At 50.0% G+C, this 56,801-nt stretch carries 55 protein-coding genes (1 of these 55 running past the window's edge); 42 read left to right on the forward strand and 13 right to left on the reverse strand.

Features of this window, described 5'->3' with window-relative positions:
* Positions 1-59: 59 nt before the first annotated feature.
* The 3 genes from ACTHRY_RS04160 to ACTHRY_RS04170 form a co-directional block, all read right to left on the reverse strand.
* Entirely contained in the window at positions 60-233 is a 174-nt protein-coding gene (locus ACTHRY_RS04160) for a hypothetical protein (protein ID WP_049322700.1), read from the reverse strand.
* Between the two features lie 75 nt (positions 234-308).
* Complete coding sequence (recX, locus tag ACTHRY_RS04165; RefSeq protein ID WP_049322701.1) at positions 309-770, reverse strand: recombination regulator RecX; 462 nt, start codon at positions 768-770, stop codon at positions 309-311.
* 96 nt (positions 771-866) lie between these two features.
* Positions 867-1,580 carry a phosphoglycolate phosphatase gene (locus ACTHRY_RS04170; protein ID WP_049322753.1) on the reverse strand — a complete coding sequence of 238 codons (714 nt, stop codon included), beginning with the start codon at positions 1,578-1,580 and terminating at the stop codon, positions 867-869.
* 421 nt (positions 1,581-2,001) lie between these two features.
* Between ACTHRY_RS04170 and ACTHRY_RS04175 the strand changes: the two genes are divergently transcribed.
* From ACTHRY_RS04175 to ACTHRY_RS04190, 4 genes are all read left to right on the forward strand, one after another.
* Positions 2,002-3,267, forward strand: a complete 1,266-nt coding sequence (locus ACTHRY_RS04175) for a Glu/Leu/Phe/Val family dehydrogenase (protein WP_049322702.1) — start codon at positions 2,002-2,004, stop codon at positions 3,265-3,267.
* Between the two features lie 160 nt (positions 3,268-3,427).
* Complete coding sequence (locus tag ACTHRY_RS04180; protein WP_049322703.1) at positions 3,428-4,246, forward strand: FKBP-type peptidyl-prolyl cis-trans isomerase; 819 nt, start codon at positions 3,428-3,430, stop codon at positions 4,244-4,246.
* A 97-nt stretch (positions 4,247-4,343) separates the two neighbouring features.
* Entirely contained in the window at positions 4,344-4,970 is a 627-nt protein-coding gene (purN, locus tag ACTHRY_RS04185) for a phosphoribosylglycinamide formyltransferase (RefSeq protein ID WP_049322704.1), read from the forward strand.
* 30 nt (positions 4,971-5,000) lie between these two features.
* Positions 5,001-5,669 (forward strand): membrane protein, encoded by a 669-nt coding sequence (locus ACTHRY_RS04190; protein ID WP_049322705.1) that lies wholly within the window; start codon positions 5,001-5,003, stop codon positions 5,667-5,669.
* A 57-nt stretch (positions 5,670-5,726) separates the two neighbouring features.
* Here the strand turns inward: ACTHRY_RS04190 and ACTHRY_RS04195 are convergent, their stop codons facing one another.
* Positions 5,727-7,220: an Rne/Rng family ribonuclease gene (locus ACTHRY_RS04195; RefSeq protein ID WP_049322706.1), complete on the reverse strand. Its 1,494-nt coding sequence runs from the start codon at positions 7,218-7,220 to the stop codon at positions 5,727-5,729.
* A gap of 237 nt (positions 7,221-7,457) precedes the next feature.
* On the opposite strand from ACTHRY_RS04195, the gene grxC reads away from it, so the two are divergent.
* From grxC to recG, 3 genes are all read left to right on the forward strand, one after another.
* The gene (gene grxC / locus ACTHRY_RS04200) at positions 7,458-7,715 is read left to right on the forward strand and encodes a glutaredoxin 3 (protein WP_003684090.1); all 258 of its coding nucleotides are present in this window, start codon (positions 7,458-7,460) and stop codon (positions 7,713-7,715) included.
* A gap of 21 nt (positions 7,716-7,736) precedes the next feature.
* Positions 7,737-8,171: a protein-export chaperone SecB gene (secB, locus tag ACTHRY_RS04205; protein WP_003745844.1), complete on the forward strand. Its 435-nt coding sequence runs from the start codon at positions 7,737-7,739 to the stop codon at positions 8,169-8,171.
* Between the two features lie 101 nt (positions 8,172-8,272).
* Positions 8,273-10,312, forward strand: coding sequence for an ATP-dependent DNA helicase RecG (recG, locus tag ACTHRY_RS04210; RefSeq protein ID WP_049322754.1), 2,040 nt, complete (start codon positions 8,273-8,275; stop codon positions 10,310-10,312).
* Positions 10,313-10,377: 65 nt separating this feature from the next.
* Here the strand turns inward: recG and gdhA are convergent, their stop codons facing one another.
* Positions 10,378-11,712: an NADP-specific glutamate dehydrogenase gene (gene gdhA / locus ACTHRY_RS04215; protein ID WP_049322707.1), complete on the reverse strand. Its 1,335-nt coding sequence runs from the start codon at positions 11,710-11,712 to the stop codon at positions 10,378-10,380.
* Between the two features lie 413 nt (positions 11,713-12,125).
* On the opposite strand from gdhA, the gene ACTHRY_RS04220 reads away from it, so the two are divergent.
* A complete protein-coding gene (locus ACTHRY_RS04220; RefSeq protein WP_036491762.1) occupies positions 12,126-12,920 on the forward strand; it encodes a thymidylate synthase in 795 nt (264 codons plus the stop codon).
* Between the two features lie 134 nt (positions 12,921-13,054).
* Positions 13,055-16,540, forward strand: a complete 3,486-nt coding sequence (smc, locus tag ACTHRY_RS04225) for a chromosome segregation protein SMC (protein ID WP_049322708.1) — start codon at positions 13,055-13,057, stop codon at positions 16,538-16,540.
* Between the two features lie 93 nt (positions 16,541-16,633).
* Here the strand turns inward: smc and ACTHRY_RS04230 are convergent, their stop codons facing one another.
* The 3 genes from ACTHRY_RS04230 to pmbA all read right to left on the reverse strand — a co-directional run bounded on the left by ACTHRY_RS04230 (position 16,634) and on the right by pmbA (position 19,886).
* Positions 16,634-17,143, reverse strand: coding sequence for a cold-shock protein (locus tag ACTHRY_RS04230; RefSeq protein WP_049322709.1), 510 nt, complete (start codon positions 17,141-17,143; stop codon positions 16,634-16,636).
* Positions 17,144-17,297: 154 nt separating this feature from the next.
* Positions 17,298-18,467, reverse strand: coding sequence for a glycosyltransferase (locus tag ACTHRY_RS04235; RefSeq protein WP_440374067.1), 1,170 nt, complete (start codon positions 18,465-18,467; stop codon positions 17,298-17,300).
* Positions 18,468-18,554: 87 nt separating this feature from the next.
* Positions 18,555-19,886 (reverse strand): metalloprotease PmbA, encoded by a 1,332-nt coding sequence (pmbA, locus tag ACTHRY_RS04240; protein WP_440374068.1) that lies wholly within the window; start codon positions 19,884-19,886, stop codon positions 18,555-18,557.
* A gap of 124 nt (positions 19,887-20,010) precedes the next feature.
* Between pmbA and yjgA the strand changes: the two genes are divergently transcribed.
* The 4 genes from yjgA to ACTHRY_RS04260 all read left to right on the forward strand — a co-directional run bounded on the left by yjgA (position 20,011) and on the right by ACTHRY_RS04260 (position 24,081).
* Positions 20,011-20,544: a ribosome biogenesis factor YjgA gene (gene yjgA, locus ACTHRY_RS04245; protein ID WP_440374069.1), complete on the forward strand. Its 534-nt coding sequence runs from the start codon at positions 20,011-20,013 to the stop codon at positions 20,542-20,544.
* A 71-nt stretch (positions 20,545-20,615) separates the two neighbouring features.
* Positions 20,616-21,326: a hypothetical protein gene (locus tag ACTHRY_RS04250; protein WP_440374070.1), complete on the forward strand. Its 711-nt coding sequence runs from the start codon at positions 20,616-20,618 to the stop codon at positions 21,324-21,326.
* A gap of 101 nt (positions 21,327-21,427) precedes the next feature.
* The gene (gene recJ / locus ACTHRY_RS04255) at positions 21,428-23,128 is read left to right on the forward strand and encodes a single-stranded-DNA-specific exonuclease RecJ (protein ID WP_440374071.1); all 1,701 of its coding nucleotides are present in this window, start codon (positions 21,428-21,430) and stop codon (positions 23,126-23,128) included.
* A gap of 17 nt (positions 23,129-23,145) precedes the next feature.
* Positions 23,146-24,081 (forward strand): DMT family transporter, encoded by a 936-nt coding sequence (locus ACTHRY_RS04260; protein ID WP_049322715.1) that lies wholly within the window; start codon positions 23,146-23,148, stop codon positions 24,079-24,081.
* Between the two features lie 94 nt (positions 24,082-24,175).
* Here ACTHRY_RS04260 and ACTHRY_RS04265 read toward each other — a convergent pair whose 3' ends face one another.
* Positions 24,176-25,657 (reverse strand): aldehyde dehydrogenase family protein, encoded by a 1,482-nt coding sequence (locus tag ACTHRY_RS04265; RefSeq protein ID WP_049322716.1) that lies wholly within the window; start codon positions 25,655-25,657, stop codon positions 24,176-24,178.
* A 352-nt stretch (positions 25,658-26,009) separates the two neighbouring features.
* Here ACTHRY_RS04265 and adhP point away from each other — a divergent pair, with 352 nt between their 5' ends.
* Positions 26,010-27,053 carry an alcohol dehydrogenase AdhP gene (gene adhP, locus ACTHRY_RS04270; RefSeq protein WP_079453675.1) on the forward strand — a complete coding sequence of 348 codons (1,044 nt, stop codon included), beginning with the start codon at positions 26,010-26,012 and terminating at the stop codon, positions 27,051-27,053.
* 66 nt (positions 27,054-27,119) lie between these two features.
* On the opposite strand, the gene ACTHRY_RS04275 is transcribed toward adhP, so the two are convergent.
* On the reverse strand, positions 27,120-28,043 hold the full coding sequence (locus ACTHRY_RS04275) for an RluA family pseudouridine synthase (RefSeq protein ID WP_049322717.1): 924 nt from the start codon (positions 28,041-28,043) through the stop codon (positions 27,120-27,122).
* 239 nt (positions 28,044-28,282) lie between these two features.
* On the opposite strand from ACTHRY_RS04275, the gene ACTHRY_RS04280 reads away from it, so the two are divergent.
* The 24 genes from ACTHRY_RS04280 to ACTHRY_RS04395 all read left to right on the forward strand — a co-directional run bounded on the left by ACTHRY_RS04280 (position 28,283) and on the right by ACTHRY_RS04395 (position 51,151).
* Entirely contained in the window at positions 28,283-28,942 is a 660-nt protein-coding gene (locus tag ACTHRY_RS04280) for a hypothetical protein (protein ID WP_239662099.1), read from the forward strand.
* Positions 28,943-29,254: 312 nt separating this feature from the next.
* Positions 29,255-29,716, forward strand: a complete 462-nt coding sequence (locus tag ACTHRY_RS04285) for a hypothetical protein (RefSeq protein ID WP_152691279.1) — start codon at positions 29,255-29,257, stop codon at positions 29,714-29,716.
* Complete coding sequence (locus ACTHRY_RS04290; RefSeq protein ID WP_049322719.1) at positions 29,716-30,651, forward strand: DUF6973 domain-containing protein; 936 nt, start codon at positions 29,716-29,718, stop codon at positions 30,649-30,651. The genes ACTHRY_RS04285 and ACTHRY_RS04290 overlap by 1 nt, the downstream gene beginning before the upstream one ends.
* Before the next feature lie 173 nt (positions 30,652-30,824).
* Complete coding sequence (gene hisS / locus ACTHRY_RS04295; RefSeq protein ID WP_049322756.1) at positions 30,825-32,120, forward strand: histidine--tRNA ligase; 1,296 nt, start codon at positions 30,825-30,827, stop codon at positions 32,118-32,120.
* Positions 32,121-32,750 (forward strand): YfgM family protein, encoded by a 630-nt coding sequence (locus tag ACTHRY_RS04300; RefSeq protein WP_049322720.1) that lies wholly within the window; start codon positions 32,121-32,123, stop codon positions 32,748-32,750.
* A 141-nt stretch (positions 32,751-32,891) separates the two neighbouring features.
* Positions 32,892-34,349 carry a ribosome biogenesis GTPase Der gene (gene der, locus ACTHRY_RS04305; protein WP_036491802.1) on the forward strand — a complete coding sequence of 486 codons (1,458 nt, stop codon included), beginning with the start codon at positions 32,892-32,894 and terminating at the stop codon, positions 34,347-34,349.
* Between the two features lie 294 nt (positions 34,350-34,643).
* On the forward strand, positions 34,644-34,940 hold the full coding sequence (hfq, locus tag ACTHRY_RS04310; protein WP_036493792.1) for an RNA chaperone Hfq: 297 nt from the start codon (positions 34,644-34,646) through the stop codon (positions 34,938-34,940).
* A gap of 78 nt (positions 34,941-35,018) precedes the next feature.
* Positions 35,019-35,588, forward strand: coding sequence for a tRNA (mnm(5)s(2)U34)-methyltransferase (locus ACTHRY_RS04315; protein ID WP_049322721.1), 570 nt, complete (start codon positions 35,019-35,021; stop codon positions 35,586-35,588).
* A gap of 52 nt (positions 35,589-35,640) precedes the next feature.
* Positions 35,641-36,015: a SirB2 family protein gene (locus ACTHRY_RS04320; protein ID WP_036491806.1), complete on the forward strand. Its 375-nt coding sequence runs from the start codon at positions 35,641-35,643 to the stop codon at positions 36,013-36,015.
* Between the two features lie 15 nt (positions 36,016-36,030).
* Positions 36,031-36,519 carry a 2-amino-4-hydroxy-6-hydroxymethyldihydropteridine diphosphokinase gene (folK, locus tag ACTHRY_RS04325; RefSeq protein ID WP_049322722.1) on the forward strand — a complete coding sequence of 163 codons (489 nt, stop codon included), beginning with the start codon at positions 36,031-36,033 and terminating at the stop codon, positions 36,517-36,519.
* A 97-nt stretch (positions 36,520-36,616) separates the two neighbouring features.
* Positions 36,617-37,252 carry a deoxynucleoside kinase gene (locus ACTHRY_RS04330; RefSeq protein WP_049322723.1) on the forward strand — a complete coding sequence of 212 codons (636 nt, stop codon included), beginning with the start codon at positions 36,617-36,619 and terminating at the stop codon, positions 37,250-37,252.
* A 36-nt stretch (positions 37,253-37,288) separates the two neighbouring features.
* On the forward strand, positions 37,289-37,732 hold the full coding sequence (locus ACTHRY_RS04335; RefSeq protein ID WP_049322724.1) for a peroxiredoxin: 444 nt from the start codon (positions 37,289-37,291) through the stop codon (positions 37,730-37,732).
* A 74-nt stretch (positions 37,733-37,806) separates the two neighbouring features.
* Positions 37,807-38,685, forward strand: coding sequence for a site-specific tyrosine recombinase XerD (gene xerD / locus ACTHRY_RS04340; RefSeq protein ID WP_053088381.1), 879 nt, complete (start codon positions 37,807-37,809; stop codon positions 38,683-38,685).
* A gap of 227 nt (positions 38,686-38,912) precedes the next feature.
* Positions 38,913-39,113, forward strand: a complete 201-nt coding sequence (locus tag ACTHRY_RS04345; protein ID WP_003681978.1) for a (2Fe-2S)-binding protein — start codon at positions 38,913-38,915, stop codon at positions 39,111-39,113.
* Between the two features lie 130 nt (positions 39,114-39,243).
* Positions 39,244-39,477, forward strand: a complete 234-nt coding sequence (locus ACTHRY_RS04350) for a glutaredoxin family protein (protein WP_049322726.1) — start codon at positions 39,244-39,246, stop codon at positions 39,475-39,477.
* Positions 39,478-39,546: 69 nt separating this feature from the next.
* Complete coding sequence (gene scpB, locus ACTHRY_RS04355; RefSeq protein WP_049322727.1) at positions 39,547-40,155, forward strand: SMC-Scp complex subunit ScpB; 609 nt, start codon at positions 39,547-39,549, stop codon at positions 40,153-40,155.
* A gap of 250 nt (positions 40,156-40,405) precedes the next feature.
* Positions 40,406-42,421, forward strand: a complete 2,016-nt coding sequence (locus tag ACTHRY_RS04360; RefSeq protein WP_049322728.1) for a BCCT family transporter — start codon at positions 40,406-40,408, stop codon at positions 42,419-42,421.
* A gap of 200 nt (positions 42,422-42,621) precedes the next feature.
* Entirely contained in the window at positions 42,622-44,283 is a 1,662-nt protein-coding gene (gene recN / locus ACTHRY_RS04365; protein WP_049322729.1) for a DNA repair protein RecN, read from the forward strand.
* Positions 44,284-44,397: 114 nt separating this feature from the next.
* Complete coding sequence (gshB, locus tag ACTHRY_RS04370; RefSeq protein WP_049322730.1) at positions 44,398-45,354, forward strand: glutathione synthase; 957 nt, start codon at positions 44,398-44,400, stop codon at positions 45,352-45,354.
* Positions 45,355-45,422: 68 nt separating this feature from the next.
* Positions 45,423-45,806 (forward strand): diacylglycerol kinase, encoded by a 384-nt coding sequence (locus tag ACTHRY_RS04375; protein WP_049322731.1) that lies wholly within the window; start codon positions 45,423-45,425, stop codon positions 45,804-45,806.
* A 131-nt stretch (positions 45,807-45,937) separates the two neighbouring features.
* Positions 45,938-46,414 (forward strand): copper chaperone PCu(A)C, encoded by a 477-nt coding sequence (locus tag ACTHRY_RS04380; RefSeq protein WP_004519448.1) that lies wholly within the window; start codon positions 45,938-45,940, stop codon positions 46,412-46,414.
* 126 nt (positions 46,415-46,540) lie between these two features.
* Positions 46,541-47,644, forward strand: coding sequence for a tRNA 2-thiouridine(34) synthase MnmA (gene mnmA / locus ACTHRY_RS04385; RefSeq protein ID WP_254344885.1), 1,104 nt, complete (start codon positions 46,541-46,543; stop codon positions 47,642-47,644).
* Positions 47,645-47,736: 92 nt separating this feature from the next.
* Positions 47,737-49,392, forward strand: a complete 1,656-nt coding sequence (locus ACTHRY_RS04390) for an AMP-binding protein (protein WP_440374072.1) — start codon at positions 47,737-47,739, stop codon at positions 49,390-49,392.
* 124 nt (positions 49,393-49,516) lie between these two features.
* Positions 49,517-51,151, forward strand: a complete 1,635-nt coding sequence (locus tag ACTHRY_RS04395) for a CTP synthase (protein WP_440374073.1) — start codon at positions 49,517-49,519, stop codon at positions 51,149-51,151.
* A 63-nt stretch (positions 51,152-51,214) separates the two neighbouring features.
* Here ACTHRY_RS04395 and ACTHRY_RS04400 read toward each other — a convergent pair whose 3' ends face one another.
* The gene (locus tag ACTHRY_RS04400) at positions 51,215-51,961 is read right to left on the reverse strand and encodes a carbonic anhydrase (RefSeq protein WP_440374074.1); all 747 of its coding nucleotides are present in this window, start codon (positions 51,959-51,961) and stop codon (positions 51,215-51,217) included.
* A 388-nt stretch (positions 51,962-52,349) separates the two neighbouring features.
* On the opposite strand from ACTHRY_RS04400, the gene ACTHRY_RS04405 reads away from it, so the two are divergent.
* The gene (locus tag ACTHRY_RS04405; protein WP_440374075.1) at positions 52,350-53,465 is read left to right on the forward strand and encodes a porin; all 1,116 of its coding nucleotides are present in this window, start codon (positions 52,350-52,352) and stop codon (positions 53,463-53,465) included.
* A gap of 63 nt (positions 53,466-53,528) precedes the next feature.
* On the opposite strand, the gene ACTHRY_RS04410 is transcribed toward ACTHRY_RS04405, so the two are convergent.
* Positions 53,529-54,140, reverse strand: a complete 612-nt coding sequence (locus ACTHRY_RS04410; RefSeq protein ID WP_254325003.1) for a CNP1-like family protein — start codon at positions 54,138-54,140, stop codon at positions 53,529-53,531.
* Between the two features lie 109 nt (positions 54,141-54,249).
* On the opposite strand from ACTHRY_RS04410, the gene ACTHRY_RS04415 reads away from it, so the two are divergent.
* The 3 genes from ACTHRY_RS04415 to pyrC all read left to right on the forward strand — a co-directional run bounded on the left by ACTHRY_RS04415 (position 54,250) and on the right by pyrC (position 56,212).
* On the forward strand, positions 54,250-54,474 hold the full coding sequence (locus ACTHRY_RS04415; protein ID WP_003681929.1) for a sulfurtransferase TusA family protein: 225 nt from the start codon (positions 54,250-54,252) through the stop codon (positions 54,472-54,474).
* A 12-nt stretch (positions 54,475-54,486) separates the two neighbouring features.
* On the forward strand, positions 54,487-55,080 hold the full coding sequence (locus ACTHRY_RS04420) for an NMCC_0638 family (lipo)protein (protein ID WP_070765098.1): 594 nt from the start codon (positions 54,487-54,489) through the stop codon (positions 55,078-55,080).
* A gap of 97 nt (positions 55,081-55,177) precedes the next feature.
* Positions 55,178-56,212, forward strand: a complete 1,035-nt coding sequence (gene pyrC, locus ACTHRY_RS04425) for a dihydroorotase (protein ID WP_107697002.1) — start codon at positions 55,178-55,180, stop codon at positions 56,210-56,212.
* A gap of 133 nt (positions 56,213-56,345) precedes the next feature.
* Here pyrC and ACTHRY_RS04430 read toward each other — a convergent pair whose 3' ends face one another.
* Positions 56,346-56,801: the 3' portion of an RBBP9/YdeN family alpha/beta hydrolase gene (locus tag ACTHRY_RS04430; RefSeq protein ID WP_114926113.1), read on the reverse strand. Its footprint extends 108 nt past the window's final position; the window shows 456 of its 564 coding nt (coding positions 109-564); the start codon falls outside the window, past its right edge — the gene reads right to left on this strand; its stop codon occupies positions 56,346-56,348.

Here is a 56,801-nt window from a genome sequence, read left to right on the forward strand (position 1 = left end):
TGAAATCTCTTGCTTAATTTACAATTGGTTATCTGCATTTTCGTAGCCTAGCATAACTGCTAATCTACGTCAGCCCCTAACCAAAAACGGAAAACCAAGAAGAAAACCAAGACCAAAACGCCAGCCCAAACCAGCAACATGAATCCGGCTACTGCCTGACCCAAGCGGTAAACAGGGTTTTTGCGTTCGTCTTCGAGTAGGGGATTGGATGTATCGTGTGGTTTGTCGGACATGATGAAGCTCTGATTGGATTATTGAATGAATGCGTAAGGGTACGCCGATAGTCGTAAAGATTCAAGTAGGAATGATTATTGATAGAAGTCTTCTTCTTCATTCCATGCGGTTTTTAAGGCCGTTTGAATAGTGTCTGCACCAAAGCCGCGATACGCAAGGAAACGCGCTTGTTTTTGTTTTTCTTTCAAATCTTCAGCTTCTTGCTTGAATTTTTTACGCAAAACAGAAATGGCGGTTTGCAGCTCGTCCTCCCTGTCGGGCAGTAATTCCCGACAGTTATCCGCATCAATACCTTGTTGCGCCAAGGCTTGTTTGAGGCGGAGCGTGCCGTAACGGTTGCTCTTGCTGTGAATATAGGCTTCAGCGTAACGGTGGTCGGATTGCCAATTTCGTTCGGCGAATTCGTCCAAAACCTTTTCCAATTCTTCTTCGCTTTCAGCGTGCGGAGCCAGTTTGCGTTTCAAACCGACGCGGCTGACTTCTTGACGGGAAAGAATATCCAAGGCGCGGGCACGTAAGGTTTTAGGGGGTCTCATGGGATATGGCGGAGGTGAGGTAACTACATTGAATTACATTTTCAGACGGCCTGATTGGGAAAATAGCCGAAAAGGCCGTCTGAAAATAAAGCCGAATTATTCTTCGTCTTTATTTTTTTGCGGTTGCAGATTTTCGTAGATTTCAGGCAGGGCTCGAATCAACAAATCAGGTTTGGTCGCTTTGTCTTGAGAGAGCAAGGTCATGTCGCCGTAGCCGAATGTTACGCCGACGCTGAAGCAACCGGCCGCTTTAGCGGCAATAATGTCATTTTTAGAATCGCCCACCATCAGCATATTGGCAACGTCGATGCCCAGAACTTCGGCCGCATGTTGAAGCGGCAATGGGCTGGGTTTTTTCTCAGTCAGGCTGTCTCCGCCGAGAACCAAGCTGAAATAGTCGTCGAGATTGAGCTGTTTCAGCAGCTCGGCTGCCAGCACTTCATTTTTGTTAGTAATGACAACTAACGGGATGCCCAAGGATTTGAGCAGGCCGAGGCCGGCTTCGGTTTCAGGGTAGGGGCGGGTAAAGTCGCTCAAGTGCTCGCGATAATATTTCATAAAGAACACAAAGCCTTTTTCCCAGATTTCAGGATCGGCTTCTTTTTCACGATCATGGGTGATGACACGATGAACCAATTTGCCGATGCCGTCGCCGACATAACTTTCAACCGTTTGAGTGGGTAAAACAGGCAAACCCAGGTATTCGCACATGGCTTGGGCGGCGGCGGTCAAATCCGGAATGGAATCGCATAAAGTGCCGTCCAAATCAAAAGCAACGGCTTGAACGTGTTCTAAAGTAGCAGCGGTCATCAAATAGCTTTCTGTCATATCATTTAAGGCGTTATTTTAGCATTATTTCCCCGATTTGCCGATGTTTTGCCGATTTTTCAATGGCTGCTTGTTTAAATTGTTAACAATTTTTACAGGCGTAGGGTTGGTTGTCTGTCGGGAAGGGCGGAAGTGATTTTGTCAACAAAAAGGGAGCTTGGGTAGGTATTGAAAAACAAAGAGTTTGTATCGTTTTTGGAAAGGGTTTGAGAAATATTGGGGCCGGGCTGTCTGAAAATTTTGAGTCAAGGCGTCTATATTTTCAGACGGCCTCAAACTAAATTCATATATAAATGAATGGATTTGCTTTTTATTGACTACATGCTATTACATTTTCTCCCGTTTTTGTATATAGTAACAAGTATGGCTCTCGTCTAATCATGTGTATGAAAAGGAAAAATACATGTCCGCATCTGCTGTTAAAGAAACACTGAATCCGTTTGAAATTGCACAAAAACAAGTAAAAATTGCCTGCGATCGCCTGAATGCCGACCCGGCAGTATTTGAAATCTTGAAAAAGCCGCAACGTGTTTTGGAAGTGAACTTCCCTGTCAAACTCGACAACGGTACAGTAGAAAATTTCACCGGTTACCGTTCACAACACAATAATGCCGTCGGTCCTTACAAAGGCGGCGTGCGCTTCCATCCCAATGTGAATCTGGACGAAGTCAAAGCCCTGTCTATTTGGATGACCATCAAATGCTGCGTAGCCGGTATTCCTTACGGCGGCGGCAAAGGCGGCATCACTTTGGATCCGCGCAATTATTCCGAAGCAGAATTGGAACGCATTGCCCGCGCTTATTCCGAAGCCATTTCTCCGCTGATCGGCGAGAAAATCGACATTCCCGCCCCCGATGTGAACACCAACGGCAAAATCATGTCTTGGATGGTTGATGCCTATGAAAACGTGGTAAAACATTCCGCACCGGGCGTATTTACCGGCAAACCGGTTGAGTTCGGCGGCTCTTTGGCGCGTACCGAAGCCACTGGTTACGGCGTAAATTTCGCCGCCGTCCAAGCTTTGGAAAAACTGGGCAAAGACGTGAAGGGTGCCACTTACGCCATTCAAGGTTTCGGTAACGTGGGCTACCACACCGGTTACTATGCACACAAAGCCGGTGCGAAAATCGTTGCCGTATCTACTGTTGACGTTGCCATCTACAACGAAAACGGCTTGGATATGGAAGCGCTGTTCAAAGAATACCAAGAAAAAGGTTTCATCACCAACGAAGCCGGTTACGGTAAAGAAATCAGCAATGCCGAACTTTTGGCTTTGGATGTGGACGTACTCGCCCCTTGCGCATTGGAAAACCAATTGACTTCTGAAAATGCAGGCAAAGTCCGTGCGAAAATCGTGGTTGAAGGTGCAAACGGCCCGACTACTCCTGAAGCCGATGTTATCCTGCGTCAAAACGGCGTATTGGTTGTTCCTGATATTTTGGCAAACTGCGGCGGCGTGGTTGTATCTTATTTCGAATGGGTACAAAACCTGCAAGGCTACTACTGGGAGTTTGACGAAGTTCAAGAGAAAGAAACAGTGGTTCTGCGCCGTGCATTCCGCGATATTTGGAACTTGGCTCAAGAATACGATGTCGACCTGCGTACCGCTTCTTACATGATGAGTATCCGTCGTGTTGAAAAAGCAATGAAACTGCGCGGTTGGTATTAATCGGTTGACCGATAGCTAAGACAAGGCCGTCTGAAACCTGTTTTCAGACGGCCTTGATGTTTTTGATAAGAGCCTTTACAAATTTTAATCCACCTTGATTCCATTTCAATCAAACTCAGCTATAATCCCCTTTTTTGACCTTTCCGGAAAAGACATAATCATGAACAAAACTTTCAAATTCAGCGCATTGGCTTTGTCTGCTCTGTTGGCGATGACTGCTTGCAACCAACAAAAAGACACTGCCACCAAAGATGCTCCTGCTGCTTCCGCAGCTTCAAATGCGACTGCAGATGCTTCCGCCATCGGTTCTACTGCCCAACAAGCCAGCTACGCAATGGGTGTGGACATCGGCCGTTCATTGAAACAAATGAAAGACCAAGGCACAGAAATCGATTTGAAAGTCTTCACCGAAGCCATGGAAGCCATGTTTGAAGGCAAAGAAGTTAAAATGACTGAAGCCCAAGCTCAGGAAGTGATGATGAAATTCCTGCAAGAGCAACAAGAAAAAGCGGCTGCCAAACGTGCTGAAGATGCCAAAGCAAACTTGGAAAAAGGCGAAGCGTTCTTGAAAGAAAACGCGACTAAAGAAGGCGTAAAAACCAGCGCTTCCGGTCTGCAATACAAAATCACCAAAGAAGGCGAAGGTAAAAAACCGACTAAAGACGACATGGTTACCGTTGAATACGAAGGCCGTCTGATTGATGGTACCGTATTTGACAGCAGCAAAGCCAACGGCGGCCCAGTCAGCTTCCCTGTAAGCCAAGTCATTCCAGGTTGGACTGAAGGTATCCAACTCTTGAAAGAAGGCGGCGAAGCAACATTCTACATCCCGGCTAAATTGGCTTACCGCGAAGTGGGCGCCGGCGATAAAATCGGCCCGAACGCCACTTTGGTATTCGACGTGAAACTGGTTAAAGTCGGCGCGCCTGATGCTGCCGCACAACAACCAGTACAAGTTGACGTACAAAAAGTTCAATAATCCGAATCAAGGCTTACGCCCTTAAACAACGGATAAAAGGCCGTCTGAAAAAATTCCGTTTCAGACGGCCTTTGTTCTAAACCAACAAGGAATTATGATGAAAAATATCGTCATCCTTATTTCCGGACGCGGCAGCAATATGCAGGCGATTGTGAATGCCGATATTCCCGATGCCAACATTGCAGCCGTATTGAGTAACAACGAGACCGCAGCCGGATTGGCATGGGCGGCAGAGCGCGGTATTGCCACCGACAGTTTGAACCATAAAAACTTCGACTCGCGTCTGGCATTTGATCAGGCCATGATGGAAAAAATCGATGCCTATCAGCCCGATTTGGTCGTATTGGCGGGCTTTATGCGCATTTTGACTCCGGAGTTCTGCGCCCATTATGAAAACCGCCTGATTAATATCCATCCGTCCATCCTGCCTTCCTTTACCGGTTTGCATACCCATGAACGCGCATTGGAAGCAGGTTGCCGAGTGGCAGGCTGCACCATCCATTTCGTAACCCCTGAGCTGGATTGCGGCCCGATTATTTCGCAAGGCATTGTCCCTATTTTGGACGGCGATACCGCCGACGACGTTGCCGCACGCGTGCTGACGGTTGAACACCAGCTGTTTCCGCAAGCCGTTGCCGATTTTGTTGCAGGCCGTCTGAAAATCGAAGGCAACCGCGTTTTGAATGCACAACGCAATGCCGCCGGTCAAAGCCTGCTGGCTTGATTGAAACACCATACACACAAGGAAAACATCATGAATCCGATTAAAACAACTCTGCTGACACTTTCCCTGCTCACAGCCTCCGTCGGCGTGCAAGCCGCTGAATTGCCGCAATCTGCCGTTTTGCAATACTCAGGCAGCTACGGTATTCCTGCGACCATGACCTTCACACGCAGCGGCAACCAATACAAAATCGTCTCTACCATCAAAGTACCGCTTTACAATATCCGCTTTGAATCCGGCGGCAGCATTAGCGGCACGACCTTGCATCCGTCTTACTACAAAGATGTACGCGGCGGCAAAGTGTATGCCGAGGCCAAATTCTCCGGCGGCAACATCACTTACGGCAAAGCAGGTGATTTGAAAACCGAAAAATCCGGCCCGGCCATGGACTTGTTCACTTTGGCATGGCAACTGGCTGCCAATGATGTACGCCTGCCGTCAGGTTTGAAAATTACCAACGGTAAAAAACTGTACACTGTCGGCAGCATGAACAAAATCGGCAACGAAAGCTATAAACTGAACGGCGGTACAACGCCTGTGAGCAAATATCGCGTCCGCCGCGGCGACGATACCGTTACTTACTCGTTTGCTTCCGATATCGACAATATCCCTGCGCAAATCAGCTATACCGATGACGGTAAAACCTACAACCTGAAACTGACTTCCGTCAAAATCAACGGTAAAGTAGTGAAACCGTAATCTTTATTTACTCAAACAAGAAGGCCGTCTGAAAAGTTTTCAGACGGCCTTTTATCTTTACAGCAACACAATATCGTATTGTTCCTGCGTGTAGGCGGTTTCGACTGCCAGTGAAATCGGTTTGCCGATAAAGTCTATCAACATTGCCAGCGATTGCGATTCTTCGTCTAAGAACAAGTCGATGACATTCGGAGCGGCCAAGATGCGGAAGGCTTGGACATCGTAGCGGCGCGCTTCGCGGACGATTTCGCGCTGAATTTCGTAGCACACGGTTTGCGGCGTTTTCAGACGGCCCCGGCCTTGGCAGGAAGGGCAGGGTTCGCAGAGGATTTGGCTTAAGTTTTCACGCGAACGTTTGCGCGTCAGCTCGACCAAACCCAAACTGGTGAAACCGTTGAGGGTAACGCGGGTACGGTCGAAGGCGAGGGCTTTGGCAAGCTCTTGCAGGACGGCTTCGCGGTGGGCTTCCTGCGCCATATCGATGAAGTCGATGATGATGATGCCGCCGAGATTGCGCAGGCGAAGTTCGCGGGCGATGGTGTGGCAGGCTTCGAGGTTGGTGCGGAAGATGGTTTCATCAAAATTGCGTGCGCCGACAAAGCCGCCGGTGTTTACGTCAATGGTGGTCATGGCTTCGGTGGACTCGATGATGAGGTAGCTGCCGAAGTTGAGGTTGACGCGCGGTTGCAGGGCGCGGGCGATTTCCTGCTCGATGTTGTGGGTTTCAAATAGGGGGCGTTCGCCTTTGAACAGCTCGATTCTGCCCAATGCGCCTTGAACGTATTGTTCGGCAAACTGGGTCATGCGGCGGTGATTTTCAGTCGAGTCGACCAGGATTTTGTGCGTATCAAGGCTGAACATATCGCGCAATACGCGCAGGCTTAATGGCAAATCTTGATACAGCAGGGTTTCAGGCGGTTGGATTTTCGCCTGTTTTTGAATGTGTTCCCACACTTTGGTCAGATAGTTGATGTCTGATTGCAGCTGGGCATCGGAAGCGTTTTCGGCGTTGGTGCGGATGATGTAGCCGTGGCAGGCGTTTTCTGGCAGCAGGTTGTTGAGGCGCTCCCTCAGGATGCTGCGTTCGGCATCGTCCTCAATGCGTTGGGAAATGCCGATGTGGTCTTCTTGCGGAAGATGGACGAGGAAACGGCCGGCCAGTGAGATTTGGGTGGAAAGCCGCGCGCCTTTGGTATTGATGGGGTCTTTGATGACCTGAACCAAGACGGACTGGCCTTCAAAGAGCATGTGTTCGATGCGTTGGGTTTCGTCCGGATTGCGGCGTTGTTCGAGGACGTCGACGATGTGCAGAAACGCGGCGCGTTCCAAGCCGATATCGATGAACGCGCTTTGCATGCCAGGGAGGACGCGTTTGACGACGCCCAAATAAATATTGCCGACCAAGCTATGGCCGCTGTTGCGCTCGATGTGCAGCTCGCAGATATTGTTCTCTTCCAAAACAGCCACACGCGTTTCTTGCGGCGTGATGTTGACGAGGACGGTTTCGGGCGGACGCACGGCGTCCTTGGGGATGGGGATTCCTGAAAGCATGGGGATACCTGATTTTGAATAGAAAAACTTTTGCGATGTGTTCTTCTCCAAAAAACAAATGGCAAAAGTCATTCTGCGAAAGCGCTTATCATACTTTAATTATGGTTTTTCCGCATCTGCACAAATGTTTATGGCCAAGAGGCCGTCTGAATGTTTTTTACAACCGTACGGCGGGAATACTTGTAAAATAACGCTTATGCCCATATAGTCATGAACATTGGTATTTTGGAAGAAATCATGCAAACCGTTACTGTTTATACCGGTCCGTATTGTCCGTACTGCACCATGGCGAAAAGGCTGTTGCAAGCGGTGGGTGTGAAAGAAATCAACGAAATCCGCATCGACGGCAATCCGGAAGTTTTTGCCGAAATGCAGCAGCTTTCCGGCCAGCGCAGCGTGCCGCAGATTTTTATCGGCGACACCCATGTCGGTGGCTTTACCGATTTGTACCGCTTGCAGCAGGAAGGCAAGTTGGACGAATTACTGAATCCTTAACCCTTAACTTAGGAAAATAAAATGAGCGAAGAATTGCAACCTGTATTCAGCGTTGAGCGTCTGTATGTAAAAGACTTGTCTTTGGAAGTGCCTCACGCGCCACAAATCTTCTTGGAACAAGGCGAGCCTGAAGTGGATATGCGCGTTTCTACCGGTAACACCAAACTGGAAGATGGTTTCTACAGCGTTGACGTTACCGTTACCGTGACTGCCAAACTGAACGAAGAGCGTACCATGTTCTTGAACGAAGTTACCCAAAGCGGCATCTTCCGTTTGGAAAACATTCCTGAAGAAGACGTACAACTGCTGTTGGGCGTTGCTTGTCCGAACATCCTGTTCCCTTACGCACGTGAAGCCATTTCCAACAGCGTAACCCGCGCCGGCTTCCCACCTGTACTGCTTGCTCCGATCAATTTTGAAGCAATCTACCAACAACAACAGGAAGCTAACGCTTAATTGCGTTATACCTAAATTAAGGCCGTCTGAAACATTGCGTTCAGACGGCCTTTTTGTTTTCGGATAAAATACAGCAAACTTTCAATCAGCTGCCTTTTAAGATGACGCCCGAAACCCAAAAACAGCTCAAAATTACCGATGTTTCCGCCAAGAAGCTAGAGAAACTCAACCTCCATACCGCGTGGGATTTGGTGTTGCACCTGCCGTTGCGTTATGAGGACGAGACGCACATCATGCCGATTAAGGATGCGCCGATCGGCGTGCCGTGTCAGGTCGAGGGCGAGGTCATCCATCAGGAAGTAACTTTTAAGCCACGCAAACAGCTGATTGTCCAAATTGCCGACGGTTCCGGCAGTGTCCTTTTTTTGCGTTTCATCCACTTTTACGCCAGCAACCAGAAACAGATGGCGGTCGGCAAACGCATCCGCGCCGTGGGCGAAATCAAACACGGGTTTCACGGCGACGAGATGATTCATCCCAAAATCCGCGATGCCGAGAGCAGCGGTTTGGCGGAAAGCCTCACGCCGATTTATCCGACCGTAAATGGTTTGAACCAGCCTACTTTGCGTCGCATTATTCAGACGGCCTTGGACGTTACGCCGCTGCACGACACGCTGCCCGATGCCTTATTGGGTCGTCTGAAACTGCCGCACCTCGCCGAAAGCCTGCGCCTTTTGCACTCTCCGCCGCCGAGTTTTACCATCCACCAGCTTTCCGACGGCGCGCTGCCCGCATGGCAGCGGCTCAAATTTGACGAACTTTTGGCGCAACAGCTTTCCATGCGCTTGGCGCGGCAGAAGCGTGTCAGCGGTACGGCGGCGGCATTGGGCGGCGACGGCACGCTGACCCAAGCCCTGCGCCACGCCTTGCCGTTTGCTCTGACCGGTGCACAAGAAAGAGTCGTGTCCGAAATCCGCCGCGACATGGCGCAAACCCATCCTATGCACCGCCTGCTTCAAGGCGATGTCGGCAGCGGCAAAACCATCGTCGCCGCCTTGTCCGCGCTGACTGCCATCGAATCCGGCGCGCAGGCGGCTGTGATGGCGCCGACTGAAATCCTTGCCGAACAGCATTTCATCAAGTTCAAACAATGGCTTGAGCCGTTGGACCTTGAAGTCGTCTGGCTTTCCGGCAGCCAGCGCAAAAAAGCCAAAGACGAAGTCAAAGCCAAACTCGCCGACGGCACCGTCAAAATCGCCGTCGGCACGCACGCCCTGTTTTCAGACGACGTCGAGTTTCAAAATCTTGGTTTGGTGATTGTGGACGAACAACACCGCTTCGGCGTCGCCCAACGCCTTGCCCTCAAAAACAAAGGGCGCGACGTCCACCAGCTGATGATGTCCGCCACGCCCATCCCGCGCACGCTTGCCATGAGTTTTTTCGCCGACTTGGACGTGTCCGTCATCGACGAATTGCCGCCCGGTCGTACCCCGATTAAAACCCGCCTCGTCAACAACGTCCGCCGCGCCGAAGTCGAAGGCTTCGTTCTCAACATCTGCCGCAAAGGGCAGCAGGCATACTGGGTCTGCCCGCTGATTGAAGAAAGCGAAACCCTGCAACTGCAAACCGCCACCGAAACCCTAGCCCAGCTTCAGGCAGCTTTGCCCGAACTCAGCATCGGCTTGGTACACGGGCGCATGAAGGCCGCTGAAAAAGCCGAAGTCATGGCGGATTTTGCCGCAGGCCGTCTGAACGTCTTGGTTGCCACCACCGTCATCGAAGTCGGCGTAGATGTGCCCAACGCCGCCCTGATGGTGATCGAACACGCCGAACGCATGGGCTTGGCGCAGCTGCACCAATTACGCGGGCGGGTAGGGCGCGGCGCGGCAGAAAGCGTGTGCGTCCTCCTGTTTGCCGAACCCTTGAGCGAACTCGCCAAAGCGCGGCTGAAAGTTATCTACGAACACACCGACGGCTTCGAAATCGCCCGCCAAGACCTCAACATCCGCGGTCCCGGCGAATTTCTCGGCGCGCGCCAAAGCGGCGTCCCCATGCTGCGCTTCGCCAACCTTGAAGAAGACCTGCACCTCTTGGAACAAGCGCGCGAAATCGCGCCCATGTTAATCGAACAAAACCCCGAAATCGTCGAAGCGCATTTGGCAAGGTGGCTTTCCAGCAGGGAAGGTTATTTGGGCGTATAAAATTTGCATGAAAAGAAAAAAGGCCGTCTGAAAACAGACGGCCTTTGGTTTGGCTGGATAGGGGTTTAGAAACCTTGTGCCAACATGGCATCGGCTACTTTGACGAAACCAGCAATGTTCGCACCATTGACATAGTTCACTTTGTCTCCGACTTTGCCGTATTTCAGGCAGGATTCGTGGATGTTGTGCATGATGTCGAACAGGCGTTGGTCGACTTCTTCACGGGTCCAAGACAGGCGGATGGCGTTTTGACTCATTTCCAAACCTGAAGTTGCTACGCCACCGGCGTTGGAGGCTTTGCCCGGAGCGTAGAGGATGCCGGCTTTGATAAATTGTTCGACCGCGCCCAAAGTTGACGGCATGTTCGCACCTTCGGCAACCACATAGCAACCGTTTGCCAGCAGGATTTTGGCGGCATCTGCGTCCAATTCGTTTTGGGTGGCGCAAGGCAGGGCGACTTCGGCTGCGATGTTCCACGGTTTTTGGTTTTCAAAGTATTGCAGGCCTTGTTCTTTGGCGTAAGTGGCCACGCGTTCGCGGCGTACTTCTTTCAGCTCGATCAAAGCGGCAAGTTGCGCTTCGGTCATACCGCTGTCAGGGAAGAGGACAAAGCCGTTGGAGTCGGAAACGGTCAATACTTTTGCACCCAGTTGGATGGCTTTTTCGGCTGCATATTGTGCCACGTTGCCGGAGCCGGAAATCAACACGCGTTTGCCTTCGATGCTGTCGTTGCGGGTTTCCAACATGGCTTGGGCAAAATACACGCAGCCGTAGCCGGTGGCTTCAGGGCGAATCAGGCTGCCGCCCCATTCGAGGCCTTTGCCGGTCAGGACGGAAGCAAATTCGTTGCGGATTTTTTTGTATTGGCCGAACAGATAGCCGATTTCGCGGCCGCCTACGCCGATATCGCCGGCAGGAACGTCGGTGTCGGCGCCGATGTGGCGGTAGAGTTCAGTCATAAAGGCTTGGCAGAAGCGCATTACTTCGGCATCGGATTTGCCTTTAGGATCGAAGTCGGAACCGCCTTTGCCGCCGCCCATAGGCAGGGTGGTCAGCGCGTTTTTGAAGACTTGTTCAAAAGCGAGGAATTTCAACACGCCCAAGTCGACGGTAGGGTGAAAGCGCAAACCGCCTTTGTAAGGGCCGATGGCGGAGCTCATTTGAATGCGGTAGCCGCGGTTGACTTGAACTTGGCCTTTGTCGTCCATCCAAGTGACGCGGAACATAATCACGCGTTCCGGTTCAACAATACGCTCAAGCAGGCTTTGTTGGGTGTATTTCGGGTTTTTCGCCAAAAACGGATCCAAACTCATGAGTACTTCTTCAACGGCTTGGTGGAAGGGTTCTTGGTTGGGATTGCGTTGTTTAAGATTGTTAAACAGGGTGTTCAGGTCAGTCATTTTTCTACTCCTATTGAGTGAGATGTTTCAATATTTATGTTTCGAAATATAACTGTAAAAAATTTACTTGCCAAGAAAAATTTTAGCAGGATTGTTGACATTATTTTTTTACCAATTTGTAAAATTAGAATTATATTTTTAGAATTATTGAAAATTATTGATTATATTTCATATATTAAAAATAATAAGCCATAAAGTTCTAAGTAATTAAACTAGAAAATTTCAAAATTTTTTTGTAAAAATTTTATTTGGCTCAAAATTTCTTGTAAATAAATGCTAAATTGTCAACATTATTAACGGATATACACTAAGCCTAGAGGAAGGGTTGGTCCATTGCAGACAGAGAGGCAGGCCGTCTGAAAATTCGGTACAATACGCATCAAATTCCCACAACACATACATTAAGGAAACCCATGAAAGCCTATCACGACCTTATGCGCCATGTTCTCGACAATGGCATCGACAAATCCGACCGTACCGGCACCGGTACGCGTTCTGTATTCGGTTACCAAATGCGTTTTGATTTGAGTGAAGGCTTTCCGCTGTTGACTACCAAAAAATTGCATCTTCGCTCGATTATTCATGAGCTGCTTTGGTTTCTCAAAGGCGATACCAACATCAAATATCTGAAAGACAACAACGTTTCCATTTGGGACGAATGGGCGGACGAAAACGGCGATTTAGGCCCGGTTTACGGCTACCAATGGCGCAGCTGGCCCGCACCCGACGGCCGCCATATCGACCAAATTGCCAATGTGGTGGAACAAATCAAGAAAAATCCCGACTCGCGCCGCCTGATTGTGTCCGCATGGAATCCCGCTTTGGTCGACGAAATGGCCTTGCCGCCTTGCCACGCGCTGTTTCAGTTTTACGTTGCCAACGGCAAACTGTCCTGCCAGCTTTACCAACGCAGCGCCGATATTTTCCTTGGCGTACCGTTCAACATCGCCAGCTACGCATTGTTGACCATGATGATGGCGCAAGTGTGCGGACTGGAAGCCGGTGAGTTTATCCATACGTTTGGCGATGCCCATTTGTACAGCAACCATATCGAGCAGGCCCGACTGCAATTAAGCCGCGATTTCCGAAGCCTGCCGACCATGAAAATCAACCCTGAAGTCAAAGACTTGTTTGCCTTCAAATTTGAAGACTTCGAGTTGGAAGGCTATGATCCGCATCCGCACATCAAAGCAGCAGTATCGGTGTAATCCAAGTTAAAAAACAAAAGGCCGTCTGAAAGTTCAGACGGCCTTTTTATTTGATTTGAATCGTCAGATTTTCTCTCAACGAATCAGCGTATTTCCGTTAAAATACGCCTTCTTTTCCGATTCGAAACATTGCCATGCGCCTGACCCACATCAAACTCTCCGGCTTCAAATCTTTTACCGACCCGACCACGATTCATGTGCCGGGGCAGCTTGTTGCGGTTATCGGGCCGAACGGCTGCGGCAAGTCGAATGTGATTGACGCGGTGCGCTGGGTGTTGGGCGAGGCTTCGGCGAAGCAGCTTCGCGGCGAGAGTATGCAGGACGTGATTTTTAACGGTGCGGCAACGCGCCGTCCTGCGCCGAGGGCTTCGGTGGAGCTGGTGTTTGACAACAGCGACCACAGTTTGCAGGGCGCGTGGGGGCAGTATGCCGAGGTGAGCATCAAGCGGCAGCTGACGCGTCAGGGTGAATCGACTTATTTCATCAACAATCAGACCGTGCGCCGCCGCGACATTACCGATTTGTTTCTGGGTACGGGCGTGGGCGCGCGCGGTTATGCCGTTATCGAGCAGGGGATGATTTCGCGCATCATCGAAGCGCGGCCGGAGGAGTTGCGCGCCTATATCGAGGAAGCGGCGGGCGTGTCCAAATATAAGGAACGCCGCAAGGAGACGGAAGGCCGTCTGAAAGACACGCGCGAGCATTTGCAGCGTTTGGGCGATTTGCAGAACGAGTTGGCGCGTCAGGTGGAAAAGCTGGAAAAACAAGCCGAAACCGCCGAACGCTACAAATCCCTGACCGCGCAGTTGAACCGCCAGCAGGATTTGCTCGATTACGCCCAATGGCAGCAATCGCTTGCCGCCGCCGACAAAGCAACCGTGCAGCATCAGTCTTTGCAGGCGCAGCAGGACGAAACCGCCGCGCAGGTTCAGGCGTTAAATGACGAAGTACACGCCTTGCAGACCGCCGAACAGTCGCAGCAGCAGGCGGTGCACGAATTGAGCAACAAGCGTGGCGTGTTGCGCGAGCAGATTGCCCGTTTGGAAGAACAAATCCGCCATCAGCAAAACTTGCACCAACGCATCGAACGCGACAAGCAGGCGGCGCAGGCGCAGTTGCAACGTATCCATCAGGAGCAGCAGCAAATCCGCGTGCAGCTTGAAGAAAACGAGTTGCAGGCCGAAGAAAAGCAAACCGAATTGGCGGAATGGGCGATGCAGGTTGCCGAACACGAAGAGCGTCTGCCTGAATTGGAAGAAGCCCAAGCCACGCTCAACGCCGCCTTCCAAACCCAGCAGGACGAGGCAAACCGCATCCGCCGCGAACTGGCGTTGAAGCAGCAGCAGCTTGCCCATGCCGAACAAACCGTTGCCAAGCACGAAGAGCGCAAAGGTCGTCTGAAACAGGAAAACCAAGCCCTGAACCTGCCCGACGAAGCCGAAACCGCCGCTGTGCAGGAAGCCGCCGCCTTGTTGCAAAGCCAGCAAGAGCATTACGAAGAACAAATTATTGCCGCCGAAGAAGCCTTACACGCCGCCCGCGAGACGTTTCAGACGGCCTCAAGCCGCTTCCAAAACCTGAAGCAGCGACACATCACCTTGCAGGCTCAGCAGCAGGCGTTGTCGCAAATCCTGTCGCAACAGCAGGAAGCCACCGACTTCTGGCAGGCAACCGACCACGCCGCCGCGCCGCAACTATGGCAACACATCACCGCGCCCGCCGAGTGGCAGCACGCCTTGTCCGTCATCCTTGCCGAACGCCTGCACGCCCGCGCCGTGCCGCACGGCTTCGTGCCGCCCGCGCCGTTGCCGCAGGGGCAGGCGGCATGGCTTTCAGACGACCTCTCCGGCGGCATCAAAAAATCCCTGCCCGTACAGGCATTACTGAACCAAATCCAAGCGCAGCCGCCGTTTCAGACGGCATTGCACCACTGGCTCGACGGCGTATTGTGCGCGCTCGATTTGAGCTACGCCCTCGCGCATCAAAACGATTTGGGCGCACACCAAATCTGGCTCACGCCCGAAGGCCATCAGGTCGACAAAGTTAGCGTCCTGCTCTATGCCAAACCCGCGCAGGAAAGCCTGATTGCCCAAAAAGCGCGTCTCGACGGCATCGCGTCCGAACTGGAAAACCTCGCCCCCAAACTTTCCGCCGCCGAAGCCGCGTTCAAACAGGCGGAGGCCGCCGTGCGCTCGTCCGAAGTGCAGCATAAAAACCTGATGCAGCAGCAACAGCAGCACACGCGCCAATACAGTCAAGCGCAGCAACGCGCCGCCGAACTTCTGGCGCACACCAACCAAGGGCAAATCCGCCGCGAACACATCGAGCGCGAACTGGCGCAGTTGGCAGAAGAACAGACCGTGTTGCAACACACGTCCGACGGGCTTTCAGACGACATCGCTACTTTGCAGGAAGCCGCCGCTGAACTCGAATACCAGCAGCAAACTACCGCGCACAGCCGCCAAGAGCAGCAAGGCCGTCTGAAACAGGCGCAGCTTGCCCTGTTGGAAGCCAACCGCCAATACGGACTGGCCGAAGTCGCTGTCCACAAGCTCAACCAGCAAAAACAAAACTACCAACAGCAAATTGCCCAGCTTGAACAGCAAACCTTCGACTGGCAGGAACGCCAGCAAGAGCTTGCCCTCGCCTATGAAACCGAGTTCCAAAACGATGAGCAGCACATCAAGCTCGAAGAATTAACCGAGGCCGTGCAGACCTTGGACGAAGAATATATTGTCGTGCAGGAGAAACTCGCGCAGATTCAGGAGCAGGGCAGGGAGCAATACGCCCGCGTACAAACCCTGCAAATCAAGCTGCCGCAGCTTCAGGCCGCTACCCAAACCGCCCTGTTGCAGCAGCAGGAAGCCCTGATTAACGCTAAACGCTACCATCAAAACCTGACTGAACGCGCCGCCGATTTGGACGCGCTCGTAGCCTTGGTGAAAGAATCGCCGAAAGTATTGAACAGCAGCATCGGCAGCCTCACCCAGCAAATCGAAGCACTCGGCGCCGTCAACCTCGCCGCCCTGCAAGAACTCGAAGAAGCGCGCGAACGCGACGGCTACTACCGCAACCAGAGTGAAGATGTGCAGGCCGCCATCGCACTTTTGGAAGAAGCCATCGCCCAAATCGACGACAAAACCAAAGCGCGTTTCAAAGAAACCTTCGACGCCGTCAACGGCAAAGTCCAAACCTTCTTCCCGACCCTGTTCGGCGGCGGCGAAGCCACACTCAAAATGATAGGCGACGACCTCCTGACTGCCGGCGTGTCCATCATGGCGCGTCCGCCCGGCAAGAAAAACAGCACCATCCACCTCCTCTCCGGCGGCGAAAAAGCCCTCACCGCCATGAGTCTTGTGTTTGCCCTGTTCAGCCTCAATCCCGCTCCGTTCTGCCTTCTGGACGAAGTCGATGCCCCGCTGGACGATGCCAACACCTCGCGTTTCTGCAACCTGGTCAAAGAAATGTCGGCGCAAACCCAGTTTCTCTACATCTCCCACAACCGCCTGACCATGGAAATGGCAGAGCAGCTCGTCGGCGTAACCATGCAGGAAAAAGGCGTATCACGCGTCGTCGCCGTGGACATTAAACAGGCGTTAGAAATGGCTGAGCCGAATTGAGGTAAGAATAAAGGCTGTCTGAAAGAATGAGGAAGAAATCTATCATTTCATCTTCCCATTTTTTCAGACGGCCTTTTTGTATTGGATAAAGCGTTATTGTTTTGACGTATTATCTTTGGCGCGTTGAGGCTGCCCCGAGCGTTGGTTGCTGCCATTGACGGCATCGCGCCATGCTTTGCGTTCGGCTTCGATTTTGGCGGCGACTTCGTGAACCATGGTTTCTTGTTTTTTGACGGCAGGTTCTTTTGGTGTGTTGTCGGAAAAGTGGAGGCCATACCACAAGGCGGCGAAAATGCTGCAGACGAAGATCACGGCAATCAGGCCGACGATGGCTTGTTTGCCGGCGAGGGGTTTTTCGGGGGGAGGGACGAGGACATCGAAGCAGTCGGCGCAATCGAGGGCGAAGCAGACGTTTTCGGCTTCTTTGCGGCCGCGCCGGCCTTCTGTGATGTTGAAGGAGATGTGTTGCCCTTCAGCCGGTAGGCGGGTAAGGGTGGTAAAGGCGGCAAGGGCAAGAAAGATTTCTTGGCCTGTGTCTTCTATGGTAGCGGCGCCGAAGCCGCGCTTGCTGTTCCAGCGAGTAATCGTTCCGTAATAGCGCATAATGTATGTGGGGATATTATTATAGGTAACAGTTTTTCTTTTGACTGATTTTAAATCAAAAAGTTTAGTTATTGTCTTAATTTTACACTAGATTTGTCTTGTTGGAAGTAGGCAGGCCGTCTGAAGGATTTCAGACGGCCTGTATGGTTTATGCCTATTTATTAAGCACTTTTTGGAAGGTGTCGATCAGGTGTTGCGCTATGGCTCGGCTGCCGAATTGTTGCAGGCAATCTTGGCGCAAACGGACGGGATCGTAGTGTGCATGGTTTTCGTATAGGGTGAGCAATGCTTTGGTCAGTTCCGGTATGTTTTCGATTGGCACCAGCAGGCCGTTGTCGGATGTGACGATGGATTCGGGGCCGCCGCAGCGTGTGGCGATAACGGGCAAACCTTGCGACAGTGCTTCGATATAGACGACGCCGAAGGTCTCGGTACGGCTGGCAAGGACGAATGCGTTGCTGTGGCGCATGAGGTCTAGGGTTTGGTCGGTGGTCAATGCTCCGGTAAAGGTAACGGCGTGGTTGATGTCCAAGTCGCTTGCCAGTTGTTTCAGACGGCCTTCTTCTGCGCCGCCGCCGCCGATTTTGAGTTTGAGCTGCGGATAGGTTTTGAGTGCTTCGGCAAAGGCAGGCAGGAGCAGGTCGTGGCCTTTGAGGTGGCGCAGGTGGGAGACGCTGCAGAAGGTAAAGTTTTGATTGTTTTTTTCGGGGAACTCAAAATCCTGTTCAAAATTGCCGCCCAGCATATTGGGCAGGTATTGCCAGTCTGTACCGGCGTAGGTTTTTTCGAGAATGCGGCAGAAATCACGGCTGACGGCGAACCGGGCTGCGCTGTGGCGCACGGCTTCGTGCATGGACGGCCATTGGTTTTTGCGGACAAGGCCGCGTGAAATGGCGCTGCTGTGTTCGGTAATCACATAGGGAATGCCGTATTTTTTGAAGATGGCGCAGGCCAAAATAGCGGCGTAGTTGACGCAATGGGCGTGAATTACGTCGGGTTTGCCGTTGTCGGCGATATAGGCTTCAAAAGCTTTCATGCCTGCGTTGACCCAGCGGATACGGTCGATGTCGACAACCGGGCAGCGCGGGAAGAAATACATGCTGTCGTAGGCGTAAGTGTTGAGTCCACCTTGCTGATGGCGGCGCAGGCCGTAGAAGCGCGAGAAGATGGTTTTCGGCTGGCTTCTCAAGTAGCGGAACATGGGAACGACCATGCCGATTTTCATGCCTTCGCGTTGCAGGGCTTGGGCTTGGAGGCGGAAAAAGATTCCGTCCACGTCGGTTTCGGAAGAGGGGTACCAAGAGGGAATGACGACAATATGCATGATGTGTTTTTTATGGAAGTAGATAACGGCGAGGCCGTCTGAAAAGAAAAGATATCTTTCAGACGGCCTTTTGTATATTTAGTTCAATCAGTTGCCGGCAACCGTCATTTTGGAAACCAAGACGGAGCCGATTTGGTTAGACGAACGGCGTAATGCGTCGTCTGCCACGCCGATGATGTCGCGGTACATATCCTGCAAACGTCCGGCAATGGTGATTTCCTGAACCGGATAGGCAATGACGCCGTTTTCCACCCAAAATCCGGCCGCACCGCGCGAGTAGTCGCCGGTAATGGTGTTGACGCCTTGCCCCATCAATTCGGTAACCAGCAAACCTGTCCCCATTTCTTTCAACAGGTCGGCCTGCGTGGCATGGGTGTGGTTCAGATACAGATTGTGCGCGCCGCCGGCGTTGCCCGTTGTCTGCATACCGAGTTTTTTTGCACTGTAACTGCTGAGGAAATAGCCTTCGATTATGCCGTTTTTCACCACAAAACGCGGCTGTGTGGCCACGCCTTCGGCATCGAAATAAGTGCTGCGGAACGAGCGCAGGATATGCGGTTCTTCACGAAGGCTGAGAAACTCGGGCAGCACCTGTTTGCCGATGCTGTCAATCAGGAAGCTGCTTTGGCGGTAGAGCGCGCCGCCGCTGAGTGCGCCGATAAGGTGGCCGATTAAGCCGACGGCGACAGTGGTGTCGAACAGTACGGGATAGCTGCCGGTCGGAACGCTGCGGCTGTTCAGACGGCGTAAAGTCCGTTCGGCTGCGGTTTTGCCGATGAGTTCGGGCGCGTCCATGTCTTCGTGACGGCAGGAAGAATCGTACCAATAGTCGCGCTGCATGCCGTGTTCGTCACTGGCGACTACGCTGCAAGAAATGCTGTGGTGCGTGCTTTGCTGATGTGCGGCAAAGCCGTGGGTGTTGCCGTAAACGTATTGGTAATGGCCGGTATGAACCGATGCGCCTTCCGAATTTTCAATGCGTTTGTCCGTTGACAGCGCGGCCTGTTCGCATTGCTTGGCCAAATCAATGGCGGATTCGGTACTCAAATCCCATTCGTGGTAGCGGTCGAGGTCGCCGATATGGGTTGCCATCAAGGCAGCATCGGCAAGGCCGGCGCAATCGTCTTCGGCGGTATAGCGCGCAATATCGATGGCGGCCTTGACCGTATCTTGCAGGGCGCGTTCGGAGAAGTCGGCAGTGCTGGCGCGGCCTTTGCGTTGGCCGACATAGACCGTAATGTCTAAAGATTTGTCTTGTTGGAACTCGATTTGTTCGATTTCGCCCAAGCGCACGCTGACGCTTTGGCCGAGCGACTCGCTGAAATCGGCTTCGGCCGAGGTGGCGCCGGATTGTTTGGCCAAATCCAGCGTGTGTCCGCACAGGCGCAACAGCTCGTCCGGTGTGTGGTTAAACAGCATAAAAAGGTTTCCTGACAGGGTTTTGCGGCATTTTAACCGTTTCAGACGGCCACTGCAAAAATCGCACGGAAAGGCCGTCTGAAAACTGATAAAATAGGCAGATTCAGAAAATCAGGGAAACACAATGTTTGAACAAGAAGACGAATGGGTCAGCAAAACCCAAATGAAAAAGCAGATGAACGATTTGCAGGCTTTGGGTATGGAGTTGACCAAGCTCTCCAGCGATACGTTGAAAAAAATCGGCTTGGACGAAGAGCTGTTCGAGGCCATCGCCACCTATAAAAAAATCACGTCCAACAGCGCGCTCAAACGCCAAGCCCAATTTATCGGCCGCCTGATGCGCGATACCGACCCCGCACCCATCGAAGCCTATTTGGCCAAACTGCGTGGCGACAATGCGGCACACAATGCCTTTTTGCAACGCGTCGAGCAGGCGCGTACCCGACTGTTGGCAGACGATGGTGCGATTACCCAATTTATGGCCGATTTTCCGCAGGCCGACGCCGGTAAATTGCGCACCTTGATCCGCAACACCAAAAAAGAGCAGGAACAAAATAAACCGCCGAAAAACTTCCGCGCGCTGTTCCAAGAAATTAAAGCAGTGATGGAGGCCGGTCAATCCGACGCTTCAGGAGAAGGGCAGGATTGGGAAGAATAAACATGAAGGCCGTCTGAAAACGGGTTGCGGTTTTCAGACGGCCTGTATCGTAATACCGAAGGAGGATGACCATGAAATTTTGCCACTTTGTACCTGCTTTGTTAATCAGTGCACTAACCCTGAATGGTTGTACTGCCTTTCTTTGGGGAGGGAACAACCCGTTCCATAAAACCACAACCGAAAAAACCGTTGCCAAAGACAAGATTCACGCATTTGGCGTGGTTGCCAAAGACAATACGCAATTGGAAACAGGCAGCTTGGTCATGATGGGCAAAAAATATTGGTTTGTCGTTAATCCTAAAGATTCGGCCAAGTTGAAAGCGGTCTTGGATGTTAAATTGGACAAACAGTTTCAAATGGTTCAGCAAAACCCAAGATATGCGTATGAGGCTTTGCCGGTCGAATTGAAATCCCCTGAAGCGCAAACTTTCCGTTCAAAATTCTGCCTGCGTTACGATACTCAAAAAGCTGCCGAGATTGCCAAGTTGAAACAGTTGGCGTTCAAGCCGGTCGAACTCGATGACGAAACTGTCTACACACGGTGTATTTCTGCCGAAGGTCATTATTATGCGACGCCGAAAAATGTTGCCGAAGACCGCCGTTTTGACACTGCCGTCCCGGTCAGAATTTATTATACGGAAACCAAAAAAAGCACAGACGTTCAGAAGTTGACGGAGAATATCCTGCAAACACCATTTACATTGGCTTTGGACGCAGTCGGCGCAGTGATAGCAGTCCCCTATGTCGTAGTCAGTGAAATTATCGATGCTTCACGCAAATAATATCCAAGGCCGTCTGAAAACGGATTGCAGGTTTCAGACGGCCTGGCCCTTAAAATAAACGCTTCAAAAAGATTAATTTTTTCTCTTTAAACCCACACACCATGTCTGTCAAAATCCAAACACGTTCCATTAATCCGACTGTTTTCAACGACTTGCTCACTGCCGGTACCGATCCTTTGATTGCGCGGCTGTGTGCTGCGCGTGATGTGCAAAGTCCGGCCGAGTTGGACGACAAGCTTGCAGCTCTTTTGCCGTATCAAACGCTGACAAACTGCGAAGCCGCCGCCGGCCGTTTGGCGGATGCGGTCGAGCGCAAGGAAAAAATCCTGATTGTCGCCGACTACGATGCCGACGGTGCAACGGCGTGTGCTGTCGGCATGAGCGGTTTGGCGGCGATGGGGGCAAAAGTAGATTTCCTTGTGCCCAACCGCTTTGAACACGGCTACGGCTTAACGCCCGAGCTAGCCGAAATCGCGGCAGAGCAAGGCGTGGATTTATTGGTAACGGTGGATAATGGTATCGCCAGCATTGCAGGCGTGGCGCGTGCGCAGGAGTTGGGTTTGGATGTGATTGTGACCGACCACCACCTGCCTGCCGAGACCGTGCCCGACTGCATCATCGTCAATCCGAACCAAAAAGGATGCGGCTTTCCCAGCAAAAGCTTGGCGGGCGTGGGCGTGATTTTTTATGTATTAATGGCTTTGCGTGCCGAACTGCGCCGCCGCAATTATTTTTCAGACGGCCTGAAAGAGCCGAATCTGGGCGAACTTTTGGATTTGGTCGCACTCGGTACCGTCGCCGACGTCGTCGCCCTCGACCACAACAACCGCATCCTTGTGTCGCAAGGTTTGAAACGGATGCGTTCGGGCAAAATGCGCCCCGGCATCCGCGCCTTGTTTGAAGTGGCGCGGCGCGATTGGCGCAAGGCTCAGCCGTTTGATATGGGCTTTGCGTTGGGACCGCGCATCAACGCGGCCGGACGGCTGGACGATATGTCGGTCGGCATTGCCTGTCTGTTGGCGCGAGATGATGCCGAAGCGCAGGAACTGGCGGCCCAGTTAAACAACCTCAATATCGAGCGTCGCGAAATCGAGCAGTCTATGCTGCAAGATGCGCTGAATGATTTTCCTGAAACCTTGCCTCCAGGGCAGACGACTTTGGTGGCGTATCGCGACGACTTTCATCAAGGCGTGGTCGGCATTGTTGCCAGCCGCCTCAAAGACCGTTTTTATCGTCCGACCATCGTGTTTGCGCCTGCCGACAACGGCGAAGTGCGCGGTTCGGGGCGTTCCATTCCCAACCTGCACCTGCGCGACGCTTTGGATTTGGTATCCAAACGCCACCCCGATTTGATTTTGAAATTCGGCGGACACGCAATGGCGGCGGGTTTGAGCATACTTGAACACAATATTCCCGCATTTCAGACGGCCTTTGAAGAAGCCGTGCGCGAGATGGTGTGCGAAGACGATTTGTCGCAAACCTTCATCACCGACGGCAGCCTGCCTGCCCGCGATATTACGCTGGAACAGGCGCAGAACCTTGCCCGGCACGTTTGGGGGCAGGGCTTTGCGCCGCCGAGTTTTACCGACGAATTTCACGTCATCCGCCAGCAGCCTTTGGGCGCGGAGGGCAAACACAAAAAAGTCTGGCTGCAAAAAGACGGCTACGAATTTGAAGCCATGTTCTGGCGTTGCAGCGAAGACATTCCCGAATACATCCGCACGGTGTACCGCCCCGTTGCCAACGAATGGCGGAATAATCTCGAATTGCAGCTTTATATCGACTACTGGGAAGCCGCGTAAATAAAGGCCGTCTGAAGATGAAGAAACAAAAAACTTGGCTTGGCTTTTCTTTGGCGCTGCTTGCCACCATGACTTGGGGATCGCTGCCGGTAGCGGCGCAACAGGCCTTAAAAGCCGTCGATGCGCCCACGCTGGTGTGGATACGCTTTTTAGTGGCTTCGCTGGTGTTGTTTGCGTTGTTGGGACTGACCGGCAAACTGCCGAGGCCGTCTGAATTTTCCAAGCAAACCTTATTTTTATTGGTGCTGGGCATTGTCGGCATTTCCGCCAACTTTGTGCTTGTTGCCATGGGTTTGCACTATATTTCGCCGACAACCACGCAGGTGTTGTGGCAGCTCTCGCCCTTTACCATGATTTTGGTCGGCGTTGGCGTGTTTAAAGAAGCCTTTACGCGCTGGCAAAAAATCGGCTTGATGCTTTTGCTGACGGGTTTGGTCATGTTTTTCAACGACAAATTCGGCGAACTTTTCAATTTGGGCAGCTACGCGGTCGGGGTAATCATGGCGGCTTCGGGCAGCATGATTTGGGTGTGCTACGGCGTGGCGCAAAAACTTTTGTCCAAACATTTCAATTCGCAACAAATCCTGCTCATGATTTATTTTTGCAGCAGCTTTGTTTTCCTGCCGTTTGCCGAACCGTCGCAAATCGCCCATATCGGCAATCCGTTTTTATGGGGCTGCTTTATTTATTGTTGCTTGAACACGCTGATCGGCTACGGTTCATTCGGCGAAGCGCTCAACCATTGGGACGCTTCAAAAGTCAGTATTGTTACCACGCTGATACCCGTATTTACCATGATATTTTCCACCATCGGCCATTATCTCGCCCCTGATTATTTTGCCGCTTCGGATATGAATATCGTCAGCTATGTGGGTGCCATGGTGGTTGTGGCAGGAGCCTTGCTGGCTGTGGCCGGAGAGAAAGTGATGGGGCTTTTTTTGAGAAAGATATGAAGCATTTATTGCGAAACGGAATAAACAAGGCCGTCTGAAACAGGTTTCAGACGGCCTTTATATTTTCTAAATCAGATTAATGTGAATTGCCGAATCAATAGAAGCCTTCGCGCTCTTCACGGGTGCTGATGTAGATGTTTTTCACTTGGGTGTAGGCGGCGAGCATCATTTTGTGGGTTTCGCGGCCGATACCTGAAGTTTTGTAGCCGCCAAACGGCGCGCCGGCAGGCAGGCGGTTGTAACAGTTCACCCAAACGCGGCCGGTTTCCAATGCATTGGAAACACGCAGGCAGCGGTTGATGTCGGTACTCCACACTGCGCCGCCCAAGCCGTATTCGCTGTCGTTGGCCATTTTGATGACTTCTTCTTCGGTTTTGAATTTAATCACGGTGGCAACCGGGCCGAAGATTTCTTCTTGGGCAACACGGGCTTCGTTGCTGCTGGCTTCAATCAAAGTAGGCTCGACAAATTCGCCTTTGCCCAATGCGCCTTCGATTTTTTTACCGCCGGTAATGATGCGGCAGCCTTCCTGTTCGCCGATTTTGACGTATTTCAAAATGGTCTCGAGTTGACCGGCGTTGACTTGCGAACCCATTTGGGTGTCGTCTTCCCAAGGCAGGCCGACTTTGATTTTTTTGAATTCTTCAGCCAAAGCATTGACGAATTTGTCGTAAATGCCTTCTTGTACAAAAATGCGCGAACCGGCGCAGCAGACTTGGCCTTGGTTGAACAAAATACCTTTTTGCGCGCCTTCGAGGGCTTTGTCGAAAGGCATATCGTCGAAGAAGATGTTGGCAGATTTGCCGCCCAATTCCAAAGTGGACGGAATCAGCAATTCGGCAGCGGCGATGCCGACGCGGCGGCCGACTTCGGTTGAGCCGGTAAAGGCCAGTTTGTTGAAGCCTTTGTGGTGCAGCATGTATTCGCCGGATTTGGAACCGCGGCCGGTAATCACGTTCAACACGCCTTTAGGCAGCAAGTGGTTGATTTTTTGAGCGAAGGACAACAGGCTCAATGAAGTGCTGGAAGAAGGGTGGATGACGATGGTACAACCTGCGGCCAATGCCGGAGCGATTTTCCATGCGGCCATCAAGAATGGGAAGTTCCAAGGAATGATTTGGCCGACAACGCCGATCGGTTCGCGCAAAACGATGGACAGGTCTTCGGCATCAAGTTGGGTTGCCGTGCCTTCTTCGCCGCGGATAACGCTGGCGAAATAGCGGAAATGATCGGAAGCCAAAGGCACGTCGGCGGCGCGGGTTTCGCGGATGGGTTTGCCGTTGTCCAAGGTTTCTTGCAGGGCGAACAATTCGGCGTTTTCGTCAATCACATCGGCGATTTTGTTTAAAATGGCCGCGCGTTCGGTAGTCGTGGTTTTACGCCATGTTTTGAACGCTTCTTGCGCAGCGGCCACGGCAGCATCGACATCGGCGTCGGTTGCGTCTGTGAACTTGGCCAACTCATCGCCATTGGCAGGGTTGTAAGAGGATAAAAGTTTGCCTTCGCTACCTTTCGTCCATTCGCCGTTGATTAAAAGACCATATTCTTTATCAAACACATTTAAATCTTTTGCCATAATGCTGTCTCCTTAATGAATGGGAAGGCGTGTTTCTGCGCCATAAAAACAGCTTATGCTTTTTTCTTTTTAGGTTCAAGTACTAAAAATGAGAATGTTCTCAAAATTTACGTTTGCAATGTTGTCTCATGTAGCAGGCCGTCTGAAAAATAAAGGATTTGATTGAAATGAAAGTGTATTTGTTAATATATTTAAAGATTCTATTTAAAGATTCGGACGGTTTGAATAGGATTTGTTATGGTATAACATCATAACTGATTGTTTTGAAAAAGATTATGGGTTGACGGTTTCGGACATGGGGAGTATTCTCATTTATGGCTAAACAGTTTTTCGACACTCTAGGAGACGCTCCATGAAAATGCATGCTGTGGTAGTAAACAAAGATGTAGCAGGTGATGTAGAAGTTGTTGAACGCGAACTGCGTCCGCTGGAATACGGTGAGGCGTTGGTGGAAGTTGAGTATTGCGGTGTGTGCCACACCGATTTGCACGTTGCGGCAGGCGATTACGGCGACAAACCGGGTCGCGTGTTGGGGCACGAAGGCATCGGTTTGGTTAAAGAAGTTGCCGACGGTGTGAAAAATCTGAAAGTTGGCGACCGTGTCAGCATCGCATGGCTGTTCCAAAGCTGCGGTTCTTGCGAATACTGCAATACCGGCCGTGAAACCTTGTGCCGTTCTGTATTGAACGCAGGCTATACTGCCGACGGCGGCATGGCGACCCACTGTATCGTGAGTGCAGATTATGCGGTCAAAGTCCCTGAAGGCTTGGATCCTGCGCAAGCTTCCAGCATTACTTGTGCCGGTGTAACCACTTATAAAGCCATTAAAGTTTCCGGCGTCCGTCCGGGCCAATGGATTGCAATTTACGGCGCAGGCGGTTTGGGCAACTTGGCGGTTCAATACGCGAAAAAAGTATTTGGCGCGCACGTTGTTGCCGTTGATGTCAACGATGAAAAACTGGCTTTTGCCAAAGAAACCGGTGCGGATTTGGTAATCAATGCCGCCAAGGAAGATGCGGCTCAAGTCATCCAAGAGAAAACCGGCGGCGCACACGCAGCTGTTGTCACAGCCGTATCTGCTGCTGCCTTCAATTCAGGCGTGAATTGCGTCCGCGCAGGCGGTCGTGTTGTTGCAGTCGGCTTGCCACCTGAGTCTATGGACTTGTCTATCCCACGCTTGGTATTGGACGGCATTGAAGTGGTCGGCTCTCTGGTCGGCACCCGCAAAGATTTGGAAGAAGCATTCCAATTCGGCGCAGAAGGTTTGGTTGTGCCTAAAGTCGAATTGCGTGCTTTGGATGAAGCGCCTGCCATCTTCCAAGAAATGCGCGAAGGTAAAATTACCGGCCGTATGGTGATTGATATGAACAAAGAGTGCAGCTGCATTCATCACTAATCAGATTTTGTGACAAAAAGGCCGTCTGAACAATTTCAGACGGCCTTTTTTATTGGATTGGATAACTTAAAGCGCAAAACCGCTTTCAAATACGCGTATTTCTCCGCTGACAGGATCGGTAAACTCAATTCTTTTGGCCAGGAGTTTTAAAGGTTTGTCGTAGTCTTCCTCTCCGGCCGCCAATGGGGTAGGGTAAAGCGCATCGTTCATCAGCGGCATGTTCAAACTCATCATATGCACGCGCAGCTGGTGTTTCTTCCCGGTATGCGGCGTGAGGCGGTAGAGGCTGAATGCGCCGCGGTTTTCGATAAGCTCGATGGTCGTATGGGCGTTGGGTTCGCCTTCCGTTTCACGCGTGAGGAAGAATTTTTCGCTGCGTTCCATTCGTGATGAAATATGCAGAGGATAGTCCAAATCCGTCCGCGTCGGCGCTACCGCTTCATAAGTTTTTTGGACGGTTTTTTCTTGGAACATGGTCTGATAATCGCGACGCGTGGCAGGGTTGAGCGAAAGCAGCATAACGCCTGCTGTATCTTTGTCCAAACGATGAATCGGCGTAATGTCTTCAACATTCAAATGTTGCAATTCAGGCCGCAAACGCAGGCGCGTGAGCAGCGTTTCCCGCAAAAATCTGCCGCTGGGGATGACGGGCAGAAAATGCGGTTTGTCCACCACAAGCAAATGCTCGTCAATATGCAAAATCTTTTCTTCAAACGGAATACGCGGCTCGCTCTCACGGCTGGTTTCACGGTAATAAAACATCGTCTTGCCGGGTTCGAACAAAGTATTTTCATCAAACGGCACGCCATCCGCGCCCACCACAAAACCGCTGTTCAGCCGCCGCCGCCAGTTTTCTTCACCGACAAAGGGAAAATGAGCGCATAGAAAATGCAGCAGCGGCAAGCCGTAAAACTGTTTTTCATGTGGCAAAACCAGGTAGCTGGGTTTGACACCGTCTAAAAGGGGGAGGGGATTGGTACGTTTTTTCATGCGGCGGATTGTACTCGGTTTTTAGGATTTTTTCAGATGGTGTTCCGGATGAAGAAGATGCGCAGGTTGTCATTTATGTCTGATGTTTATATGGTTTATCGAACATAAGCGCTTGTACAGCGTGGAAAGTTGCCGTTTGCATGTCTGTAAGTCTGCCTATACATCACTTCCGCTATAATTAAGGCCGTCTGAAATCTGTTTTTTAGACGGCCTTTTACCGTCCCAAGAAGGGTAACCCGATGAAGCCGATGACCGCATTAATGACCGCCGCCGTATTTTCAGCCTTAAGCCTGAATGCCTGTGGCGGTTCGGAGAAAAGCATGAGTATCCAAGAGCAGACCGAAGCAAGATTTCAATTGAACCCCAATCCCAAGCAGGCATACCGCCTTAGAATTAAGATTAACGACGCACCAGGTCCGTTGAAATTGACGGAGAAATTTGGGATTGACTATAAAGCCGAAAACTGTTCTTATGTTATTAATCATATTGAGGGTGCAACTGCGAATCCTGAAAAAGATGTAGAAACACCAGTTCGTCAGCTTGGAGAGTTTGAATATGAAACTGTGATTTATGTAGATGCAGTGATGGATGAAGATTATTTTGGTGAAGGTGTTTGTCATTGGAAACCGCAAGGATTCGGCGTGGCTTTCAAGGCAACAGGAAATATTGAAGAAACCAAATTCAATTTTGGGGATTTTTTAGATACTCTGATGGAGAGAAAAACGTTGACTAAGTATTATTGGAAGGGAAGTTATCCCTATGCGAGGAATGAGGACGGTTCTATTTTCATACGAAGTGATGAAGTTGGATTCACTGATTGGGGAGAGCCTTTGGACAAATTCCCCATTGAAAGACGAAAGAATTTATTTAGTATTACTCTTACACTTGAGGAAATTTAATTATGAGTGGCATTATTAAACAACAACAGGCTGATCTTGCGGTAGATGCTTATCAACCTCGACAAATAACCAAACTGACGAAACTATTAACATAGGAGGTAATCACTACAAAGTCTTGGCCGTCCGCAACAATCCTGTAACAGACTACCAAGGCACGGTGTACCGAGATGTCCGAACCAATGAAATTGTCGTTGCCCACCGAGGAACGGCAAACGTTACGGATGGTATCATCGATCTTGCGATGGTGATCAACAGTGTCAACTATCAGGCTGCTGAATCGAAAAAACAATGTCTATATTGTCAAGAACAGTTATGAAATATTTTAAAAATCTGTCAACTAAAAAGTTGTTATCTTTTTTCTCATTATTTGTGCTTTCCAGTTGCACCCCTTCTTCCGTAATCAGTGATGAGGATTGGAAAAAAGCTGAAAACACTCCCCTGCCGTTTTCTTATATTGCACCTAATGCACACTACATATGTATCCAAAGTTCATACCAACCTTATGAGGATTTTATTTCTTCAAACCATCTGCCACATATTCCCGAAAAAGAGTTTTCTATGCTGACACAGGACGGACAGGAAATTTGGTGGTTGTTTTCGACTGACGGAAAAGTACAGGAAAAACGGTTTAATGGAGGGAAATATCCTAAAATTTCTCAAAATCAAAGTTTTTGTGCCAATTTACAAAATGCTTGTCTGTTTGTTGACAAAAGGTCGTCTGAAAAGCGGTATGAAATTCGTTCGTGTATTAATTTGAAAAAGGAAAAAATTTGATGAGTGCTGAATATGCTTATGAAAAAAGCCATAGTCCTGTTAATGATTTTTTTACAGGGCATGTGGCAAGTGCTGCTATTAATGAAAGTGTAGGTTCTCATTTGCCTGGCCGCAGTGATGGACCTGCTGATGCGTATCGACATGTTTTGCTTTCTGCCGAGTTGACTCGTCGTTATGGAGAAAATTATGCACGGTTTATTTTATCTGCACATGAATTTACAGGAAATATGCAGGATCAGACTAAAGAAGCCAATGAGATGGATGTGCATAATAATGAACTAGGTATCAAAATTGGAAACAGATTACGCCAGCAAAGAGGAGGCAGTTCTTGGGAGGACGTGGTAATAGAAGCAAGAAAAACCATTGTTCCCAATGATCCAAATGGAAATAACGCTCGGTGGCTGCCACAAGATAAGTGGAAAGTAAATCCCAAATTGGATGGTAAAGAGCTTCCTGTCGGGCATAAAGATGTTAATTGGCCTGTAAATTGGAAACCAGGGGCATATTCCAAATATCCCATTCCACATTTAGAAGATTATGATACTCATCATGATCAACATTCTTCACTATCGCCTTTAGAAATGGAAATTCTAGGACAGTATTATCCTAACCTTGTTGCTTCGGGCGGTTATATAAAAAACACCTTTTATCAGTATGATAATGAGAATGAATGGGTCGATATTACTAAACCCTTAGCCAAAAACACCTCTACCGAAGAATTCCGTGAATACGGTTTTGCAGCCTTGCTGTCGGATGACGATAACAAAAGGTATGCCGCTTTGGATAGCATGCTGGATTCTAATGTCGGACGCGGTTTGCAGCAAAACGCAGACAAGGTTTATGCCGTACAAGAAAGCGAACAGGAAATGGCGCGCTTGGCGGAAGAACAGGCACGGCAGGTTGATACGTCTGTGATGCGGATGGGCCGCGGTTAGGAAGGAGGATGGAATTGGTAAGAAAACAGTTAGATTGGATAGATAAGGGTGTTTAATTGATCAAAGGCCGTCTGAAATTTTCAGACGGCCTTTTGATTTGTTCTCAACCTCACAAACCCTTAAAAATCAGCTATAATGCCCAACTATTTGATTTTCGCTTATCCCATATTGAAATGGCACAAAAAATTCAATCTGTAAAAGGCATGAACGACCTTTTACCTGTCGAACAAAAAGATTTCAAACTGACGGCTGCGTTTTGGCAGGCGTTTGAAGATACGGTTAGCCGTTGGACACGCGCGTACGGCTATCAGCAAATCCGTACGCCGATTGTCGAGCAAACCGGTTTGTTTGTCCGCTCCATCGGTGAGGAAACCGATGTGGTCGGCAAGGAAATGTACACCTTCTCCGATTCAAACGATTCTTTGAGTTTGAGCCTGCGTCCTGAAGGTACGGCTTCTTGTCTGCGTGCGGTGGTCGAACACAACCTTCTGTACAACAGCCCGCAAAAGCTGTGGTATATGGGGCCGATGTTCCGCCGCGAGCGTCCGCAAAAAGGCCGTTATCGTCAGTTCCATCAGGTCGGTATCGAGGCTTTGGGTTTTGAGGGGCCGGATATTGATGCGGAAATCATCGCGATGTCTGCCGACTTATGGGAAAAATTAGGTATTCGCGAATACCTGACTTTGGAAATCAACAGCCTGGGCAACCGTGAGGAACGTGCGGCACACCGTGCAGCATTGGTTGAATATCTGACCCGCTATGAAGATAAGTTGGACGAAGACAGCAAACGCCGTCTGAAAACCAATCCTTTGCGCGTTTTGGATACGAAAAACCCTGATTTGCAGGAAATCTGCAATGCGGCGCCGCGTTTGGTGGATTACTTGGGTGAGGCTTCGCAAAACCACTATGCACGCTTCAAGGCGATGTTGGACGGTTTGGGTATTCAATATGTTGAAAATCCACGCTTGGTCCGCGGTTTGGATTATTACAATCAGACGGTTTTTGAGTGGACGACCGACAAACTCGGCGCGCAGGCGACTGTGTGCGGTGGCGGCCGTTACGACGGTTTGATTGAAGAGCTTGGCGGCAAGCCTGCGCCGTCTATCGGCTTTGCGATGGGTATTGAGCGCCTGCTGCTTTTGGTGAGCGAATACGGCTCGTTGGAAGTGAACGCTGCGCCTGATGTCTATGCAATGCACCAAGGCGAAGGTGCGGACTTGCAGGTGATGAAATACGCGCAAGCCTTACGCGCACAAGGTTTCAATGTGATGCAGCATTCCGGCTATCAAAGCTTGAAAGCGCAAATGAAAAAAGCAGACAACAGTGGCGCACGCTTTGCCCTGATTGTGGCTCAGGATGAGCTGGCAAACGGTACGGTTACCCTGAAAGATATGCAGGGCAAACACGAACAGAAAACCGTTGCCGCCGCTGATTTGACAGACACTTTACAACAATGGAAGAACGCATAAATGGCAGCCCATTTGGAAGAACAACAAGAGTTAGACAACTTTAAATATTTTTGGAAACGCACCGGCCGTTGGATCTTTGCCTTGCTGATCGTGGCGGCTTTGGGATATTTGGGTTACACCATTTACCAAGGCCAAAAAGCTTCAAAAGATCAGGAAGCCGCCGCCGTATTGGCGCAAATGGTGGAAAAGGCGCAGCAAAAAACCGACCCCAAAGCCATCAACGCCGATTTGGCCGAATTGCAAAAAAACTATCCTGATTCCATTTCGACAGCCCAAGCTACGTTGATGGTAGCGGCGACTGAGTTTGATGCCGGCCGTTATGATGTGGCGGAAGGTCATTTGAATTGGGTGCTGAAAAACCAAAACGCACCGCTGGTTCAAGCTTTGGCAGCGCAGCGTTTGGGCGTTGTCCTGTTGCAGCAGAAAAAATACGATGCTGCCATCAATGCCCTGAATACTCAGGTTGAGGCTGACTTCGAGCCTTTGATGCTGGAAACCAAAGGCGATGTTTACGTTGCCCAAAATAAAACAAAAGAAGCCGTACAAAGCTACGAAGCTGCTTTGAGCAAATTGCCGCAAACTGCCGTGGGCCGCGAATTGCTGCAAATGAAAATCGACAGCTTGAAATAAGTTTTTTTAAAATCAAGGCCGTCTGAAGTTGCCATGACTTTTCAGACGGCCTACACTTATCCTTATCAACCGTGTTTTTAAAACACCTGCTTGTGTTCCGCTCCCGATTTTAGGCGGCACTTGACACAGAAAGACTCAATCATGAAACCAACCATCGCGCTTGTCGGCCGCCCCAATGTCGGCAAATCTACTTTATTCAACCGTTTGACGCGCACCAAAGACGCGCTCGTGCATGACTTGCCCGGCCTGACGCGTGACCGCCACTACGGTCATGGCAAAGTCGGCAGCAAACCTTATTTGGTCATCGATACTGGCGGTTTTGAGCCGGTTGTGGACAGCGGCATTTTGCACGAAATGGCAAAACAGACTTTGCAGGCTGTCGATGAAGCCGATGCGGTTGTGTTTTTGGTGGACGGCCGTACCGGCTTGACCCCGCAAGACAAAATCATTGCCGACCGTTTGCGCCAAAGCCCGCGTCCTGTTTATTTGGCCGTGAATAAGGGCGAGGGCGGCAATAGGGCCGTGCTTGCCGCCGAGTTCTACGAACTTGCCCTGGGCGACCCTTATGTTATTTCAGGTGCGCACGGCGATGGCGTGTATTATCTGATTGAAGATATTTTGGAAACCTTCCCTGAGCCTGAAAAGGAAGAGGAAGAAGCGAAACATCCTGTTTTTGCTGTAATCGGCCGTCCAAATGTCGGTAAATCAACCTTGGTAAACGCCATCCTCGGCGAAGAGCGCGTGATTGCCTTCGATATGGCAGGCACGACGCGTGACAGTATCCATATCGATTTTGAACGCGACGGTAAACCGTTTACCATCATCGATACCGCAGGTGTACGCCGTCGCGGCAAAGTGGATGAGGCAGTGGAAAAGTTTTCCGTTATCAAAGCCATGCAGGCGGTTGAGGCGGCAAACGTTGCTGTTTTGGTGTTGGATGCGCAACAAGATATCGCCGACCAAGATGCGACGATTGCGGGTTTTGCTTTGGAAGCAGGCCGTGCCTTGGTGGTGGCGGTCAATAAATGGGACGGCATCAGCGAAGAGCGGCGCGAGCAAGTGAAACGAGATATCAACCGCAAACTGTATTTCCTTGATTTTGCTAAGTTCCACTTTATTTCTGCGTTGAAAGAACGCGGTATAGACGGTTTGTTTGAAAGCATTCAGGCTGCCTACAATGCGGCGATGATTAAAATGCCGACGCCGAAAATCACGCGCGTCCTGCAAAGCGCGATTGAACGTCAACAGCCGCCGCGCGCAGGTTTGGTGCGTCCGAAAATGCGTTATGCCCACCAAGGCGGCATGAATCCGCCGGTGATTGTGGTACACGGTAATTCGCTGCACGCCATTTCCGACAGCTACACGCGCTATCTGACCCAAACATTCCGCAAAGCCTTTAATCTGCAAGGCACGCCGCTCAGAATTCAATACAATGTTTCGGAAAACCCGTATGAAAATGCGGAAGACAAACCGAAGAAAAAACCGCTGCGCCGTGTCAGCCTGAGCAACCGTATCGAGAAACGCGAGGGCCGCAAGGAAGAGAAAAACCGCTTCAAGAAGAAAACCAAAGTCAGCGTGAAAAAACAATTCAGCAAATAAGCATAAAGGCCATCTGAACGATTTCAGACGGCCTTTTATGATGGAATGTAAGTTATTCATGTTTCATGATATTTATCGATTGGATTTGCCGGAATCAAAATACATAAAATCGGGATTGGGAAGGGGTGTGAAGATGAAAATGAAACAGTCGGTTTGTCGGGAATTTCCCTTATTGCTGGATTCCTAAACGGTGTGATAGAAAAAAATAGTTGGTAATTTATTCTATTCGGGGCTACAATCCCATCAAACGCCGATTTTGGCGTCTTTACAATCATAATAATGGAGCTCAAGAATATGACAGCTAAAGGACAAATGTTACAAGATCCTTTTTTGAATGCGTTGCGTAAAGAGCACGTTCCGGTTTCAATCTACTTGGTAAACGGCATCAAGCTGCAAGGCCAAGTGGAATCATTCGACCAGTACGTTGTTCTGCTGCGTAATACTTCCGTCACTCAAATGGTTTACAAACACGCTATCTCAACAATCGTTCCTGCACGCGCAGTCAGCCTGCAACACGAAAACAAACAACCTCAAGCCGCTGCCGCAGCTGCTCCGGTTCAAGTTGAGACTGTGCAGCAACCTGCCGAATAAATGATGTAACGCATTCCTGTTTTTCAATACCTTACCGCTTTTGCGGTAGGGTATTTTTATTTTCAGACGACCTTTATCATGCTGCTTGAAAACATTCTTCCCTTTGCACATTCCCTGTTACGACAAGCCTTAAAAGCAGGCGGCCGCGCTTTGGATGCGACGGCCGGAAATGGACATGATACTTTGCTGTTGGCGCAATTGGTTGGCGAAACGGGTAAGGTGTGGGCTTTTGATGTGCAATCTAAAGCACTGGCGCAGACTCAAGGCCGTCTGAAAGAAAACGGCGTAGATGGTTGGGTAGCCCTGATACATGACGGCCATGAAAACCTTTTATCTTATATCGACGAGCCTTTAGATGCCGCGGTATTTAATTTTGGTTGGCTGCCGGGCGGCGATAAAAGCTGTACGACTGAAGCGGCAAGCAGCATCCGTGCGCTGACGGATACTTTGGGTTTGCTGAAAGAGGGCGGGCTTGCCGTGGCGGTATTGTATCCGGGGCATGAAGCCGGCCGAATAGAGGCTGAGGCGATTGTGCAATGGGCGGAGGCTTTGCCGCAGGAAGCCTTTGCCGTGTTGCGCTATGGCTTTGTCAACCGCCGCAATGCGCCGCCCTATCTGCTGGCGGTTGAAAAGTTGCGTCAGAAATAGATGTTTGCGGTAAAATAGCCGCTTTCATTCCCTCTACCGACAAGAAACTGTTATGCAATACCTGTTCGTCAAATACAGCCACCAGATTTTTGTAACCATTACCATTTTGCTGTTTAATATCCGCTTTTTCATGCTTTGGCGTCATCCTGAAAAACCGTTGGCAGGCATTTGGAAAGCCATGCCGCATTTGAACGACACCATGTTGCTGTTTACCGGCTTGTGGCTGATGAAGATTACCCATTTTTCGCCGTTCAATGCGCCGTGGCTCGGCATGAAAATCCTGCTGTTGCTGGTTTATATTGTATTGGGCATGATTATGATGCGTTCGCGTCCGCGTTCGCCGAAATTTTATATCGTCTATATTTTGGCCATGTCGTGTGTTGCCACAATTGTTTTCCTTGCCAAAACCAAAACACTGCCGTTTTAAAAGAGGCCGTCTGAAATGTATCCGCATTTTGCCGTTATTGCTTTGGGCAGCAATCTTGCCAATCCTGCCGAACAGGTTCGCGCCGCTTTGGCCGAATTGGCCGCGCATCCGCATATCCGGCTCGAAAAGGCTTCTTCCCTGTATCTGACTGCGCCGGTCGGCTATGACAATCAGCCTGATTTTGTGAACGCCGTGTGTGCCGTGAAAACTTCATTGGACGGCGTAGCGCTGTTGGCAGAGTTAAACCGCATCGAGGCCGAATTTGGGCGCGAGCGTAGCTTCCGTAATGCGCCGCGCACTTTGGATTTGGACATCATCGATTTTGACGGTATCCGCAGCGATGACCCGCATCTGACCTTGCCGCATCCGCGCGCGCATGAGCGCAGTTTCGTGATGTTGCCGCTGGCTGAAATTCTTCCGGATTTTGCGTTGTGCGAGCATGGCCGTGCGGCTGATTTGGCTCAGGCTTTGGGCGGGCAGGGGATTCGCCTGTTAAAAGAATAAGGGCCGTCTGAAAAACAGGCTGAAACAAGAAAGGGCGTGTTGGACACGCCTTTTTTGCTATAAAATATTGTTGGGAAACACATTACAAAGAGTTACTATGAATCCTCGTTATATTGTTGTCGAAGGCGCCATCGGTAGCGGCAAGACTGCTTTGAGCCGCCGCTTGGCAGAGCATTTCAGCGCGTTGCTGTTGTCGGAGAATCCGGATCACAATCCGTTTCTCATGAAGTTTTACAGCAATGTTTCCAATAATGGCTTGGCTGCCGAGCTTTTCTTCCTGACGCGCCGCGCTGAAAGCGTGAATATTATTGAAGATCAATGCGCGCAAGGTGGAATGGTTGTGGCTGATTTTCTGCCGGAAAAAGACCGCATTTTTACGCCCATCGTTTTGAATGATGACGAGCGGCAGCTTTTTGCCGATATAAAGCAACGCATTTTGCCGCAATACGCGGAACCCGATGTGGTAATTTATCTGCAAACCGCCGTCGAAAACAACCGCAAACGCCTGCAAAAACGTCAAGAGGGTATCATCAGCTTGTTTCCCGAAGGCTATTTGGGACGGGTGCATGACGAATACAGCCATTTCTTCCATTTGTATCAAAGCGCGCCTTTGCTGACCGTCAATGCCGATGAGTTGGATTTGGCCGGCAATGACGACCACTTCCAGCTTTTGTTGCGCGTATTGGAAGATTTTCAAGGTACGCGCAGTTATTTGAATTTAAGCGAAAAATAAACGCAGGCTAGGTTTAGGCCGTCTGAAAGGAATAATATGTCAAAATATCAATTCACACTCCCATCTTCTTCCGGCAGCGATTTTAACTCCGACGAACATTTACCGTTGGTTGTCTATTTTTATCCTAAAGACAGCACGCCCGGATGTACCACCGAAGGCTTGGATTTCAATGCCCGATTGGAACAATTCAAAGCATTGGGCTATACCGTTGTCGGCATTTCGCGCGACGGCGTGAAATCGCATCAGAATTTCTGCGCCAAACAGGGCTTCCAGTTTGAATTGTTGAGCGACAAAGAAGAAACCGTCTGCAAACTGTTTGACGTGATCAAGCTGAAAAAGCTTTACGGCAAAGAATCCCTCGGCATTGAGCGCAGCACGTTTGTGCTGGACAAAAACGGCGAAATCGCCCATGAGTGGCGCAAAGTCAAAGTGGCCGGACACGCGCAGGAAGTTTTGGATACAATCTCTCAAGCCTCTTAATAGGGCTTTGAAAACCTAAGGCCGTCTGAACGGATGTAAAGCCATGCCGTTCAGACGGCCTTTCAATCAGTTTGATGAATATGGACGATTTAATAGACAAGTTGCTTGAATCCCTTTGGCTGCAAGACCGGCTCAGCCACAATACGCTGCAAAGTTACCGCCGTGATTTGGTCAAAATCGCTGCGCGTTTGGCCGAGGGCGGGCAGGATTGGTTGAGTGCCGATGAGTTTGCCCTGTCTGATGCCGTGTATGCGGAGGGGGAAAAAAACACGTCCCAAGCGCGGGCCTTGTCAGCTTGCAAGCGTATGTACGGCTGGTTGGAAGAGACAGGCCAAAGAGCAGACAATCCCACCCGTTTTCTCAAAGCGCCGAAATCGGAACGCAAACTGCCCACGCTGATTACTGAAGCCCAAATCGATGCGTTGCTGGCTGCACCGGATGTGGAAACGCCGCATGGACTGCGCGACAAAGCCTTGCTTGAAGTCATGTATGCAACAGGTTTGCGCGTGACCGAAGCTGTCAAATTGACGCTCAGCGATATCGATTTACATCGCGGCAGTATCCGTACCATAGGCAAAGGCGATAAATTGCGTCTGGTTCCGTTGGGACAGGAAGCGGCATATTGGGTGGAACGCTATTGCAACGAATCGCGCCCGTTGTTACTAAAAAACAAAATCTGCGACGAAGTGTTTGTCAGCCAGAAACGCAGCGGCATCAGCCGTCAGCTTGCATGGATGATAGTCAAAGAATATGCCGAAGCGGCCGGTATTGCTTCGCTCAGTCCGCACGGTTTGCGCCATGCTTTTGCCACACATTTGGTCAATCACGGCGTTGATTTGCGCTCGGTCCAGATGATGTTGGGACATTCCGACATCAATACCACGCAGATTTATACCCATGTGGCCAATATCCGTTTGAAAAACATGGTTGACGAACATCATTCCCGTTCATAAATAAAGGCGGCATCTCGAAGATGCCGCCTTTTGTTATCGTGGCCGTCTGAACGGTTGTAAAGTTTACTATTTATAAAATAACAATCAAAATACAAATTTGCATAGAAAAATTTCAAAACAAAAGGACAGCGCCAATATTGCAATGCAAACCGTTTTTATTTATATTTACGTTCAAGAATAAATCCTACTCTCAATTACAGAGGGTAACAAAATTATTGGAGCACATCATGTTTGTCTGCATCTGCAACGCCATTACTGACCACGACATCAAAGAGACCATCGCCGCCGGTGCAACCACCATGAGCGATTTGCAGGCTCAATTGGGCGTGGCAACTTGTTGCGGTTGCTGCGGCGAATTGGCTGCATCGTTTCTGACTGCGAGCAGTGCCCAAAATACCGTGACTGCCGGTATCAACGTTCAGTCTTAATTCAGAATACACATAAAGGCCGTCTGAAGGCGTTATCTCACGCCTATTCAGACGGCCTTTGTCATGCCTGTATGGTTTGGCGGCATTTTGCTATACAATGGCCGCTTTTGTCCCTCCGAGAGTAACCATCATGAAACTAACCTTGATGTTTCGGGAATATTGCAGCCTGTGCCACAAAATGCGCGAACAATTAAAGCCTTATCAGGAGCAGTTCGGATTTGGGCTGGATATTGTTGATGTTGATGAAGATCCGGTTTTAGAGGAAAAGTACAATGAGCTGGTGCCTGTTTTGCTGGATAGCGATACCGAAATCTGCCATTGGTTTTTGGACGAAGAAAAACTGAAAGCGCATTTGAGCGCGTAACAAACCATTGACCATATTGCCTTTCAGACGGCCTTCGGCTGTTTATGCCGTCTGAACCTTGATTTTATTATGACTGAAAAACTTTCTCCCGATGCGCTGATTGAAGCGGCGCTGTTGACGCAAGTCGAACCCTTAAACGAAAAAGCCATGCGCGAATTGTGCGTGCCGCCGTTGTCGCAAGACAAGCTGATTGATGTGTTGGCGCAATTGAAGGCTCGCTGGCAGGATAGGGCTTTGCAATTGGTGCATACCCATGAGGGCTGGCGTTTTCAAATTGCCCAAGCCGCATTTGAACGGCTGGGCAGCCTGCAAGAGCAGAGCGCGCCACGTTATTCCCGCGCCGTGATGGAAACGCTGGCGATTATTGCCTATCAGCAACCGGTAACGCGTGGCGATATCGAAGGCATACGCGGCGTGGCGGTGTCGCAAAATGTGATGCAAACCTTGCAGGATAGGGGCTGGATTGAAGTCATCGGCCACCGTGATTCTGTCGGCCGTCCGGCATTGTGGGCGACCACGGCAACATTCTTAAGCGATTTGCGCTTGGAAAGTTTGGAAGAATTGCCGCCGCTGACTGAATTGGGCGAGCTGGTGTTGCCTGATTTAATGGAAACGCCGCCGACAGGCGATGAGGAAGCTGAAGAAGCAGTCGAATCAGGAAGTAGATTGATTAATTGATTTAAATGTAAAGGCCGTCTGAAACAATCGTGTTTCAGACGGCCTTTATTGTTGTGTAACATTATGATTTTAAATAAAATTTTCGTTTAATTTTGTAACTTATTGATTTTGTGATATAATTTAAAAATTATTAGAATAAATATCTCTCATTCTGTAATAGTTTGAGAAGGCATACGGAAACGTTTCCCTCTTTATCAATCGGCAGCCCGTTTGTTCTTCAAATATGCGCTGTATCAACTACGGAACCGATATGAAATTCAAACAATTCATTCAAAACAAATCTTCTTTCAACCCAAGCGTGGTCGGTATTACGCTTTTCTTCGTCCTTTTGCTTTTGTCAGCTGCTTTGGTTTGGCCTCAAAATACTGAAGCTTTGTTAAATGCAATGAAGCAGTTTATCTTTCAAAATGTCAGCTGGTTTTATATTCTGACTTTCTCTGTATTCCTTATTTTCTTATTGGCGCTTCCCATCAGCAGCCTCGGCAGTATCAGGTTGGGTACAAACGAGGACGAACCTGAGTTTTCGTTTTTATCATGGTTGGCTATGCTGTTTGCAGCCGGTATGGGCGTGGGCTTGATGTTTTTCGGGGTGGCCGAGCCTTTATCGCATTTCTCTTCCCCGATTGCCAAAGGCAATGCGCAAGAGGCGATTCTGCATACGGTGTTCCACTGGGGGATTCATGCCTGGGCAATCTACGGAATCATTGCGCTTGCCTTGGCGTATTTCGGTTTCCGCTATAAATTGCCGCTGGCGTTGCGCTCCTGTTTTTATCCGATTTTAAAAGACAAAATCAACGGCAAAATGGGCGATGCCATCGATGTGATGGCTTTGATTGCGACTTTGTTCGGTATTATCACAACCTTGGGCTTTGGCGCGACACAAATGGGTTCCGGTTTGCTGAAGATGGGCTGGGTGCAGGACAACAGCTATGTCTTGCAGGTCGGCATCATCGTCGTTGTGATGGCGGTTGCCATATTTTCCGCAACTTCGGGCGTGGGCAAAGGCGTCAAAATTTTGAGTGAAACCAACTTGGTATTGGCACTGGCTTTGATGCTGTTTGTCTTGTTGAGTATGCCGACGACGTATTTGATTTTTGCATTCAGCGACAATTTGGGCACTTATTTGAGTAACTTCGTTTCGTTCAGCTTTAAGTCATATACCTACGAGCCTGAGCATACAAAATGGTTTACCGGCTGGACGGTGTTGTATTGGGCTTGGTGGTGTTCGTGGTCGCCTTTTGTCGGTTTGTTCATTGCCCGAATTTCACGAGGCAGGACCATCCGCGAATTTATTTTTGGCGTATTGGCAGTGCCTAGCCTGATGAGTATTTTGTGGTTTACTGTATTTGGCAATTCGGCCTTGTGGCTGGACACGCATGTGGCAAACGGCGCGTTGTCTGCCTTGACCAACGAGCCTGAAAAACTGTTGTTTGCCTTTTTGAATTATTTGCCATGGCCGGTTGTCAGCAGCTTGGTGGCATTGCTGGTGATTGCGCTGTTTTTTATCACTTCTGCCGACTCAGGCATTTATGTACTGAACAATATTGCTTCGCGCGATAAAGGGCTGGCTTCGCCCAAGTGGCAATCGGTTATGTGGGGGGTGTTGATTTCGGCTGTGGCTATTGTGTTGTTGGGTGCCGGCGGTTTGCCTATTTTGCAAACCATGACCCTGATTGCGTCTCTGCCGTTTGCGGTGTTGATGATTTTTATGATGGTTTCTTTGTGGAAAGCCCTGAACAACGATGCCAACTATTTTGCAACCGCCGTCAATCCGAGCAGTATTTTCTGGTCGGGCGATCATTGGAGGGAACGCCTTGGCCAAATGATGAATCAGACGCAGGAAGTCGATATCATCAAATTTATGAAAAATACGGCGCTTCCGGCAATGCAGGAATTGAAAAACGAATTGACTCAAAAATACAATATGGACGTAGAAATCCGTTGTCTGTTGCAACAGGATGAGCCGTCGGTGGAGCTGGTGGTGCATAAAGGGACGGTAAGGGATTTTGTCTATGGGATTAAATCCGTAAAGCGGGAAATTACCGACCAGTTGATTCGTGAAGACAGCCTGCCTCATTTCAAATATGCGGCAACGTTCATACCGTTGACGTATTTCTCGGATGGGCGCGATGGATACGATGTGCAATATATGACGCAAAAAGAATTGATTGCCGATATGCTCAAGCAGTATGAGCGTTATCTGAACCTGCTTGCCGGAGTAGGGCAGGAATTGATGGGGCATGAACAAGTAGAACTGGCAGAATAAAGCAAATTTAGGCCGTCTGAACATGTAGCAATATTCAGACGGCCTTTTTATTGCCTGCTTAAAAAAATAATTTGTTTAAAATAAATATCTTAGATAAACCATAAGAAAAATCTGATTCAAACTACAAAAAATCTTAGTTATAATCAGCATATCTAAAGCTATTCCGCATAAGCGCGGGTGATTTACTAAGGAATACTACAATGCTGTTGGCACTTTCTTTGCGTGATTTTGTCATTGTTGAAAACCTGAATCTTGATTTTCAAAACGGCTTTACCGTTTTAACGGGCGAAACCGGTGCAGGCAAATCGATTACTCTGGATGCAATCGGCCTGTTGCTGGGCGATAAAGCCGATTACAGCCAAGTGCGCAACGGCGCCAAAGAAGCGCAGTTGTCGGCTTTGTTTGACATCAGCGGTTTGCCCGAACTGAAAGTGCAGCTGCAGGAGCAAGGCCTTTTGGAAGAAGATGCCGAAGAGCTCAGCATCCGCCGTATTATCGATGCCAAGGGCAAAAGCCGCAGTTATATCAATAACCAAGCGGCAACGCTGGCGCAGCTGAAAGCCATCGGCGAGCAGTTAATCGATATTCACGGCCAAAATGCCCATCACTCATTGAATCAAGAATCTGCGCAACGCGAGTTGTTGGATGCGTTTGCCGGCAGCAAAGAGCAGGCGGAAACGGTCAAGCAGCTTTATCAAAATTGGGTCAATGCGAAAAAGGCACTGCAAGAAGCGCAAGAGCAGGCAGAAACCATGGCCATCGAACGCGAGCGTTTGGAATGGCAGTTTAATGAATTAAACCAATTGGAGCTCAAACCCAACGAATGGGAAACCTTAAGCCAAAGCCACGACAGCCTGGCGCATTCGGCCGAGTTGCTGCAAACCGCCGAGCAGGTGGGCGACAGTATAGACGGCGACAACGGCATCCAACGTCAAATCTACCAATGCCAAAAACTGCTGGGCAATCTGCAAAACATTGAGCCGCGCTTTGCCGAAAGCCTGAATATGTTGGCAAGTATTGAAGCCGAGTTGGGGGAAATCAGTGCCAATATGCGCGATGTGGCCGGTCGCAGCGATATCGATCCGAATGAATTGGCCGCACAAGAAAGCCGTATGGGCGAATTGATGAGCATGGCGCGCAAATACCGCATTGAGCCGGAAGAGTTGCCGCAAAAGTTGGCGGAAATTGACGAGCGCCTGCAAAACCTGCAAGCGGCTGCCGATTTGGAAGCCTTGGAAAATACGGTTGCGCGCAATCTTGCCGAATACCACGAAGCCGCGCATATCCTCTCCGCCATGCGCCATCAGGCGGCCGGCCGTTTGGGCGAAGAAACAACCGAGCATATGCAGCATTTGGCCATGAAGGGCGCACGTTTTAACATCGTCTTGTTGCCGTCTTCGCCGACCGCGCATGGTCTGGAGCAGGTGCAATTCCAAGTGGCGGCAAATAAAGGCAATCCGTCCCGTCCTTTGAACAAAGTGGCTTCCGGCGGCGAGTTGGCGCGTATCAGCTTGGCTTTGCAAGTGGTTGCCAGCCAATACACGCAAGTGCCGACATTGATTTTTGACGAAGTGGATACCGGTATCGGTGGCGGTGTCGCCGAAATGGTCGGTAAAGCTTTGCGTGCCTTGGGTAAAAAACATCAAGTTCTAGCGGTAACCCATCTTCCCCAAGTCGCCTCTTGTGGTGAAAACCATTGGCAGGTGCGCAAACATAGTGAAGGCGAACAAACCGTCAGCGAAATCAGCGTATTGGATCATCATCAGCGCATTGAGGAAATCGCGCGTATGCTGGGCGGCGAAATCATTACCGATACCACACGCAGCCATGCTGCCGAACTCTTACATCTGGCCGCCGCCTAAAAGCCTTAAGGCCGTCTGAAAATGAAATTCAGACGGCCTGTTCCGTATTTTGCGCCCTTTCAGACGAGCAGAATACAAGGTATGATTATAGCGTCTGTTTACAAGGAAATTTTGATGAAAGTCCTGTTTATCGCCGATCCGATGGCAAGTTTTAAAACCTATAAAGACACTACTTACGCCATGATGCGTGAAATGGCAAAGCGCGGTTGGCAGCTTTTTCATACCTTGAGCGGAGAATTATCCGTCCGTGAGGGCTGGGTGGTGGCTCAGGCAGCGGCATTTGAGTTTGTCAGTGCGAAGAACGATGACGATCACGAATGGTTTAAAGTAGAGGCAAAAGTTCAGACGGCCTTAAAAGATTTCGATGCGGTCATTATGCGCACTGATCCGCCGTTTGATATGCAATATTTGTACGCAACCCAATTTTTGACGTTGGCACAGCAGCAGGGCGCAAAAGTATTTAACAGTGGACAGGCAATGCGCGATTTCAATGAAAAATTGGCTATTTTGAACTTCAGCCAGTTCACCGCGCCCACTTTGGTAACCACGCGTTCTGCCGATGTCCGTGCCTTTTTGAAAGAACACGGCGACATCATCATCAAACCGTTGGACGGCATGGGCGGTATGGGCATTTTCCGCCTGACAGAATCCGACCCCAATATCGGCAGTATCCTTGAAACCCTGATGCAGCTTGATTCACGCACCATCATGGCGCAACGCTATATTCCTGAAATTGTACATGGCGACAAACGCATTTTGATTATCGGCGGGGAAGTTGTTCCGTATGCTTTGGCGCGTATTCCGCAAAATGGCGAAACGCGCGGCAACTTGGCTGCTGGCGGCCGCGGCGTGGCGCAGGAGTTGAGCGAGCGCGACCGTGAAATTGCAGAAACCCTGGCACCTGAATTGAAGTGCCGCGGCATCTTGCTGGCAGGTTTGGATGTCATCGGCAGCAATCTGACCGAAGTCAACGTAACCAGCCCGACCGGTTTCCAAGAAATCATGAAGCAAAAAGATTTCGACGTTGCCGCCATGTTCGCAGATGCCGTGGCATCTTGGGTAAAACAATAAACCTTAAGGCCGTCTGAAAATTGACCCGACCGTTTCTTTTCAGACGGCCTTTTTATGTTGAGAATATGATGGAACCATCTTCCTACGCATCTGAAAAAAAAGGTAAAAACGGCATTAAGCGCATCATCAATGCGTTCGGTTATTCCAAAGACGGACTGGCTGCCGCGTACCGTTATGAAAGCGCATTTCGCCAAGTTTTTTGGTTGAACCTGATTTTAATTGTCTTGGCCTTATTCCTTGATTTCGGACCGGCCATCAAAATGGTGCTTGTTGCCGCATCGTTTATTTCATTGATTACCGAATTGTTTAATACCGCCGTCGAAGCAGCCGTTGACCATACCTCTACTGAAAAACATGAGCTGGCCAAGCGTGCCAAAGATGCCGGCTCAGCCGCGCAATTGATGGCTTTGTTCATGTTATTTATTGTTTGGATTATTGCATTAACTGCTTAAAAATGTGGTAATATAGTAATTCGTTAGGATTAGATAGTATTAATTAATCTATATCAAAGTTTTCAGACGGCCTTTGGTTGTAAGATGAAGGCTGTATATCCCAGCCATTTGGCAAACACAAGGAGCAAAACATGAAAAAATTAATGGCAACCCTGATTCTGGCAGGCTTGGCAACTTCCGTATCTGCAGCCGGTATCCATATTGAAGACGGTTGGGCGCGTGCCACTGTCGAAGGTATGAAAATGGGTGGCGCATTCATGAAAATCCAAAACGATGAAGCCAAACAGGACTTCTTGGTAGGCGGCAGCAGCCCTGTTGCAGAACGCGTTGAAGTACATACCCATATTAACGACAACGGCGTTATGCGTATGCGTGAAGTTAAAGGCGGCGTGCCTTTGGCTGCAAAAGGCGTAACCGAGCTGAAACCGGGCAGCTACCACGTTATGTTCATGGGTCTGAAAAAACAATTGAAAGAAGGCGAAAAAGTGCCTGTAACCCTGAAATTCAAAAACGCCAAACCTCAAACTGTCGAGCTGGAAGTGAAAACCGCGCCTAAAGCTGAAATGCAGCACGACCACGGCGCACACGGTGGCGCACATCAGCACTAATTGCTTGAATTTGCATATAAAGGCCGTCTGAAAGTCATTGGGCTTGCAGACGGCCTTTTCTGTCGTCAAATCAAAATGTGCTAAAATCACGCTTTAAAAAATGTATTTGAAACCCACATTCCGCTCATGAATACTCACAACACACCAGCAAACATCATCGTCGGCCTCTCCGGCGGCGTCGATTCATCCGTTACCGCGGCCCTGCTCAAACAGCAAGGCCATCAAATCAGCGGCGTGTTCATGCAGAACTGGGAAGATGACGACAACGACGAATATTGCAGCATCAAACAAGATTCCTTCGATGCCATTGCCGTTGCCGACATCATCGGCATCGACATCGACATCGTTAATTTTGCCGCGCAATATAAAGACAATGTATTTGCCTATTTTCTCAAAGAATACAGCGCAGGCCGCACGCCAAACCCGGATGTCTTGTGCAATGCCGAAATTAAATTCAAATGCTTTTTGGACTATGCCATAGAGCAGGGCGCCGATACCATTGCCACCGGACACTATGCCCGCAAAGAAGTTCGCAACGGCGTGCATTACCTGCTCAAAGGCTTGGATCAAAATAAAGACCAAAGCTATTTCCTATATCGTCTCAAGCCTTTCCAACTCGAGCGCTCGATTTTCCCATTGGGCGAGTTGGAGAAGCCTGAAGTCCGCCGTCTTGCCGAAGAATTCAAATTACCGACCGCAACCAAAAAAGACAGTACCGGCATCTGCTTTATCGGCGAACGCCCATTCCGCGAGTTTTTGCAAAAATACCTGCCGACCAATAATGGCAAAATGGTGACCCCTGAAGGCAAAGTGGTTGGCGAACACGTCGGCTTGATGTTTTACACGCTGGGCCAACGTAAAGGCTTGGGCATCGGCGGCGCAGGCGAGCCGTGGTTTGTTGCGGCCAAGGATTTGACCAAAAACGAACTGATTGTCGTCCAAGGACATGACCATCCTTTGCTTTATACGCAAAGCCTGGTTATGAACGATTTGAGTTTCACATTGCCCGAACGCCCGAAAGAAGGCCGATATACCTGCAAAACGCGCTACCGTATGGCTGACGCGCCTTGTACGTTGCGTTACTTGGATGATGAAACCATCGAGCTTGTCTTTGATGAGCCGCAATGGGCGGTAACGCCCGGCCAATCTGCGGTACTGTACGACGGCGATGTGTGCTTGGGCGGCGGCATCATCATGTCCACCGACAAGCCTGTCATCATTACTGCTTAACACAAGGGCCGTCTGAAAACGAAGCGGCGGATTAACTCAAGCCTTTCAGACGGCCTCCATTCTAAAAACGACTAAAAAAAGACTGAATCAACATGGAAAAACTCTGGCTCAAAAGCTACGAACAAGGCGTCAATGCCGAAATCGACATCACGCAATACAGCTCCATCAGCGACGTATTCCGTCAAAGTGTTGAGAAATTCTCAGATAAACCTGCTTTTCAAAACATGGGCAAAACGCTGACTTATGCCGAAGTGGGTAAGTTGGCGACGGATTTTGCGTCTTACCTGCAAAACGTATTGAAACTGCCGCGCGGTGAGCGCGTGGCGATTATGATGCCGAACGTTTTGCAGTATCCGATTGCGCTTTTCGGTATTTTGCAGGCCGGCTTGGTGGCAGTGAATACCAATCCGCTTTATACGCCGCGCGAGTTGGAGCATCAGCTGAAAGACAGCGGCGCGACCACGATTGTCGTGTTGGAAAACTTTGCCAATACGCTGGAGCTGGTGTTGCCGCGTACGCAAATCAAACATGTGATTGTCGCATCGGTCGGCGAAATGTTCGGCATGATTAAAGGCGCATTGATGAATTTCGTCATCCGCAAAGTGAAAAAAATGGTGCCGGAATACCGTATTCCCAATACCGTAACTTTTCAGACGGCCTTGAAGCAAGGTGCGGCAAATACGTTCAAGCCCGTCGAATTGACGCGCGATGACACAGCCTTGCTGCAATATACAGGCGGCACGACCGGCGTGGCGAAAGGCGCCGTCCTTAGCCACGGCAACATCTGCGCCAATATGTTGCAGGCAAAAGAATGGATTAGAAACAGCCTGCGCGAAGGCGAAGAAACGGTTATTGCCGCATTGCCGCTTTATCATATCTTTGCCTTGACGGTAAACCTGATGATTTTTGCGAATACCGGTTCCAAAATCATCCTGATTACCAACCCGCGCGACATGAAGGGGTTTATCGGCGAATTGAAAAAAGAGCCGATCAGCGTGTTCATCGGTGTGAATACCCTGTTTAATGCGATGGTCAACCGTCCGGATTTCGCCGAAGTCGATTTTTCCCGTTTGAAGCTGACTTTGGGCGGCGGTATGGCAACGCAAAAAGCCGTGGCGGAAAAATGGAAAAAAATTACCGGTACGCCGATTGTGGAAGCTTACGGTTTGACCGAAGCCAGCCCGGGCGTATGTTGCAATCCTTTGAATATCGAGGCTTACAGCGGCGGTATCGGTTTGCCGGTTCCTTCGACCGAAGTCGAATTACGCGATGCGGACGGCAAAGAAGTGCCTATCGGACAGCCGGGCGAATTGTGGGTGCGCGGCCCGCAAGTGATGAAAGGCTATTGGAACCGTCCGGAAGAAACCGCCAAAGCAATCGATGCACGCGGCTTTTTGGAGACCGGTGATATTGCCGTGATGGATGAAAAAGGCTGGCTGAAGCTGGTGGACCGCAAAAAAGATTTGATTGTGGTATCCGGTTTCAATGTATATCCGAACGAAATCGAAGAAGTGGTGGCCAGCAACGACAAAGTCTTGGAAGTCGCCTGTATCGGTGTGGCAAGCGAGAAAACCGGCGAAGCGATTAAAGTTTTCGTCGTACGCAAAGACCCGTCTTTGACCAAGGAAGAGCTGATCGATTTCTGCCGCAAAGAATTGACTGCTTATAAAGTGCCGAAAGACATCGAATTCCGCGACGAGTTGCCAAAATCCAACGTCGGCAAAATCCTGCGCCGCGAGCTACGCTGATATACAGAATCAGCATGATAAGGCCGTCTGAAAACGCTGTTTTCAGACGGCCTGAAGCTTTTGCCGTTTGCCAGAATATGCTGCTTCAAGTTAAAATCACACATTCCAACATGGGTATCACATCATGACTAAATTTATTTTCGTAACCGGCGGCGTTGTATCTTCTTTGGGTAAAGGTATCGCCGCCGCTTCTATTGCTACCATTCTCGAGTCACGCGGTTTGAACGTGACCATGCTTAAACTCGACCCGTATATCAACGTTGACCCGGGTACCATGAGCCCGTTTCAACACGGCGAAGTATTCGTGACCGATGACGGAGCGGAAACCGACCTCGACCTCGGTCACTACGAGCGTTTCATCAACGCCACCATGACCCGCCGCAACAGCTTCAGTACCGGCCAAGTCTATGAAAACGTAATTGCCAAAGAGCGCCGCGGCGACTATTTGGGCGGTACCGTACAAGTGATTCCGCATATTACCGATGAAATCAAACGCCGCATCCACGAAGGTGCGGCCGGTTATGATGTGGCGATTGTCGAAATCGGCGGTACAGTCGGCGATATCGAATCTTTGCCTTTCTTGGAAGCCATCCGCCAAATGCGCAGCCAGCTCGGCCGCAACAATACATTGTTTGCTCACTTGAGCTATGTTCCTTACATTGCCGCTGCCGGCGAAATCAAAACCAAACCGACCCAACATACCGTTAAAGAAATGTTGAGCATCGGTTTGCAACCGGATATCCTGATCTGCCGTATGGACAGAGAAATGCCTGCGGACGAGCGCCGTAAGATTGCATTGTTCTGTAACGTTGAAGAACGTGCCATCGTGGGCAGCTACGATGTGGACAGCATTTACGAATGCCCCGAAATGCTGCACAACCAAGGCATCGACAGCATTATTACCGAGCAGCTCCAACTGAATGTCAAACAAGCCGATTTGACCGAATGGAAGAAAATCGTTCACGCGATTCAAAATCCGAAACATACCGTCAAAATCGCGATGGTCGGCAAATACGTTGATTTGACCGAGTCCTACAAATCATTGATAGAAGCCCTAAAACACGCCGGTATTCACACTGAAACCGATGTACAAATTACCTTCGTCGACAGCGAAAGCATCGAGAAGGGCAATGGCGACGTTTCCATGCTCAAAGACATGGACGCGATTTTGGTGCCGGGCGGCTTTGGTTCACGCGGCGTGGAAGGCAAAATTGCCGCCGTACGCTATGCGCGTGAAAACAACGTACCATACTTGGGCATCTGCCTGGGCATGCAAATTGCCCTGATCGAATACGCCCGCGACGTGGCAGGTTTGAAAGGTGCGAACTCTACTGAGTTTGACTTGAAATGCGCCGCGCCTGTCGTTGCCCTGATTGACGAATGGCAAACTGCCGACGGCAGCGTCGAAACCCGTGACGAGTCTGCTGATTTGGGCGGCACCATGCGTTTGGGTGCGCAAGAAGTTGACCTCAAACCGGGCAGCCTTGCCGCAAAAATCTACAGCAGCGAACATATCCGCGAACGCCATCGCCACCGCTACGAAGTTAACAACAACTACGTTCCTCAGTTGGAAAAAGCCGGTTTGGTCATCGGCGGCGTATCCGCAGGCCGCGAGCGTTTGGTTGAAACCATCGAATTGCCAAATCATCCTTGGTTCTTCGCGTGTCAGTTCCATCCGGAATTTACTTCCAATCCGCGCAAAGGCCACCCTTTGTTTACCGCGTTTGTGAAAGCCGCGTTGGGTAACAAAAAAGCCTGATTGATGTGATTGAAAAAGCACCCGTTATCCGGGTGCTTTTTTGTTTTCAGACGGCCTTAGAAGTTATTTGTCTTCATTGACTTCGCGGTCGTTCAAAGGTTGTACGGGACGGTTGTTTTCGCCGCCGATAATGTCGCGCATGGCTTTGAACTGCGTCGCATCTGCTTGAACCGGAGTTTTTAAGACAACCCAAGTCACGTTTTCGCTGCAAGGCGGCGTTGTCAGCGAGCCTTTCAGCTGGAAGGACTTGCTATCTTTAGGCAGCAGGGCTTGGATATTCAAGTTTTTCAAATCTACGGATTCGCCCGCTTTCAGTTTTTTGGCAGTGAGTGCGGACAAGGCAGGATTGTTTTTGCCCGGTTTAAATACAGAGCCGATGACCGCCAAAGTACCGTCTTCGGCTTGATGGACGAAATGCGCTTCCATCGGGAAATGTTTGCCTTTGAAAGTATGTTCGCTCGGTGTATGGAAGTGGAATTGTTTGAAGGTATAGGTTTTACCGTTAATCACGATGGTTTGTGCCTTACCTTGCGGCGTGGCTTGAAGGGTATGGCCGTTATTTTCTACTTTGTAGTCGGCGACGTTGTAACGGTATACCGGTTGTTTGCCTTTTACTGCTTTTGTTGCGGAGAAGTCCACAGGAGATTGCTGTTTGCCTGTTTTGCAGACGGCAAAGTCTTCACTCAAGTCGCCCCAGTGTGCAGCATCGTTTTCACCTGTGTAAGACCAATGTGCATGATGGGTTTCGGCGGATACCGTTGTAGCGGAGACAGCCATTAGCAAAGATAAAAAGAGGTGTTTTTTCAACATAAGGGCTCCTGTTTATTCACATTAGGTAAAAGGAAAAATTCATACCAAATAAATTATTGATATAAAAAAACTTCTTCATAAGAAGAAAGTTAATGATAGTGGCAATCGGAGAATGTTGGGTTGATATATGGCAAACATTTATCAAGCAATCATTTTTGATTAAATGATTGCAATAAGGGGGATGATTGTCCTTGCCGTGACTTTGAATAGGAGAGGCCGTCTGAAATTTCTTTCAGACGGCCTGTTTTATTTGATTATGTTGTAAAAAGTCTAAACTCTAATAAATAAAAGTATTTCTCAAGATGAAAGTAGTTGTTTGTAGCGTTGGAAAACATTAATATTGCTAAACGTGTTTTCACGAGATTTTAACTTTGTTTTGGAGAGAATAATGAAAAAATCGATTATCGCTTTGGTTATTGCCGGTTTGCCGCTGGCTGCATCTGCAGAAGTGATTCTGTATGGTCAAATCAAAAGCAGCGTGACCGTCGGTCAGGTCAAAATCAAAGGTGACGCAGGTTCTGAAATCAGCTCTACCGCAACCAGCATCAATGACAATACCTCCCGTATCGGTTTCAAAGGCAGCGAGAACTTGGGCGGCGATTTAAAAGCCATTTGGCAAGTTGAACAAAAAACGGCCATTACTGGCGGTTCCCAAGGTTTTGCCACTCGTGACTCCTTCATCGGCCTGCAAGGTAACTTCGGTAAGATTCGCGCTGGTAAACTCAGCAATATGTTGAACGAAATGGACACCATCGATCCATGGATGTACAAAACCAATGCCGCAGGCTTGGGCATCTTTACCCGTACCGGCAATCGTAACGCCGCCGTACGCTACGACAGCCCGGATTTCGGCGGATTCAAATTCAACGTGTCTTACGCACCGCGCGACAACCGCAATCCTTCAGACAAATACACGCACACCAAACCGGCCAAAGACCAATACACCGGCGGCGTGAGCTTCTCTAAAAACGGCTTTACCGCCAATGCTGCTTACGGCCACTACAACGGCGCGTACACTGACAAATCAGGCAAAGTCAAAGCGGCGCAAATTGCCAAAGTCGAAACTTATTACGATAAAGACAATCTCTTTGTCGGTGGCGGCGTACACTATGCCAAAGGCCATGAGACAGGCAACGAATATTTAGGTTATTTCACCGATGGTTTTAATCAGTACAAGGGTAGTGACATTACTGCCGACTCAGGCAAATCTGAAGCTGTGAAAGTGGTTGATGCAGCGGTAACTGTCGGCTACAAATTGGGCAACGTGACCCCACGCATTACTTACGCGCACGGCTGGCCTGCCAAGGGCGTGAACAGTGGCGAAAAATTGGTGGATAAATTCGACCAAGTCGTTGTCGGCGGCCAATACACCTTCAGCAAACGCACCGGCGTAGTCGCCCAACTGGCGTATCTGAAAGTCGGCAACAAAACCCGTCTGACTGCAGCCAACAAAGGCGGTATTGAACAAAAAGCCGCTTCTGTAGGCCTGTATCACAAATTCTAAGCCGTCTAGAAAGATAAGGCCGTCTGAAAAATTTCAGACGGCCTTTTTGTTGATTAAAGCAGTTTATTTGTCGTGGTTGCTCAGCGTGGTACCGTGACGGCCGCCACGTTCTTTCAAACGTTGTACCAAACCTTCGACCGTTGTCGGCATGCCGTCGATACAGAATGCCTGATACAGCGCAGTGTGCAGGGCGTCGTTGCGGCTGAACGCATTGCCGATCAGCTTCCAATCGCCTTTGCGCGGCTCAATCCAGCGGCGGTTTACTGTATCGCCGTAAGCGAATATTTTATAAGACGAACGCTTGTCGTTGCTGTAAGTAAAGGATGTGCGGGCGCAATAGAGGCCTTCGACGGAGAGGTTGTCGTAGCCTTTGTCGGAGCGCACGTTCAAGACGTAGCGGATGCTGTTGTCCGGCGCAGGCATGATTTGCAGGCTGCTGAGCAGGATTTTGGGCTGCTTGCCGTAGGTTTCGTTGACATAGAGGTCGAACCAATCCCCCGATTGGGTATCGGGCAGGGGCGGCAACTCGGCTTTGTGTTCTTTAAATTCGCGTGCGGCAACTTCTTCAGGGCTTTCCTGATAACGCGTGTTGGTCAGCGTATCCTTTTGGCTGAAACCCAAAGCAAATGCTTGAGTCGCGGCAAGGCTGAGAGCGAGAAGGGCAAAACGGCGCATAGACAGCTCCAAAGTGAAAAACGGCTTTATTTTATGGGCTTGCAGGGTGGGGTGCAAGTAAGTGCGGTATAATTGACGTTAATTCTGATTAATATGACGAGTTTTCATCATGAATACACAAACTCTGGATGTCATCGGTTTGAAATGCCCGCTGCCGATTTTGCGTGCCAAAAAAGCTTTGGCGCAAATGCAGGAGGGCGAAGTGCTGACCGTATTGGCCACCGATGGCGGTGCGCCCGGCGATTTTGAAGCGTTTTGCCGTCAGACCGGACATGTTTTGTTGGAATCGAGCGAGGCCGACGGCGTGTTCAAGCTGGTGTTGAAACACAAATAAAGGCCGTCTGAAATGTCTAAAGCCGTCGCGTTGTCTGCCGCCGTATTGGCCGTCTGCCTGAGTGCATGCGGCAATGAAGGCGTTTCACCGCAGAACGCTGCCGATTATGCCCAAAATGTAACCGACTTGTTCCGCCAAAGCTGCGTGGCCGCAGACGGCGATGCCGCCCTTGTCGGCGAGTTTGCCAATGCCAACAAGCTGGTTTTATTGTCGAAAAAAGATATTGCCGATTTGCCTGCCGGAATGATGGATTTGGAGGCATTAAGCATTTGGAAGAAAACGGTAAACGGCGCGGATTATTATTTGAGCCTGACTGAAAACAGTTGCAGCGTGCGCACGGCTAAAGCCGACGACCATCTGATTTTCAAACAATTTTTGGCTTTGGCAGAAAATCCGCCGCAAGGTTTGAACGCTGAATTGCGTGCCGATAATTTGGCGGAAACCCCGTTGCCTATGCGTCAGATTTCCTACGCATGGCGCGCGTCCGGCAGCCCGAAAGAAACCTTGCTGACCGTCAAAACAACGTCGTCCGAGTATTTTCCGGTACAGGCTGTTTTTTATCTGACTCATCATTCTTACGACAATAAGGCCGCCGTTTTGCCTTAGGCCGGTTGACGATTGAAACATCAAATTAATAGAAACCGTTACCGCCGAATAAAGGCCGTCTGAAACATTATCAAACCAAACCACTCGAAAGTAAGCTATGCAAACCCTGACCATCATCCGCCCCGACGATATGCACTTACACCTGCGCGACGGCGACGCGCTCAAAGCTGTTGCCCCATACACCGCCCGACAAATGGGCCGCGCGGTTATCATGCCCAACCTGAAGCCGCCCGTCGTCAGCGTTGCCGATGCCCAAGCATACAAAGAGCGCATTATGGCCGCCCTGCCAGAAGGCAGCACCTTCCAGCCGTTGATGACGCTTTATTTGACCGACAATGCCACTCCCGAACTTGTGCGTGAAGCCAAGGCTGCCGGTATCGTGGCTTTCAAACTCTATCCGGCAGGCGCGACCACCAATTCCGATTCCGGCGTGACCGACTTGTTTAAGCTGATTCCCGTGTTGGAAGAAATGGCGAAACAGGGCATTTTGTTCTTGGTTCACGGCGAAGTTACCGATCCTGAAATTGATATTTTCGACCGCGAAGCCGCCTTTATCGAACGCGTGATGAAGCCGGTTTTGGCGCAAGTGCCCAACCTCAAGGTCGTATTTGAACACATCACCACTGCCGAGGCAGCCCGATTGGTATTGGAAGCAGGCGATAATGTGGCCGCGTCTGTGACGCCGCAACACTTGCTGCTCAACCGCAACGACCTTTTGGTCGGCGGCGTACGCCCTCATCATTTCTGCCTGCCCGTACTCAAACGCGAAACCCACCGTCAGGCTTTGGTTGCCGCCGTTACCAGCGAGAAGGCGCACAAATTCTTCCTCGGCACGGACTCTGCGCCACATGCCAAAACTGCCAAAGAAAATGCTTGCGGTTGCGCCGGTATGTTCAGCGCGATGACTGCCATTGAGCTTTATGCCGAAGTGTTTGAGAAAGCAGGCGTGTTGGACAAACTGGAAGCCTTTGCTTCTAAAAACGGCCCGCGTTTCTACGGCCTGCCTGAAAATTCCGATACCATCACATTGGTCAAACAAACGCAAACCGTTCCTGCCAGCGTACCTTACGGCGATGGCGAGCTTGTACCGATGAGGGCCGGCGGCGAGATTGAATGGACGGTGCAATATTAAATTTGCCGGCAATGAGACATAAAAAGAAACAACCTGCTTGAAAGGGCAGGTTGTTTTTTATTGTTGTTCAGACGGCCTGTTATGGGGAAGGGAGGCTCACCAGGCCGTCTGAAAACCAAATTATATTGCGTGTTTATTCGGTCAACATGGGTTTCAGCACTTCCCAAGCCTGTGGCAGTTGGGTAAAGCCGTCCGAAGCCATCAAATGGCCGCCTTCGGGAATATGGGTAACAGGGCTTTTGAGTTTGGCCGCCATGTCCAAAGTCAGTTCGGGCGGAACATGGGTGTCGTTGTCGGAAACCAGGCAGTGTTTTGGCATGTCGATTTTGCGCAGGATGTCGAAATCGGGGGACGCTGCTTTAATGTAGGCATCGAGTGCGGGCAGGGGAGGCAACGTATCGGCAAAACCTGCGGCAAGCAGCAGACCGCCGATTTTTTGCGGTTGTTGGCGGCTGAGGAAGTGAAGGAGGGTAATGCAACCGAGGCTGTGGCCGACTAGGAAGGTATGGGCATCGGGCTTGCCGATGTGCTGGTCAAGGGTAAACTGCCACGCGGTCGTGCTTGGTTTGTCGGGATTGGGCATGGCGAG

It is taken from the genome of Neisseria sp. P0004.S004, assembly GCF_051963335.1.
Classification (GTDB): domain Bacteria; phylum Pseudomonadota; class Gammaproteobacteria; order Burkholderiales; family Neisseriaceae; genus Neisseria.

Excerpts from the sequence above, each read along its gene's own strand:
- ACTHRY_RS04410 (WP_254325003.1), bottom strand. The coding sequence starts at position 54,140 with ATGCGCCGTTTTGCCCTTCTCGCTCTCAGCCTTGCCGCGACTCAAGCA.
- scpB (WP_049322727.1), top strand. The coding sequence starts at position 39,547 with ATGACTGAAAAACTTTCTCCCGATGCGCTGATTGAAGCGGCGCTGTTG.
- ACTHRY_RS04275 (WP_049322717.1), bottom strand. The coding sequence starts at position 28,043 with ATGAAAAAACGTACCAATCCCCTCCCCCTTTTAGACGGTGTCAAACCC.
- ACTHRY_RS04390 (WP_440374072.1), top strand. The coding sequence starts at position 47,737 with ATGGAAAAACTCTGGCTCAAAAGCTACGAACAAGGCGTCAATGCCGAA.
- ACTHRY_RS04335 (WP_049322724.1), top strand. The coding sequence starts at position 37,289 with ATGTCAAAATATCAATTCACACTCCCATCTTCTTCCGGCAGCGATTTT.
- recX (WP_049322701.1), bottom strand. The coding sequence starts at position 770 with ATGAGACCCCCTAAAACCTTACGTGCCCGCGCCTTGGATATTCTTTCC.
- hfq (WP_036493792.1), top strand. The coding sequence starts at position 34,644 with ATGACAGCTAAAGGACAAATGTTACAAGATCCTTTTTTGAATGCGTTG.
- ACTHRY_RS04190 (WP_049322705.1), top strand. The coding sequence starts at position 5,001 with ATGAATCCGATTAAAACAACTCTGCTGACACTTTCCCTGCTCACAGCC.
- ACTHRY_RS04260 (WP_049322715.1), top strand. The coding sequence starts at position 23,146 with ATGAAGAAACAAAAAACTTGGCTTGGCTTTTCTTTGGCGCTGCTTGCC.
- xerD (WP_053088381.1), top strand. The coding sequence starts at position 37,807 with ATGAATATGGACGATTTAATAGACAAGTTGCTTGAATCCCTTTGGCTG.
- ACTHRY_RS04195 (WP_049322706.1), bottom strand. The coding sequence starts at position 7,220 with ATGCTTTCAGGAATCCCCATCCCCAAGGACGCCGTGCGTCCGCCCGAA.
- ACTHRY_RS04170 (WP_049322753.1), bottom strand. The coding sequence starts at position 1,580 with ATGACCGCTGCTACTTTAGAACACGTTCAAGCCGTTGCTTTTGATTTG.
- mnmA (WP_254344885.1), top strand. The coding sequence starts at position 46,541 with ATGAATACTCACAACACACCAGCAAACATCATCGTCGGCCTCTCCGGC.
- ACTHRY_RS04415 (WP_003681929.1), top strand. The coding sequence starts at position 54,250 with ATGAATACACAAACTCTGGATGTCATCGGTTTGAAATGCCCGCTGCCG.
- ACTHRY_RS04280 (WP_239662099.1), top strand. The coding sequence starts at position 28,283 with ATGAAGCCGATGACCGCATTAATGACCGCCGCCGTATTTTCAGCCTTA.
- ACTHRY_RS04235 (WP_440374067.1), bottom strand. The coding sequence starts at position 18,467 with ATGCATATTGTCGTCATTCCCTCTTGGTACCCCTCTTCCGAAACCGAC.
- adhP (WP_079453675.1), top strand. The coding sequence starts at position 26,010 with ATGAAAATGCATGCTGTGGTAGTAAACAAAGATGTAGCAGGTGATGTA.
- ACTHRY_RS04160 (WP_049322700.1), bottom strand. The coding sequence starts at position 233 with ATGTCCGACAAACCACACGATACATCCAATCCCCTACTCGAAGACGAA.
- ACTHRY_RS04220 (WP_036491762.1), top strand. The coding sequence starts at position 12,126 with ATGAAAGCCTATCACGACCTTATGCGCCATGTTCTCGACAATGGCATC.
- ACTHRY_RS04315 (WP_049322721.1), top strand. The coding sequence starts at position 35,019 with ATGCTGCTTGAAAACATTCTTCCCTTTGCACATTCCCTGTTACGACAA.
- purN (WP_049322704.1), top strand. The coding sequence starts at position 4,344 with ATGAAAAATATCGTCATCCTTATTTCCGGACGCGGCAGCAATATGCAG.
- pmbA (WP_440374068.1), bottom strand. The coding sequence starts at position 19,886 with ATGCTGTTTAACCACACACCGGACGAGCTGTTGCGCCTGTGCGGACAC.
- der (WP_036491802.1), top strand. The coding sequence starts at position 32,892 with ATGAAACCAACCATCGCGCTTGTCGGCCGCCCCAATGTCGGCAAATCT.
- ACTHRY_RS04320 (WP_036491806.1), top strand. The coding sequence starts at position 35,641 with ATGCAATACCTGTTCGTCAAATACAGCCACCAGATTTTTGTAACCATT.
- recN (WP_049322729.1), top strand. The coding sequence starts at position 42,622 with ATGCTGTTGGCACTTTCTTTGCGTGATTTTGTCATTGTTGAAAACCTG.
- recJ (WP_440374071.1), top strand. The coding sequence starts at position 21,428 with ATGTCTGTCAAAATCCAAACACGTTCCATTAATCCGACTGTTTTCAAC.
- ACTHRY_RS04230 (WP_049322709.1), bottom strand. The coding sequence starts at position 17,143 with ATGCGCTATTACGGAACGATTACTCGCTGGAACAGCAAGCGCGGCTTC.
- ACTHRY_RS04285 (WP_152691279.1), top strand. The coding sequence starts at position 29,255 with ATGAAATATTTTAAAAATCTGTCAACTAAAAAGTTGTTATCTTTTTTC.
- ACTHRY_RS04180 (WP_049322703.1), top strand. The coding sequence starts at position 3,428 with ATGAACAAAACTTTCAAATTCAGCGCATTGGCTTTGTCTGCTCTGTTG.
- ACTHRY_RS04330 (WP_049322723.1), top strand. The coding sequence starts at position 36,617 with ATGAATCCTCGTTATATTGTTGTCGAAGGCGCCATCGGTAGCGGCAAG.
- hisS (WP_049322756.1), top strand. The coding sequence starts at position 30,825 with ATGGCACAAAAAATTCAATCTGTAAAAGGCATGAACGACCTTTTACCT.
- ACTHRY_RS04290 (WP_049322719.1), top strand. The coding sequence starts at position 29,716 with ATGAGTGCTGAATATGCTTATGAAAAAAGCCATAGTCCTGTTAATGAT.
- recG (WP_049322754.1), top strand. The coding sequence starts at position 8,273 with ATGACGCCCGAAACCCAAAAACAGCTCAAAATTACCGATGTTTCCGCC.
- ACTHRY_RS04375 (WP_049322731.1), top strand. The coding sequence starts at position 45,423 with ATGGAACCATCTTCCTACGCATCTGAAAAAAAAGGTAAAAACGGCATT.
- ACTHRY_RS04395 (WP_440374073.1), top strand. The coding sequence starts at position 49,517 with ATGACTAAATTTATTTTCGTAACCGGCGGCGTTGTATCTTCTTTGGGT.
- ACTHRY_RS04420 (WP_070765098.1), top strand. The coding sequence starts at position 54,487 with ATGTCTAAAGCCGTCGCGTTGTCTGCCGCCGTATTGGCCGTCTGCCTG.
- ACTHRY_RS04345 (WP_003681978.1), top strand. The coding sequence starts at position 38,913 with ATGTTTGTCTGCATCTGCAACGCCATTACTGACCACGACATCAAAGAG.
- ACTHRY_RS04360 (WP_049322728.1), top strand. The coding sequence starts at position 40,406 with ATGAAATTCAAACAATTCATTCAAAACAAATCTTCTTTCAACCCAAGC.
- ACTHRY_RS04250 (WP_440374070.1), top strand. The coding sequence starts at position 20,616 with ATGAAATTTTGCCACTTTGTACCTGCTTTGTTAATCAGTGCACTAACC.
- ACTHRY_RS04300 (WP_049322720.1), top strand. The coding sequence starts at position 32,121 with ATGGCAGCCCATTTGGAAGAACAACAAGAGTTAGACAACTTTAAATAT.
- folK (WP_049322722.1), top strand. The coding sequence starts at position 36,031 with ATGTATCCGCATTTTGCCGTTATTGCTTTGGGCAGCAATCTTGCCAAT.
- ACTHRY_RS04400 (WP_440374074.1), bottom strand. The coding sequence starts at position 51,961 with ATGTTGAAAAAACACCTCTTTTTATCTTTGCTAATGGCTGTCTCCGCT.
- ACTHRY_RS04265 (WP_049322716.1), bottom strand. The coding sequence starts at position 25,657 with ATGGCAAAAGATTTAAATGTGTTTGATAAAGAATATGGTCTTTTAATC.
- ACTHRY_RS04380 (WP_004519448.1), top strand. The coding sequence starts at position 45,938 with ATGAAAAAATTAATGGCAACCCTGATTCTGGCAGGCTTGGCAACTTCC.
- secB (WP_003745844.1), top strand. The coding sequence starts at position 7,737 with ATGAGCGAAGAATTGCAACCTGTATTCAGCGTTGAGCGTCTGTATGTA.
- grxC (WP_003684090.1), top strand. The coding sequence starts at position 7,458 with ATGCAAACCGTTACTGTTTATACCGGTCCGTATTGTCCGTACTGCACC.
- smc (WP_049322708.1), top strand. The coding sequence starts at position 13,055 with ATGCGCCTGACCCACATCAAACTCTCCGGCTTCAAATCTTTTACCGAC.
- ACTHRY_RS04350 (WP_049322726.1), top strand. The coding sequence starts at position 39,244 with ATGAAACTAACCTTGATGTTTCGGGAATATTGCAGCCTGTGCCACAAA.
- ACTHRY_RS04405 (WP_440374075.1), top strand. The coding sequence starts at position 52,350 with ATGAAAAAATCGATTATCGCTTTGGTTATTGCCGGTTTGCCGCTGGCT.
- gdhA (WP_049322707.1), bottom strand. The coding sequence starts at position 11,712 with ATGACTGACCTGAACACCCTGTTTAACAATCTTAAACAACGCAATCCC.
- gshB (WP_049322730.1), top strand. The coding sequence starts at position 44,398 with ATGAAAGTCCTGTTTATCGCCGATCCGATGGCAAGTTTTAAAACCTAT.
- pyrC (WP_107697002.1), top strand. The coding sequence starts at position 55,178 with ATGCAAACCCTGACCATCATCCGCCCCGACGATATGCACTTACACCTG.
- ACTHRY_RS04175 (WP_049322702.1), top strand. The coding sequence starts at position 2,002 with ATGTCCGCATCTGCTGTTAAAGAAACACTGAATCCGTTTGAAATTGCA.
- yjgA (WP_440374069.1), top strand. The coding sequence starts at position 20,011 with ATGTTTGAACAAGAAGACGAATGGGTCAGCAAAACCCAAATGAAAAAG.